At 68.4% G+C, this 56,077-nt stretch carries 54 protein-coding genes and 1 riboswitch (1 of these 55 cut by a window edge); of the genes, 19 read left to right on the top strand and 35 right to left on the bottom strand.

Annotated elements, in window-relative coordinates; translation table 11 throughout:
* Window positions 1-498: the end of an NAD-binding protein gene (locus ACJH6H_RS23010; protein ID WP_406775874.1), read on the top strand. It extends 1,182 nt beyond the left edge of the window; 498 of the gene's 1,680 nt are visible here — the last part of the coding sequence; its start codon lies off the left edge, out of view; its stop codon occupies window positions 496-498.
* Between the two features lie 7 nt (window positions 499-505).
* Here the strand turns inward: ACJH6H_RS23010 and ACJH6H_RS23005 are convergent, their stop codons facing one another.
* The 7 genes from ACJH6H_RS23005 to ACJH6H_RS22975 all read right to left on the bottom strand — a co-directional run bounded on the left by ACJH6H_RS23005 (window position 506) and on the right by ACJH6H_RS22975 (window position 6,829).
* A complete protein-coding gene (locus ACJH6H_RS23005; protein WP_212813138.1) occupies window positions 506-766 on the bottom strand; it encodes a hypothetical protein in 261 nt (86 codons plus the stop codon).
* A 107-nt stretch (window positions 767-873) separates the two neighbouring features.
* Complete coding sequence (locus ACJH6H_RS23000) at window positions 874-1,644, bottom strand: VOC family protein (protein ID WP_406775873.1); 771 nt, start codon at window positions 1,642-1,644, stop codon at window positions 874-876.
* A gap of 145 nt (window positions 1,645-1,789) precedes the next feature.
* Window positions 1,790-2,227 (bottom strand): SRPBCC family protein, encoded by a 438-nt coding sequence (locus ACJH6H_RS22995; RefSeq protein ID WP_212813148.1) that lies wholly within the window; start codon window positions 2,225-2,227, stop codon window positions 1,790-1,792.
* A 2-nt stretch (window positions 2,228-2,229) separates the two neighbouring features.
* The gene (locus tag ACJH6H_RS22990; RefSeq protein ID WP_212813150.1) at window positions 2,230-2,442 is read right to left on the bottom strand and encodes an antitoxin; all 213 of its coding nucleotides are present in this window, start codon (window positions 2,440-2,442) and stop codon (window positions 2,230-2,232) included.
* Between the two features lie 49 nt (window positions 2,443-2,491).
* Window positions 2,492-4,906, bottom strand: coding sequence for an HAD-IC family P-type ATPase (locus tag ACJH6H_RS22985; RefSeq protein ID WP_318986760.1), 2,415 nt, complete (start codon window positions 4,904-4,906; stop codon window positions 2,492-2,494).
* A gap of 73 nt (window positions 4,907-4,979) precedes the next feature.
* On the bottom strand, window positions 4,980-6,095 hold the full coding sequence (locus tag ACJH6H_RS22980; RefSeq protein WP_318986761.1) for an MBL fold metallo-hydrolase: 1,116 nt from the start codon (window positions 6,093-6,095) through the stop codon (window positions 4,980-4,982).
* A complete protein-coding gene (locus ACJH6H_RS22975) occupies window positions 6,095-6,829 on the bottom strand; it encodes an enoyl-CoA hydratase (protein WP_226520662.1) in 735 nt (244 codons plus the stop codon). The genes ACJH6H_RS22980 and ACJH6H_RS22975 overlap by 1 nt, the downstream gene beginning before the upstream one ends.
* Before the next feature lie 74 nt (window positions 6,830-6,903).
* Here ACJH6H_RS22975 and ACJH6H_RS22970 point away from each other — a divergent pair, with 74 nt between their 5' ends.
* The gene (locus tag ACJH6H_RS22970; protein ID WP_406775872.1) at window positions 6,904-7,746 is read left to right on the top strand and encodes a DUF6498-containing protein; all 843 of its coding nucleotides are present in this window, start codon (window positions 6,904-6,906) and stop codon (window positions 7,744-7,746) included.
* Window positions 7,747-7,764: 18 nt separating this feature from the next.
* On the top strand, window positions 7,765-9,264 hold the full coding sequence (locus ACJH6H_RS22965) for a carboxyl transferase domain-containing protein (RefSeq protein ID WP_346414799.1): 1,500 nt from the start codon (window positions 7,765-7,767) through the stop codon (window positions 9,262-9,264).
* Here the strand turns inward: ACJH6H_RS22965 and ACJH6H_RS22960 are convergent, their stop codons facing one another.
* A complete protein-coding gene (locus ACJH6H_RS22960; RefSeq protein WP_346414798.1) occupies window positions 9,265-9,807 on the bottom strand; it encodes a TetR family transcriptional regulator in 543 nt (180 codons plus the stop codon).
* A gap of 96 nt (window positions 9,808-9,903) precedes the next feature.
* On the opposite strand from ACJH6H_RS22960, the gene ACJH6H_RS22955 reads away from it, so the two are divergent.
* Window positions 9,904-11,043, top strand: coding sequence for an FAD-dependent monooxygenase (locus ACJH6H_RS22955; protein ID WP_346414797.1), 1,140 nt, complete (start codon window positions 9,904-9,906; stop codon window positions 11,041-11,043).
* 69 nt (window positions 11,044-11,112) lie between these two features.
* Here ACJH6H_RS22955 and ACJH6H_RS22950 read toward each other — a convergent pair whose 3' ends face one another.
* The 3 genes from ACJH6H_RS22950 to ACJH6H_RS22940 all read right to left on the bottom strand — a co-directional run bounded on the left by ACJH6H_RS22950 (window position 11,113) and on the right by ACJH6H_RS22940 (window position 16,109).
* Entirely contained in the window at window positions 11,113-13,038 is a 1,926-nt protein-coding gene (locus ACJH6H_RS22950; protein ID WP_346414796.1) for a primary-amine oxidase, read from the bottom strand.
* Window positions 13,035-14,501 carry an APC family permease gene (locus tag ACJH6H_RS22945; RefSeq protein WP_346414795.1) on the bottom strand — a complete coding sequence of 489 codons (1,467 nt, stop codon included), beginning with the start codon at window positions 14,499-14,501 and terminating at the stop codon, window positions 13,035-13,037. Before ACJH6H_RS22945 ends, ACJH6H_RS22950 begins: the two co-directional genes overlap by 4 nt.
* Window positions 14,502-14,609: 108 nt before the next feature.
* A complete protein-coding gene (locus ACJH6H_RS22940) occupies window positions 14,610-16,109 on the bottom strand; it encodes an aldehyde dehydrogenase family protein (RefSeq protein WP_346414794.1) in 1,500 nt (499 codons plus the stop codon).
* A 254-nt stretch (window positions 16,110-16,363) separates the two neighbouring features.
* Between ACJH6H_RS22940 and ACJH6H_RS22935 the strand changes: the two genes are divergently transcribed.
* Window positions 16,364-17,821 carry an APC family permease gene (locus ACJH6H_RS22935; RefSeq protein WP_346414793.1) on the top strand — a complete coding sequence of 486 codons (1,458 nt, stop codon included), beginning with the start codon at window positions 16,364-16,366 and terminating at the stop codon, window positions 17,819-17,821.
* On the top strand, window positions 17,818-18,570 hold the full coding sequence (locus tag ACJH6H_RS22930; protein WP_226520654.1) for an IclR family transcriptional regulator: 753 nt from the start codon (window positions 17,818-17,820) through the stop codon (window positions 18,568-18,570). Before ACJH6H_RS22935 ends, ACJH6H_RS22930 begins: the two co-directional genes overlap by 4 nt.
* 6 nt (window positions 18,571-18,576) lie before the next feature.
* Here ACJH6H_RS22930 and ACJH6H_RS22925 read toward each other — a convergent pair whose 3' ends face one another.
* Window positions 18,577-19,323 (bottom strand): SDR family oxidoreductase, encoded by a 747-nt coding sequence (locus ACJH6H_RS22925; protein WP_346414792.1) that lies wholly within the window; start codon window positions 19,321-19,323, stop codon window positions 18,577-18,579.
* A gap of 364 nt (window positions 19,324-19,687) precedes the next feature.
* On the opposite strand from ACJH6H_RS22925, the gene ACJH6H_RS22920 reads away from it, so the two are divergent.
* On the top strand, window positions 19,688-19,882 hold the full coding sequence (locus tag ACJH6H_RS22920; protein WP_226520652.1) for a hypothetical protein: 195 nt from the start codon (window positions 19,688-19,690) through the stop codon (window positions 19,880-19,882).
* Between the two features lie 43 nt (window positions 19,883-19,925).
* Here ACJH6H_RS22920 and ACJH6H_RS22915 read toward each other — a convergent pair whose 3' ends face one another.
* From ACJH6H_RS22915 to ACJH6H_RS22900, 4 genes are all read right to left on the bottom strand, one after another.
* Window positions 19,926-21,686, bottom strand: coding sequence for an NRAMP family divalent metal transporter (locus tag ACJH6H_RS22915; protein ID WP_406775871.1), 1,761 nt, complete (start codon window positions 21,684-21,686; stop codon window positions 19,926-19,928).
* An 82-nt stretch (window positions 21,687-21,768) separates the two neighbouring features.
* On the bottom strand, window positions 21,769-21,921 hold the full coding sequence (locus tag ACJH6H_RS22910) for a hypothetical protein (RefSeq protein WP_346414790.1): 153 nt from the start codon (window positions 21,919-21,921) through the stop codon (window positions 21,769-21,771).
* Between the two features lie 261 nt (window positions 21,922-22,182).
* A riboswitch (M-box (ykoK) riboswitch) is annotated at window positions 22,183-22,355 on the bottom strand.
* A 214-nt stretch (window positions 22,356-22,569) separates the two neighbouring features.
* A complete protein-coding gene (locus ACJH6H_RS22905; RefSeq protein WP_406775870.1) occupies window positions 22,570-24,192 on the bottom strand; it encodes an AMP-binding protein in 1,623 nt (540 codons plus the stop codon).
* Entirely contained in the window at window positions 24,192-25,892 is a 1,701-nt protein-coding gene (locus ACJH6H_RS22900) for an AMP-binding protein (protein ID WP_406775883.1), read from the bottom strand. Before ACJH6H_RS22900 ends, ACJH6H_RS22905 begins: the two co-directional genes overlap by 1 nt.
* A gap of 76 nt (window positions 25,893-25,968) precedes the next feature.
* On the opposite strand from ACJH6H_RS22900, the gene ACJH6H_RS22895 reads away from it, so the two are divergent.
* Entirely contained in the window at window positions 25,969-26,808 is an 840-nt protein-coding gene (locus ACJH6H_RS22895) for a LuxR C-terminal-related transcriptional regulator (protein WP_346414788.1), read from the top strand.
* A 4-nt stretch (window positions 26,809-26,812) separates the two neighbouring features.
* Here ACJH6H_RS22895 and ACJH6H_RS22890 read toward each other — a convergent pair whose 3' ends face one another.
* From ACJH6H_RS22890 to ACJH6H_RS22870, 5 genes are read right to left on the bottom strand one after another with little or no spacing between them, the layout of a single operon-like run.
* Window positions 26,813-28,630 carry an ABC transporter ATP-binding protein gene (locus tag ACJH6H_RS22890; RefSeq protein WP_346414787.1) on the bottom strand — a complete coding sequence of 606 codons (1,818 nt, stop codon included), beginning with the start codon at window positions 28,628-28,630 and terminating at the stop codon, window positions 26,813-26,815.
* Window positions 28,627-30,546 carry an ABC transporter ATP-binding protein gene (locus tag ACJH6H_RS22885; RefSeq protein ID WP_406775869.1) on the bottom strand — a complete coding sequence of 640 codons (1,920 nt, stop codon included), beginning with the start codon at window positions 30,544-30,546 and terminating at the stop codon, window positions 28,627-28,629. The genes ACJH6H_RS22890 and ACJH6H_RS22885 overlap by 4 nt, the downstream gene beginning before the upstream one ends.
* Before the next feature lie 47 nt (window positions 30,547-30,593).
* Complete coding sequence (locus ACJH6H_RS22880; protein WP_406775868.1) at window positions 30,594-31,154, bottom strand: chromate transporter; 561 nt, start codon at window positions 31,152-31,154, stop codon at window positions 30,594-30,596.
* Between the two features lie 10 nt (window positions 31,155-31,164).
* Window positions 31,165-31,764, bottom strand: a complete 600-nt coding sequence (locus ACJH6H_RS22875) for a chromate transporter (protein ID WP_406775867.1) — start codon at window positions 31,762-31,764, stop codon at window positions 31,165-31,167.
* Window positions 31,757-32,746, bottom strand: a complete 990-nt coding sequence (locus ACJH6H_RS22870) for a phospholipase D-like domain-containing protein (protein ID WP_406775866.1) — start codon at window positions 32,744-32,746, stop codon at window positions 31,757-31,759. The genes ACJH6H_RS22875 and ACJH6H_RS22870 overlap by 8 nt, the downstream gene beginning before the upstream one ends.
* 73 nt (window positions 32,747-32,819) lie before the next feature.
* Here ACJH6H_RS22870 and ACJH6H_RS22865 point away from each other — a divergent pair, with 73 nt between their 5' ends.
* Together ACJH6H_RS22865 and ACJH6H_RS22860 are read left to right on the top strand one after the other, a co-directional pair.
* A complete protein-coding gene (locus tag ACJH6H_RS22865; protein ID WP_029104649.1) occupies window positions 32,820-33,530 on the top strand; it encodes a response regulator transcription factor in 711 nt (236 codons plus the stop codon).
* A gap of 99 nt (window positions 33,531-33,629) precedes the next feature.
* A complete protein-coding gene (locus ACJH6H_RS22860) occupies window positions 33,630-34,970 on the top strand; it encodes a sensor histidine kinase (protein WP_406775865.1) in 1,341 nt (446 codons plus the stop codon).
* A gap of 163 nt (window positions 34,971-35,133) precedes the next feature.
* On the opposite strand, the gene ACJH6H_RS22855 is transcribed toward ACJH6H_RS22860, so the two are convergent.
* The 7 genes from ACJH6H_RS22855 to pdxH form a co-directional block, all read right to left on the bottom strand.
* Complete coding sequence (locus ACJH6H_RS22855) at window positions 35,134-36,135, bottom strand: OmpA family protein (protein WP_083612544.1); 1,002 nt, start codon at window positions 36,133-36,135, stop codon at window positions 35,134-35,136.
* Between the two features lie 115 nt (window positions 36,136-36,250).
* Window positions 36,251-36,616 carry an FKBP-type peptidyl-prolyl cis-trans isomerase gene (locus ACJH6H_RS22850; protein WP_036419981.1) on the bottom strand — a complete coding sequence of 122 codons (366 nt, stop codon included), beginning with the start codon at window positions 36,614-36,616 and terminating at the stop codon, window positions 36,251-36,253.
* A 49-nt stretch (window positions 36,617-36,665) separates the two neighbouring features.
* Entirely contained in the window at window positions 36,666-37,085 is a 420-nt protein-coding gene (locus ACJH6H_RS22845; RefSeq protein WP_053856484.1) for a MarR family winged helix-turn-helix transcriptional regulator, read from the bottom strand.
* Window positions 37,075-38,529, bottom strand: coding sequence for an MFS transporter (locus tag ACJH6H_RS22840; RefSeq protein WP_226520640.1), 1,455 nt, complete (start codon window positions 38,527-38,529; stop codon window positions 37,075-37,077). Before ACJH6H_RS22840 ends, ACJH6H_RS22845 begins: the two co-directional genes overlap by 11 nt.
* Window positions 38,530-38,799: 270 nt before the next feature.
* Window positions 38,800-40,095, bottom strand: coding sequence for a citrate synthase (locus ACJH6H_RS22835; RefSeq protein WP_226520639.1), 1,296 nt, complete (start codon window positions 40,093-40,095; stop codon window positions 38,800-38,802).
* A 118-nt stretch (window positions 40,096-40,213) separates the two neighbouring features.
* On the bottom strand, window positions 40,214-41,485 hold the full coding sequence (locus ACJH6H_RS22830; protein ID WP_406775882.1) for an MFS transporter: 1,272 nt from the start codon (window positions 41,483-41,485) through the stop codon (window positions 40,214-40,216).
* Window positions 41,482-42,156, bottom strand: coding sequence for a pyridoxamine 5'-phosphate oxidase (gene pdxH / locus ACJH6H_RS22825; RefSeq protein ID WP_406775864.1), 675 nt, complete (start codon window positions 42,154-42,156; stop codon window positions 41,482-41,484). Before pdxH ends, ACJH6H_RS22830 begins: the two co-directional genes overlap by 4 nt.
* Window positions 42,157-42,196: 40 nt before the next feature.
* Here pdxH and ACJH6H_RS22820 point away from each other — a divergent pair, with 40 nt between their 5' ends.
* The 3 genes from ACJH6H_RS22820 (at window position 42,197) to ACJH6H_RS22810 (ending at window position 44,567) form a co-directional block, all read left to right on the top strand.
* Window positions 42,197-42,817: a maleylpyruvate isomerase N-terminal domain-containing protein gene (locus ACJH6H_RS22820; protein WP_406775863.1), complete on the top strand. Its 621-nt coding sequence runs from the start codon at window positions 42,197-42,199 to the stop codon at window positions 42,815-42,817.
* Window positions 42,818-42,872: 55 nt separating this feature from the next.
* Complete coding sequence (locus ACJH6H_RS22815; RefSeq protein WP_406775862.1) at window positions 42,873-44,015, top strand: citrate synthase 2; 1,143 nt, start codon at window positions 42,873-42,875, stop codon at window positions 44,013-44,015.
* Between the two features lie 99 nt (window positions 44,016-44,114).
* Window positions 44,115-44,567 (top strand): VOC family protein, encoded by a 453-nt coding sequence (locus ACJH6H_RS22810; protein WP_020098902.1) that lies wholly within the window; start codon window positions 44,115-44,117, stop codon window positions 44,565-44,567.
* Window positions 44,568-44,626: 59 nt separating this feature from the next.
* Here ACJH6H_RS22810 and ACJH6H_RS22805 read toward each other — a convergent pair whose 3' ends face one another.
* Both ACJH6H_RS22805 and ACJH6H_RS22800 read right to left on the bottom strand, forming a co-directional pair.
* Window positions 44,627-46,315, bottom strand: a complete 1,689-nt coding sequence (locus ACJH6H_RS22805) for an FAD-dependent oxidoreductase (protein WP_406775861.1) — start codon at window positions 46,313-46,315, stop codon at window positions 44,627-44,629.
* 15 nt (window positions 46,316-46,330) lie between these two features.
* Window positions 46,331-47,347 (bottom strand): diiron oxygenase, encoded by a 1,017-nt coding sequence (locus ACJH6H_RS22800; RefSeq protein ID WP_029120319.1) that lies wholly within the window; start codon window positions 47,345-47,347, stop codon window positions 46,331-46,333.
* Window positions 47,348-47,552: 205 nt separating this feature from the next.
* Here ACJH6H_RS22800 and serC point away from each other — a divergent pair, with 205 nt between their 5' ends.
* Together serC and sepH are read left to right on the top strand one after the other, a co-directional pair.
* A complete protein-coding gene (serC, locus tag ACJH6H_RS22795) occupies window positions 47,553-48,659 on the top strand; it encodes a phosphoserine transaminase (RefSeq protein ID WP_406775860.1) in 1,107 nt (368 codons plus the stop codon).
* Between the two features lie 126 nt (window positions 48,660-48,785).
* Window positions 48,786-49,724, top strand: coding sequence for a septation protein SepH (gene sepH, locus ACJH6H_RS22790; RefSeq protein ID WP_406775859.1), 939 nt, complete (start codon window positions 48,786-48,788; stop codon window positions 49,722-49,724).
* An 82-nt stretch (window positions 49,725-49,806) separates the two neighbouring features.
* Here the strand turns inward: sepH and ACJH6H_RS22785 are convergent, their stop codons facing one another.
* The 3 genes from ACJH6H_RS22785 to ACJH6H_RS22775 are packed head-to-tail and all read right to left on the bottom strand — an operon-like array spanning window position 49,807 to window position 51,369.
* A complete protein-coding gene (locus ACJH6H_RS22785) occupies window positions 49,807-50,082 on the bottom strand; it encodes a DUF2537 domain-containing protein (protein ID WP_212813194.1) in 276 nt (91 codons plus the stop codon).
* A gap of 10 nt (window positions 50,083-50,092) precedes the next feature.
* Window positions 50,093-50,914, bottom strand: coding sequence for an RNA methyltransferase (locus ACJH6H_RS22780; RefSeq protein WP_318986797.1), 822 nt, complete (start codon window positions 50,912-50,914; stop codon window positions 50,093-50,095).
* Between the two features lie 23 nt (window positions 50,915-50,937).
* Window positions 50,938-51,369 carry a MarR family winged helix-turn-helix transcriptional regulator gene (locus tag ACJH6H_RS22775; protein ID WP_212813196.1) on the bottom strand — a complete coding sequence of 144 codons (432 nt, stop codon included), beginning with the start codon at window positions 51,367-51,369 and terminating at the stop codon, window positions 50,938-50,940.
* A gap of 41 nt (window positions 51,370-51,410) precedes the next feature.
* On the opposite strand from ACJH6H_RS22775, the gene ACJH6H_RS22770 reads away from it, so the two are divergent.
* Entirely contained in the window at window positions 51,411-51,677 is a 267-nt protein-coding gene (locus ACJH6H_RS22770; RefSeq protein ID WP_212813198.1) for a DUF2530 domain-containing protein, read from the top strand.
* A 28-nt stretch (window positions 51,678-51,705) separates the two neighbouring features.
* Window positions 51,706-52,164, top strand: a complete 459-nt coding sequence (locus ACJH6H_RS22765) for an SRPBCC family protein (protein ID WP_346414775.1) — start codon at window positions 51,706-51,708, stop codon at window positions 52,162-52,164.
* On the opposite strand, the gene ACJH6H_RS22760 is transcribed toward ACJH6H_RS22765, so the two are convergent.
* Window positions 52,161-52,859: a DUF3027 domain-containing protein gene (locus ACJH6H_RS22760; RefSeq protein ID WP_406775881.1), complete on the bottom strand. Its 699-nt coding sequence runs from the start codon at window positions 52,857-52,859 to the stop codon at window positions 52,161-52,163. The genes ACJH6H_RS22765 and ACJH6H_RS22760 overlap by 4 nt on opposite strands.
* A 492-nt stretch (window positions 52,860-53,351) precedes the next feature.
* On the opposite strand from ACJH6H_RS22760, the gene ACJH6H_RS22755 reads away from it, so the two are divergent.
* The gene (locus ACJH6H_RS22755) at window positions 53,352-54,992 is read left to right on the top strand and encodes an MFS transporter (protein ID WP_406775880.1); all 1,641 of its coding nucleotides are present in this window, start codon (window positions 53,352-53,354) and stop codon (window positions 54,990-54,992) included.
* Window positions 54,989-55,471, top strand: coding sequence for a DUF2771 domain-containing protein (locus tag ACJH6H_RS22750; RefSeq protein ID WP_212813206.1), 483 nt, complete (start codon window positions 54,989-54,991; stop codon window positions 55,469-55,471). Before ACJH6H_RS22755 ends, ACJH6H_RS22750 begins: the two co-directional genes overlap by 4 nt.
* Window positions 55,472-55,481: 10 nt before the next feature.
* Here ACJH6H_RS22750 and ACJH6H_RS22745 read toward each other — a convergent pair.
* A partial coding sequence (locus ACJH6H_RS22745; RefSeq protein ID WP_406775858.1) for a glutathione S-transferase C-terminal domain-containing protein occupies window positions 55,482-56,077 on the bottom strand: 596 nt, incomplete at its 5' end.

The raw sequence follows: 56,077 nt of genomic DNA, 5'->3' as shown, positions 1-56,077 counted from the left end.
GCGCGCGCCATCGCGGTGCTGACGCAGGACGACATGGTCAACATCGAGACCGGCATCGTGCTGCGCGAGATGCTCAGTCCCCGGGTGCTGCCGGAGATCGACCGGCCCGACGTCCCACTGGTGCTGCGGATCTACGACCGCACCCTCGGAGCGGCGGTGGCGGGGCGCTTCGGCTTCGCGCACGTCCGGTCGACCGTCGAGCTGGCGGCCCCGTGGTTCGTCGGCGCGGCGATGGGGCTACAGGTGTTGGGCACCTTCTCGATGGGCCAGCAGTCGTTCTTGGTGGGCGGTGTCCACATCGACGCGGGCAGCGCGCTCGACGGGATGCGGATGGCGGAGGTGCCGACGCAGATTCGGGTCATCGCCATCGCGCGGGCGGGCACCACGCTGCCGCGACCGCGGCGCGACGCCCAACTGTGCGCCGGCGACACCGCGTATCTGGTCGGTCCGTACCGCGAACTGATCGAGACGCTGCTGACCGGTCAGCGGACGCCGTAGCGCCACGTCAGGCCGCGATCATCAGGTCGATGGACAGCTGGTCGCAGATGGCGTGGGTGGTGGGCCAGTCACCGCGCTGCGTCGCGCGGGCCAGTTCCTCGGTCAATGGGCTCTGCACATCCAGTTCGGCGAGCCAGCCCGCGACCGTCGCCGCCAAGCGGTCCGCCGTGACGCCTACGGCGTGACGATCGTGGAGCTGGTCGACGATCTCGTAGGTCGGCCCATCGGTGATAGTCGCGGGGTGCTGGTGCCGCCAGTGGATGTTCATATCGGTAGGAGCACCGAGCGGGCCGGATCGGGACAGTTTTTTGCGCCGAAAATGAGCTTGTGTCCGAGAATCCGCGGGATCTTCGGACACAAGCTCAGGCTCGCCGCTCAGTCCTTCAGCGACGACAGGTTGAACGCCGCGCCCGTCGGGTCGGTGACGGCCGCCAGCCGGCCGTACGGGGTGTCCTCGGCGGCGCGCACCACGGAGCCGCCGTTGGCGGTGATCAGTTCGATGGTCTTGTCGACGTCGTCGCTGCCGAGGAAGACGTTCCACGTGGAACGGTCCAGGCCGGGAATGACGGAGCCGTCCATGACGCCGATCAGCGGCTCGCCATCGAAGATGGCGTTGCTGTATCGGAACTCGGGGCTGTCGGCCTCGACCTGCAGCTCCCAGCCGAACACCGTCGTGTAGAACTCGGTGGCCTTGGCGAAGTCGGTCGTGGTCAGCTGGAACCACACCGGGGCGCCGGCCTCCTCGTACGCCTCGAAGCCCTGGTGCCCGGTCGGCTGCCACAGGCCGAAGAAGGCGCCCGTCGGGTCGGTCAGCATGGCCATCCAGCCCTTCTCGGGCACCTCCATGGCCGGGATGCAGTTGGTGGCGCCGGCGGCGACGGCAGCGTCGACGGTGGCCCGGATGTCAGCGGTGTGCAGGTACACGGTCCACGCGTCGGGGGCGTTCCACGCCGGGTCGCTCGCCATCATGCCGCCGACGTAGCGGCCGTCGCGCCGGGCGTTGATGTAGCCCCCGTAGTCGGGTCCCGGGTTTTCGTAGTCCCAGCCCAGCACGGTGCGGTAAAACGCCTGGGCGCCGGCCACATCCGAGGTGGCGAGGTCGATCCAGATGGGCGCGCCCAGTGGGGTCGCGGTACGAGTGGCCATGGTGTTCTCCCTAGACGAATGACTGGGTGGTCACCGATACAGACAAGCACCCCGCCGAAAACTCATCGCGGCGGCGTCGACAAGAAAGCCGACATGAAAAAGGTGGCGAGAATTCGAGAATTCTCGCCACCTTCGTCTGACGGGCCTACACCGACGCGAACAGCGCCTTGAACTTCTCCAGTGACTGGTGGATGTCGGACCGCAGTGCAGCCGCCACCACCATGCCGATGGGGCCGAACAGGGCCGGGCCACCGAGGTGGATGTCGAACGCCACGTTCGAACCGTCGCCGGCCGGCGTGATCTTGGCCATCAACTTGACCCTGACGCCACCCTTACCGACGCCGTTGAGGGTCAACGATCCCGGCGGGTTGTAGTGCACGATGGTCCAGTCGACCCGGTTCAGCATGCCCTTGACCTCGACGACGGACGAGATCTGCGTGCCCTTCCCCAGGGTCTCGGGCAACGGGCTGCGCCACATCCGGTGGATGGACAGCCAGTCGTCATACCGGGAGAGGTCCGACGCTGCCTCCCAGGCCTTTTCGGGCGACAGCGGTACTTCGATGGAACTTGCGAGTTTTGCCATGACTACTGCTGTTCTTGCGTCCCCTCGGCAGGAGCCTCAGCAGCAGGCTGGTCTCCTGCGACGGCCTTCTTCGCCGCTTCCTGGGCGCTGTCGACAGCGCCCTTGAACTTGCCTTCGGTCTTCTCGTCGACGATGTCGCCGACCTTCTCGATAGCGGCCTCGACCTTGTCGGCGTTCTGCGCCGCCAGGTCCTTCACCTTGTCCAGAAATCCCATGATTCCCACCCTATCTATTGCCGGATTGTCCGGTGAACGTGCTCATTCTTCATTGCTCTTCGGTTCGCCACAACCGTCGCGGCTCGCCCAGCCAGCGGCCCTGCAGCCACCACAACACCTCGATCGCACCGGCGCCCACCAGCCCGATTCCGACGGCCGCCGAGGTCAGCGCCAGGTTCGACGGGTCGAGCATGAACTGTTGCTGCGCCCAGGGAATCGAAAAAATCACCACATATGCCAACGCCGACGCGGCGACCAGCGCGACACGCCACCACTGGTACGGCCGTGCCACCACCGCCAGCACCCACACCGCCGACACCAGCAGCGTGATCAGCGCCGCGGTGGACGCCTGGTTCTGCTCGACCGCGTCCGCGTACTTCCCGTGATAGGCCAGCAGGTAGGAGGCGAACGTCGCGGCACCCACCACCAGGCCCGACGGCAGCGCGGCCGTCATCACCCGGCGCACGAAACCATGGTGTGCGCGTTCATTGTTCGGCGCCAGCGACAGGATGAACGCCGGAATGCCGATGGTGAACCACGCCGCGATGGTGACGTGAATGGGCTGGAACGGATACAGCACGGGCTCGGTGCCGAAGAACCTGGCGGACAGACCCGCCAGGCCCACCAGAACCGCCAACAGCACCGAGTAGACCGTCTTGGTGAGGAACAGGTTCGAGACGCGCTCGATGTTGCCGATCACCCGGCGGCCCTCCCCCACCACATACGGCAGGGTGGCGAACTTGTTGTCCAGCAACACGATCTGCGCGACGGCCCGCGTCGCCGAGCTGCCCGATCCCATCGCGACACCGATGTCGGCGTCCTTGAGGGCCAGCACGTCGTTGACGCCGTCGCCGGTCATCGCGACGGTGTGGCCACGCGACTGCAGGGCATGCACCATGGCGCGCTTCTGGTCCGGCCGGACCCGGCCGAACGTGGTGTATTCACTGACGGTTTCGGCCAACTGTTCCGGATCGTCCGGGAGCCGACGGGCGTCGAGGGTCTCGCCGTCCAGCCCCAGCGAACCGGCCACCGCACCCACCGACACCGCGTTGTCGCCCGAGATCACCTTGACCGAGACATGTTGCTGCGCAAAGTAGTCCAGCGTTTCACCGGCATCGGGACGGACACGCTGCTCCAGTGTCACCAGCGCCGCGGGAGTGACGGCACCGGGCGCGTCGGGGGCGTCGACGGAGCGGTCCGAGGAGCCGAGCAGCAACACCCGCAGGCCCTGCGCGCCGATCTGTTCGGCCTGCTCGGCTTCGGGGGAACCGGCCTCGAGCAGGACGTCGGGCGCGCCGAGCACCCAGTTGCCGTGCTCGCCGTAGGACACCCCGCTCCATTTGGTCGCCGATTTGAACGGCGCGCTGGCGGTCTGCGTCCAGCCCGGCGGCAGCTTGTACGCCTCGGCGATGGCGGCCATGCTGGCGTTGGGCCGTACGTCGTCGGCCGCCATCTGCGCGAGTACCGACGCGGCGTCGTCCGTGGTGAAGGTGCTGAGATCGCTTACCCGCATACCGTTTTCGGTCAGGGTCCCGGTCTTGTCGGCGCACACCACGTCGACGCGGGCCAGACCTTCGATGGCCGGCAGCTCCTGCACCAGGCACTGCCGCCGGCCCAGGCGGACCACGCCGACGGCGAACGCCAGCGACGTCATCAGCACCAGGCCTTCGGGCACCATCGGCACCAGGGCGCCGACCGTCCGCAGCACCGACTCCTTCCAGCCCACGCCCGTGACGGTGAACAGCTGGGTGTAGATGATGAGCGCCCCAGCCGGCCAGAGCAGGTAGGTGATGAACCGCAGAATGGTGTTGATACCGCTGCGCAGCTCGGACTTGACGAGAGTGAATTTGCTTGCCTCGGCGGCCAATTGGGCTGCGTATGCCGCGCGTCCGACCTTCGTGGCGCGGTAGGAACCGCTACCGGCGACGACGAAGCTGCCCGACATGACGGTGTCGCCGGTGCCCTTGTCGATGGCGTCGGCCTCACCGGTGAGCAGTGACTCGTCGACCTCGAGGTTGGCCGCTTCCAGCACGACGCCGTCGACCACGATCTGGTCGCCCGGGCCGAGCTCGATGACGTCGTCGAGCACCACCTCGCCCGCGGGTCGTTCCTGGGTACCGGACTGCCTGCGTACCAACGGTTTTGCCTGCCCGACGATGGCCAGCCGGTCGAGGGTCTGCTTGGCCCGCAGCTCCTGGATGATGCCGATGGCGCTGTTGGCGACGATCAGCAACCCGAACAGCCCGTTGATGACCGAGCCCGTCGCCAGGACGATCAGGAACAGCGTGCCGAGAATCGCGTTGATTCGCGTGAAGACGTTGGCGCGGATGATCTCCGAGACACTGCGGGCCGCCCGCGTCGGGACGTCGTTGGTCTGGCCGGCGGCGACGCGCTGGGCGACGTCGGCATCCGACAGACCGGCGAGATCCGTCGTGACGCTGCGTTCCGGATCGTCGACAGTCACCCGTCATCCCCCTTTTACGTCGGGATTTGTGCACGAAAATCCGCGGCAGGCGCGGAAAATCGTGCACAAATCGCTATTGAGACGGCCGCCACCACTCATCAAGGCCCGGCAACCGCGCCGGCTCCACCCGTTGGCCCGGCATCGGGACGGCCACGTCCACCGATTCGTCACGGGCGGCGATGATCATCCGCTCGACCGGCTCGGACCACGGGTGTGGCGCCAGGCGGAACGTCGCCCAGTGGATCGGCACCAGCAGGCCGCTGTCGGTCACGTCGCGATGCGCCCGCACCGCGAACTCGGGATTCATGTGGATGTCCGGCCAGCCCGGGTGGTACGCGCCGATGGGCATGAGGGTCAGGTCGAACGGCCCGTGGTCGGCGCCGATGTCCCCGAAGCTCTTGGTGTAGCCGGTGTCGCCGCCGAAGAACGCCCGGTGCTGCGGGCCGATCAACGCCCACGACGCCCACAGCGTGGTGTTGCGCGTCAGGAACCGTCCCGAGAAGTGCCGGGCCGGGGTGCAGACCAGGGTCAGCTCGCCGAGCGTGGCGCTCTGGTTCCAGTCGAGTTCGACGATGCGCGCGGCCGGGATGCCCCAGAACCGCAGATGCGCGCCGATCCCCAGCGGCACGAAGAACTTGGCCCGCTGCATGCCGGCCAGTTGTGTGACGGTGTCGATGTCGAGGTGGTCGTAGTGGTCGTGGCTGATGATCACCGCGTCGACGGCCGGCAGTGCCTCCAGCGGCGCCGGCACCTCGTGGAGCCGCTGCGGACCCACCCGGCGCGACGGCGAGCAGCGTCGGCTCCACACCGGGTCCGCCAGCACGCGGTAGCCGTCGATCTCGATCAGCGCCGAGGAGTGCCCGTACCAGGTAACCGCGAGGTCCCCGGCGGGGAGCCCGGGATCGGGCACCACCAGCGGGATGGGCATCGGCGGACGCTGGACCGCGCTGCTGGTCAGCAGTTCACGGACCAGGCCGGCCTGCTGTTCGCGCGTCAGCTCGGTACCGGACGGCGGCTCGAGGTTGACGAACACGCCGTCGTGATAATTGGGCGAATCGGCGGCCACCGCGTTGATGTCCGCGGGGCCGGCGCCGAGTGCGGCCGGCGTGCCGTTGAGCGCCCGCAAGACCCAGCCACCGGCTGCCAGCGCCGCCGTTCCCCACATCAGCCGCAGTGCCCGTCGTAGCATCAGGCGCCCTGGAACCGCGGCGCCCGCTTCTCGAACCGGGCCACCTGCGCCTCGATCACATCCGGGCTGGCCCAGGCCTTGTTGAACATGCGGGTGTGTTCGCCGCGCACGTTGTCGTAGGCACCGTCGTCGTTCAGCACGCGCTTGGAGTGCGCCAGCGACAGCGGCGCGTAGCCGGCGATCTCGGCGGCCCAGGCCTGGGCGTCGGCCAGCGTGCCGGTGCGGTTGACCATGCCGGTCTGCAACGCGGTCTCCAGTTCGAGACGCTCGGCGGCGAGCAACATGGCGCGGGCGCGGCCGTGGCCGACCAGGGACGTCAGCCGGCGGATGCTCCAGTTGTCCAGGGCCAGACCGTATTTGGCGATGGGGAACTGGAAGAACACGCCCGGCGCGGCAACCCGCAGGTCGCAGATCATGGCGAGGATGACGCCGGCGCCGATCGCGGGGCCGTTGAGCGCCGCGATGATCGGGATCGGGCTCGCGTCGATCGCCAGGTTCAGGGCCAGGGCCTTGTCCGGCAGTTCCTTGGCGACGCCCTCGGCGTCGGACAGGTCGGCGCCCGCGCTGAACACGGTGCCCTGCCCGGTCAGCACGATGGCGCGGGTGTCCGACGGCGAGGCCTTCTCGATTTCTTCGCGGACGCCGTCGACGAGCGCGGCGTTCAGCGCGTTGCGCCGCTCCGGGCGCTGCATTTCCAGGGTCAGGACATTGCCGTCCCGCGTCACTCCGATCATTGGGCCAGCCTATGCGGTGCCACGATCGAGCGCCGAGCCGCGTTGCGGAGTGCCGCCGGTGTTCAGGTGCGACGATGGGGCGCGTGCCGCCCACTGCGCCCGAACAACCCAGGGCGAATCAGTTCGCTCATCTGTTGACGCTCGTCGCGGCCAACGCGATTCCCGCGGTCGGCTGGTTCACGCAGGAGTGGTCCGCGGCGACGACGTTGATCGTCTACTGGTTCGAGACCGTCGCCGGGTTGCTGTTCATCTACGTCCGCGGCGTCCTGCAGCAGCGGTGGAACCCGCGCCGCGGCCATTTCCGGTACGAAGCGCCGCAGTCGAAGGGGCCCGTGCGGACGCGAGGAGCAATCGAGTCACGAGCCAAGCCCGGTTCCTTCATCAAGGGGTTCTTCTTCATCAACGCGGTGTTCTGTGCGGCGCACGGCGTCTTCATCGCCGTGATCCTGTTGATCCTCACGCACAACGGGAACGCCGAGCTGGTGGGCCTCGACTGGCGCAGCGCGGGCATCGGCTGCCTGCAGATGCTCGTCATCGTCGCGGTCGATTTCCTCGTGGATGTGCCGTACCTGCGGCGCTGGTCGTTCGGTCTGCTCGAGCAGACCGCCAACCGCAGCTTCGGGCGGGTCGGCGTGGTGCATCTCGCGCTGATCTTCGGCATCTTCGCCGCCGCGGTGACCAACTCACCGGCCCGCATGTTCGGGGTGTTCGTCGTGCTGAAGACGCTGTACTCCCTGGCCTCGGCACTGCCGATGTACGAGCCGGCCACCCCGCCGAAGTGGCTGAGCGGGGCGATGAACCGGATCCGGCGCGAGCCCGAGGGACAGCGGTTCGAAGACATGTGGGTGAAGGATCAGGCCGCCGAGGTCAGGCGCCGGACACGAAACGACGAAGTGTGGACCGGGGCCGGACGGTAGCCGACTAGCCTGACCCGGGTGAGTCGGACCGGAGCCCGTCAGTTCTTCGACGCCATCCTCGACGACGGATCGTTCCGCAGCTGGGACGGACCGCCCCTGGAGGTGGCCGTCACCGACGATTACCGCGCCGAACTGGCCGACGCGACGCTGCGCACCGGACTGGACGAGTCCGTCCTGACCGGCGAGGGCACCGTCTCCGGCCGGCGGGTGGCCGTGGTGGCCTGCGAATTCGACTTTCTGGCCGGCTCGATCGGGGTGGCCGCGGCCGAGCGGATCACCGCTTCCGTGCAGCGCGCGACGGCGCTCGGATTGCCGCTGATCGCCTCGCCGTCGTCGGGTGGGACGCGCATGCAGGAAGGCACCGTCGCGTTCCTGCAGATGGTGAAGATCGCCGCGGCCGTCGAGCTGCACAAGAAAGCGCACCTGCCGTACCTGGTGTATCTACGGCACCCGACGACCGGCGGGGTGTTCGCGTCCTGGGGATCGCTCGGGCACCTCACCGCCGCCGAGCCGGGCGCGCTCGTCGGGTTCCTCGGGCCGCGGGTGTACGAGCACCTCTACGGCGAGCCGTTCCCCGAAGGGGTGCAGACCGCCGAACACCTCTTCGCCCACGGTGTCATCGACAGCGTCGTGCCGCTCGAGAAGCTGCGCGGTGTCGTCAATCGCGTGCTGACGGTGGTCGCCGACCCGCCCGACCCAGGGATTTGTGCACGAAAATCCGCGGTGGGCGCGGAAAATCGTGCACAAATCCCTGAGGTGCCGGCGTGGGAGTCGGTGGCGGCGTCGCGGCGCGCGGACCGGCCCGGCGTGGACTACCTGCTGGCGCACGGGGCCACGGACCGGGTGCTGTTGTCCGGGACCGGGCGCGGCGAATCGGGGACGACGCTGCTGGCGCTGGCCCGGTTCGGCGGGCAGCCCGCCGTGGTGGTCGGTCAGCGTCGCGTGATCGGCGGCCTCGTCGGGCCGCGCGCGCTGCGGGAGGCCCGCCGCGGCATGGCGCTGGCGGCCGGCTTGCAACTGCCGCTGGTGCTCGTGATCGACACCGCCGGCCCCGCACTGTCGCAGCAGGCCGAGGAGGACGGGCTCGCCGGGGAGATCGCGCTGTGCCTCGCCGAACTCGTCACGCTCGATACGCCGACGGTGTCGGTGCTGCTGGGTCAGGGCAGCGGTGGCCCGGCGCTGGCGATGGTGCCGGCCGACCGGGTGCTGGCCGCCCAGCACGGCTGGCTGGCTCCGCTGCCACCGGAAGGCGCCAGCGCCATCGTCTACCGCGACGTCGACCATGCCCCGGAACTTGCTGCCGCCCAAGGGGTTCGGTCGGCCGATCTGCTCAAGACCGGCATCGTCGACGTCATCGTGTCCGAGGAAGTCGACGCCGCCGACGACCCGGCCGGGTTCACGGAGCGGATGTCTGCCGCCATCGCCGCCGAACTGCATGCGCTGCACACCGTGCCCGCGGCCCAGCGGCTCGGGGTGCGGCTGCAGCGCTACCGGCGGATCGGCGTCCCCGACAGCTGATCAGGCCTCGTCGAGATAGCGCTGCAGCGTCGGTGCGAGCCAGTGGACGAGGTCGTCGTCACTCATCGCGACGATGGGTGGCAGCTTCAGCACGAAGCGGCACATCGCCATGCCGAGCACCTGCGTGGCGATCAGCCCGGCGCAGCGTGCGGGATCGGTGGGCCTGAGCCGCGCAATGGCGGGGCGCAACTGGTCGGCGAAGATGCTCTGCATGCGCTGCGCCGCATCGGCATTCGTGGTCGAGGAGCGCAGCAGCACGATCAGTCCCTCGTCCTGCGTCCAGCGGTCGAGGAAATGCGCGACCAGCGCGGCCCCGAGTTCGGTCTTCGGGACGTTGGACAGGTCGGGGAAGCGCAGGTCGAATTCGGCTGCGGCGGCGAACAATTGGTCCTTGTTGCCGAAGTACCGCATCACCATCGACGGGTCGATGTGCGCGTCGGCGGCGATGGCCCTGATGGTCGCCGCCTGGTAACCGGTCGTGGCGAACCGCTCCCGGGCGGCGGCCAGGATCACGGCCTTGGTCTCTTCTGACGATCTGCGCATGCCAACAACTGTATGCCAACACATGTTGACTTCGGTGCCGAAACGCGTAACCATGGTTATGCCAACAACTGTTGGCATACGCGGAAGGAGACGCAGATGACCGACACCGATGTCCTGATCGTCGGAGCAGGCCCCACCGGACTGGCCCTTGCCGCCGCGCTGCAGGCCCGCGGTGTCGACGCCCTGGTGGTCGACCGCCTGGCCGCGGGCGCCAACACGTCACGCGCCGCAGTGGTGAACGCCCGCACGCTGGAGGTGCTCGAAGAACTGGCCGTCTCCGAACGCCTGGTTGAGCTGGGCATTCCAGCTCCGCGGTTCACCATCCGCGATGGCCACCGGACCCTGATCCCGGTCGACTTCAGCACGCTGCCGACCCGCTACCCCTACAGCCTGATGGTGCCGCAGTGCACCACCGAGCAGGTGCTGCTCGACCGCCTGGCCGAGCTCGGCGGCAAGGTGATCCGGCCGAAGACGCTGACCGGCGTGACGCAGGACGCCCGCGGCGTCACGGCGCAGTTCGAGGACGGCGACGTCATCCGGGCGCGGTACCTCGTCGGCGCCGACGGCATGCACAGCGTCGTGCGGGAGCAGGCTGGAATCGGGTTCAGCGGCGGGCAGTACGGGCAGTCGTTCGCCCTGGCCGACGTCCGCCTCAGCGGCGACGTCACCGACGACGAGGTGATCCTGTTCTGGGCGTCCACCGGGCTGACGGTCGTCGCGCCGCTACCCGGCGGCACGTACCGGATCGTGGCGCCCGTCGACTCGGCGCCCGAGGAACCGTCGGTCGCCTTCGTCCAGAACCTGCTCGACACCCGCGCCTTCGGGCCCGGCCGGGTGACGGTGACCGGCGTCGAGTGGGGCTCCCGGTTCCGGGTGCACCACCGGGTCGCCGACAGCTACCGGGCCGGCCGGGTACTGCTCGCCGGCGACGCCGCCCACGTCCACAGCCCCGCCGGCGGCCAGGGCATGAACCTGGGTATCCAGGACGCGCTCGCGTTGAGTGCAGCCCTGGCAACTGCTTTGGCGACGGGACGCGACGCGGTACTCGACGACTACAGCGCGGCCCGACGCCCCCTGGCGCAGCAAGTCGTGACGCTGACCGACCGCCTGACCCGGCTGGCCACCTTGCCCGCACCGGTCCGCCCCATCCGGAACCTGGCGATCGGGCTGGCGGGCCGCGTTCCTGCCGTGCGAAATCAGTTGGCGTGGCGGCTTTCCGGGCTCTCCAACCGCTGAGCGGTCCCCGACAGCGGAAAGCCGGGCCTGGTCTTCGGGGGTGACCAGGCCCGGCAGCTCATTTCCCGCTCAGCCGTTGCAGCAGTGCGACTTCTTCGGTGACGGCGGCACATTCAGCGCCGGATTGCGATCGAAGAAGCTGACCGGCTTGAGCTTGAATCCGGCGTAGTCCACCGGCATCACGGGCCAGTCCTCGGGCCGCGGGAAGTGCGTCAGCCCGAAGGTGTGCCACACCACGATGTCCTCGCCCTCGATGTTGCGGTCCTGCGCGACGTACGACGGCAAGCCGGCATCGCCCGGGTGCTGGTTGACGAACTGACCGGCCGGATACCGCTCTGCCGGATCGTATTTCGTCACCCACAGGTGCTTGGTCGCGAAGGCCGCGCGCTTGGCGATGGAGCTCGACGGATCGGCCAGCAAGGTGGGCTGCCCCTCGGGATGCAGCGCATAGCCGACGTTCTGGCCCAGCCGGTTCTGCTTGGTCGGGTTCGTGATGTGCCAGACCCGGGCCTTGAGGTTGTCGGCGGTGCGCATGGCTTCGAGCTCGTGCGTCAGCTTGGTCTTCTGCGGGCGGAAGGCGTTGCCCCACGGGTTCTCCGGTCCCATCGGGACACCGACGGCGTCCACTTCCTCGACAGTGTTGGTCAGTCCGTCGACCGCCATGTCCAACCGTGCCGAGAACATGTGCTGATGGAACGGCGCGCCCAGGCCCGGCGCCATCTCGGTGGAAAAGCCCTCCGGCCCACGGTAAGCCGATGCGAACACGATGCCGGTGGCCTTGGCCTCCAACTCGATGGTGCCGTCGAGGTAGAGGTACCAGTAGAAGCCGTAGTCGTAGTTGCCGATGGTCAGAAAGAACGAGATCACCAGACGCCGCGACCGCCGGACCTCGGCCATGCCGTTGAACATGTCGGTGTGCTTCCACAGCACGCCGTAGTCCTCCTCATGCAGGCAGATCGCGTTCTTCATCAGCTTGGGCTCGCCGTTCTCGTCGGCGATGGTGACGTCGAAGTACTTGATCTCGCCGAGGCAGTCGCAGCCCAGTTCGAGGGCATTGGTGTACCGGCCGAACAGGTACTCCCCCTGGTCGAAGTAGTTCTGCCAGTAGCGGACCGGTGACGGATCGGCATACGGCACCACCATCTCGGCGATGGACGCGCGGTACACCACCGGCCGCCCGTCGATCGACAGCTGGTGCAGCGTCAGGCCCTCACGCACATCGAAGCCGAAGCGGAAAGACCAATCGGCCCAAGTGATCTGGTTGCCGTCGACGGTGAAGCTCGCGCCCTCGGGCTGGGTGATCTCGATGGGCTTGAGGTCGGTGCGGGCCGGGACGGCATGCGGCGCGGCATCCCACTCGCCGCGTTCGGTGGGCAGCGGCAGCTCGATCTCGTCGATCACCTTGACGACCTTGCGGCCCGTGAGGTCCACGTAGGCGACGACGCCGTCGATCGGGTGCGCCCACGGCAGGTCGGCGGCGTCGTACTGGTAGAACGCCAGCACCCGGACGATGCGCCGGCCGACCTCGTCCTCGTGACCGAAGACGCCGGCCGACAGCGGAACCGCCCGCACGTCAGCCGGATTCAGCTTGCGTTTGGTCATGGCCTCGATCCATTCGGGACAGTCGAGCAGGAACGCCTCGATGTCCTCGAACTCCTGGTCCAGGATCGGCACATGGCCGTCGCAGGTGCTGTCGATCGCCACCTCACTGACGACGCGGCCCTCGGTCACCGACACCACCAGATCGGAGCCCTGGCCGGTGGCGCGGTCCAGCAGCAGCACCCGGGCGCGGCGGTCCATGGCGGCACCGGGGCGGAAGGCCAGCACCTCGCTCTTGTGCGGCTCCTCCAGTGCGACGAACACGAAGCGGACGCTGTCACCGAGCAGGCCGTGCGCGTCGACGATGCGGCGTGCGGCGCGGATCTCGTCGGCGCTCAGCGGGGTGAGCGGGTGGTCCGGAACTGTGGTCACCTGCGGTTCAATAGTGGCAGTCATCGTGCGATCTCCTTTGCGATATCAGGGTTTTCGTTCTGTTGAGCTCCGGCGTGCGGTCGCATCACCGCGACCGCGATGCCGCCGGCGAAGGCACCGACCAGCAGGACGCCGATGATCGCGGCCAAGGTTCCGGAACCACCGACCAGCAGCGGCAGGTTGACCGCGGTCATCACCGACAGCACTGCCAGACCGGCGAAGCCGAGGCTCGGCGCGATCACGGTGTGCCACGGCCGGGTGTCGAGTCGGGTGCGGCGGAAGTAGACGACGACGGCCGCGGATGTCAGGGTCATCAGCACGACGATCCCCACCGACGCGGCGCCCACGAACCACGTGAACACCTGGGTCACCGGGTCCAGGCCGGCCAGGACCGAGGCCGCGACCAGCACCAGCGCCGAGAGGGTCTGGGCGAACGAGGCGACGTGCGGGGAATCGTGCCGCGGGTGGGAGCGGCCGCAGCGCCCGGGCAGTGCCCGGCTGTTGCCGAGCGAGAAGATGTAGCGGGCCAGCACATTGTGGAAGGACAGCAGCGCCGCGAAAAGGCTGGTGATCAAGAAGATCTGGACCAGGTCGCCGGCCACCGCACCGACGTAGTGGGTCGCGGTCTCGGTGAGCATGGTCGCGGGATTCTTCGTCGCCTCGTCGACCGCGCCGGCGTCACCCCACGCGCTGACGAGCGCCCAGCTGCTGAGCGCGTAGAAGCCACCGATCAGCAGCAGCGCGGCGTACGTCGCCCGCGGGATGGTCCGCACCGGGTCACGGGCCTCGTCGCGGAACACCGCCGTCGCCTCGAAACCGATGTAGCCGGCCAGCGCGAAGATCAGGGCGATGCCCGGCGCCCCGGAGAAGAAGTTGCCCGAGTGCAGCACGGCCGTCGAAAGCCCTTGTGCGCCGCCATGTCCGATGACCGCGGCGTTGATCACCAGCACGATGCCGACCTCGCAGACCAGGAGGACACCGAGCACCTTGCCCGACAGCTCGATGTGCCGGTAACCCAGGAATCCGGTGACCGCCATCATCAGCAGCGCGTAGAGATACCACGGCACGACGGGTCCGCCGTGGGCGGTGACGAGCTCGTTGATGGACGCACCGATGTAGCCGTACACCCCGACCTGGACCGCGGTGTAGGAGAGCAGCGCCAGGAACGCGGCACCGAGCCCGGCATGCCGGCCGAAGCCGTGCGCGATGTAGGTGTAGAACGCGCCGGCGCCCGAGATGTGGCGGGCCATGGCGGTGAACCCGACCGCGAACAGCAGCAGCACCGCGGTGCAGACGACGTACGAACCCGGGTAGGCCGCCCCGTTGCCGGCGGCGATGCCGATCGGGAAGGTGCCGGCGACGACGGTCAGCGGAGCGGCGGCGGCGACGACCATGAACACGATCGCCACCGGGCCGAGCCGGCCCGTCAATCGATTGGGCTGAGCACCGGTGCTTCGACCGGCATCGAGAACTGCGTCAGTTGTCATGACAGCACCTTCGCTGGAATTGAATGTAAATTGGTTGCGGTGCGGTAAGGCTTGAGTGAGTTCAAATGAGAATTGCCGAATGGGCGAATTCTCATTTGGCACCCGAATTCACAGCGCGATGTTGATGGCCTTCGTCTGGGTGTATTCGGCAATGGCGCCCTCACCGAGTTCACGGCCCCAGCCCGATTGTTTGTAGCCGCCGAACGGCAGCGCCGTATCGAACGCGTTGTGGCAGTTGACCCACACCGTGCCGGCCTTGATCTGCTGCGCCACCCGGTGCGCGGTCGAGACGTCGCGCGTCCACACGCTGGCGGCCAGCCCGTAGGGGGTGTCGTTGGCGGCTTCGCGCACGCCGCGGTCGCGGTTGAAGGGCACGGCCACGGCGACCGGCCCGAAGATCTCCTCCTGGTAGACGTTGAAGTCGCGGTGCACGTCGACCAGCAGCGTGGGCTGCACGTAGAAGCCGCTCTCGCCGTGCCGGCCGCCGCCGGCCAGGGCCCGTGCGCCCTGCGCGATGCCGTCGTCGAGGTAGCCGGTGACCTTGGTGAGCTGCTCGCGCGAGACCAGCGGGCCGATGTCGTTGGTGGGGTCCAGCCCGGGCCCGATCCGCAGGCCGGCCGCGTGCTCGGCGACGCCCTGGGTGAACTCGTCGAAGATGGCGTCCTCGACCAGCAGCCGGGTGCCGGCCGTGCAGGTCTGGCCGTGGTTGAACAGGAAGCCGCCGGCCACGCCGGGAATCGCGGCTTCGAGATCGGCGTCGGCGAACACCACCTGCGGGCTCTTGCCGCCCAGTTCCAGCGAGACCTTCTTGAGGTTGCCCGAGGCGGCGTTGACGATCTTCTTGCCCACCTCGGTGGAGCCGGTGAAGGCCACCTTGTCGACGCCGTCGTGTGCCGAGAGTGCCGCGCCGACGTCACCGAAGCCGGTCAGCAGGTTGAACACCCCGGCCGGGACGCCGGCCTCGGCGATGACCTCGGCGAGCAGCACCGCGGTCAGCGGCGTCTGCTCGGCGGGCTTGAGGATGACGGTGTTCCCGCAGGCCAGGGCCGGTGCGACTTTGAACGCGGCCATGACCAGCGGGAAGTTCCATGGGGTGATCTGGGCACAGACGCCGACGGGTTCACGCAGCGTGAAGGCGTGGAACTTGGCGCCCGGCGCCCACGGCACCGATACCGGCACGGTGCGGCCCTCGATCTTGGTGGCCCAGCCGGCGTAGTAGTAGAAGATCTCCGCGGCCCAGGTGACATCGACGGCTTTCGCGACGGCGACGGACTTGCCGTTGTCGATGCTCTCGAGTTCGGCGAACTGATCGGCCCGGGCCGTGATGCCCTCGGCGATGCGCCAGATCATGCGCTGCCGCTCGGCGGGCGTCATGGTCGGCCACGGGCCGTCCTCGAAAGCCCGGCGTGCCGCCCGCACTGCCCGCTCGACGTCTTCGGCGTCGCTGTGCGGGACCGTCGTGATGACCTGCTCGGTGGCGGGGTCGACGGTGTCGAACCGCCGGCCGGACGCCGATTCGACCCACTGTCCGTCGACGTACATCTGCTGCGGACGGGAAATGAAATCGGCGGTCCGCGGGTCCAGATAGGTACTGAGCGTGGCTGTCATGGAAATCATGTTTACGCACTGATGTGGTGCGCGTCACCACTAATTCCGAATGGGTATTTCGCGAATTCGGATTCTCATTTGAAATGGCTCCGGCATTCTCATTCGGGCCGCTCGATAATCGCAGTTCGTGTCGATTTCCGGACCCGCTGTCGGCCGCACCGAGGCCGGCCGGGCCTCCGATTCTCATTTGAAGATTTTCGATGTTTACCCGACAACGCTGCCGAGGTCGGCGGCCATCGGCTACCTTCCGACAAATGGGCCCCACCCGAACCATCCGGAGCCGCTCGCCGGTCGCCGGGCTTCAGCGCGCGCAGCTGACGTTCACCCAGGTTCTCGGGCAGTCGGTGTCGGCGGTGGCGCCGTCGGCCGTGATGGTCACGCTGCCCGCGCTGGTCCTGCCGGCGGCCGGCCACACCACGATCGCGGTGTTCATCCTGACCGCGCTCATGATGACCGCGGTCGGGTACTGCATCACGCAGTTCTCCACGCGCATGGTCGCGGTGAGCGGGCTGTACAGCTACACCGTCAAGGGCCTCGGCCCGGTTCCCGGTGTCGCGGCGGGCTGGTCGCTGGTCGTCGGCTACGCCGCGGCCGCGATGGCGAGCGCGCTCGGCGCGGCCGGCTACCTGGCGACGCTCTTGGGCCGCGTCGGGGTGCCGGCAGGCAAACCCGTCATCGCCGGCCTGACCGTACTGGTCGGCGCCGCGGCACTGATCCTCATGGTGCGGGGCATCAGGCTGTCGGCGCGCATCTCGCTCGCCGTCGAGCTGTTCGCGATCGTGGTCGCCGGGGTGGTGTTGATGATCGCCTTCGGCGGGGCCGTGACCGGTAGCTCCGCATCACCGAAAGCCGTTGCGGATGCGCCACATTCCGCGCTGGGGTTCGCGCTGCTGCTCGCGATCACCTCGTACGTGGGCTTCGAGAGCGCCAGTACCGTGGCCCGCGAGGCGCAGCGCCCGTTCGTCACCGTCAGCCGGGCCATCCGTTGGACGCCGCTGGCCCTGGGGGCGCTGTACACGTTCGCCGCCGTCCTGCAGACCACCGGCACGATCCAGACCCGCACCGGGTCGACACCCATCGTGCTCTCCCTCCCCGACTCGGCCGACACCTTGGCCGGCGCGCTGTCCGTCGCGATGGAAGTCGGCATCACCGCGTCCTGGATCGCATGCGTGATCGGCTCCACCACCGCGCTGTCCCGGACGCTGTTCGCGATGGGACGCGAGGGCCTGCTGCCGGACGCCCTCGGCCACGCTCACCCGCGCTATCGCACCCCGCACGTCGCGCTCACCGTCGCGATGCCGGTGATCGTCGCGGTGCCGGTCGCCTATCTGTTCGCCGCAGAGTCCAGCCGTGACGTCCTCGTCGGGCTGCTGGCGGTGTCGGCCCACGGCTACATCGTGGCGTATCTGCTGGTGTGTCTGGCCACTCCGGCATTTCTGCGCCGGATCGGCGAGCTCACCACCGTGCCACTGGTCGTCGGACTGGCCACCGCCGCCACCATGATCGCGATCATCGTCTGGGCCGCGCTGACCGTGGCATCGCCGGTGTGGATCGCCACCGCCGTCTACTCCGCGCTGCTGGCACTGGGTTTGGCGGCATTCCTGGCCCGCCGCCGCCAGATTCCCGATCTCGCCGAACGGGTCGGGGTGTTCGACGAAACGGTCGCCGGTGACGTCTTCGCCGACTACAACCCGTGGGAGGTGCGCCGGTGAGCCCCGCCGACGGTGCGCTGTCGGGTCGCCAGCCCAAGGCCGTCCAGAGCGCCCTTCAGGTGCTCGAGGCCGTGGCGCTGGCGGGCACCGGGGTCACCGCGAAAGACATCGCCGAGCACCTGTCCATGCCGTCGGCCACCACCTACCGGCTGCTGAATCTCCTTGTCGCCGACGGCTACATCGTTCGGCTGCCGGACCTGTCGGGGTTCGCGCTGGGCCCGCGGATGGGCCTGCTGATCGATGCCGCGGTCTCCCCCACCGTGTGCACCAAGGCCCGCGAGACGCTGGCCGAGCTGCGGCTGTCGGTGCGCTTCGGGGTGCACCTGTTCTACTTCACGAACACCTCGGTGCGCCTCGCCGACGCCGACGGCGAATACCCGCCGCCCGCAGACGAATCGGTGCTCAACCGGCACCTGCACGCCAGTGCCGTCGGCAAGCTGCTGCTCGCGGAGAAGCACGATGCCGAGACGCTGCTCGCCCTCAACCCGGCGACGCTCACCGACCGCACCATCACCTCGAAATCCGCTCTGGCCGAACAGCTCGCCGAGGTCCGGGAGCGCGGCTACGCCGTCCAGACCGGGGAGCTGCGGGCCGATTCGGCGTGTGTCGCGGTGCCGGTCCGGTCGACCACCGCCACCTTGGTGGCCGCGGTGGCCATGTCGGGACGGGCCGAGCAGGAGCAGCTCCTGCGGAAGCAGATTCCGGTGTTGCAGGACTGCGCAACCCAATTGGCGCCGCTGCTGGCGTGAGGCCGATCAGAAAGGAATCGCGGCGATCATCGCCCCGGCCCCGGTGACCAGGCTGTCCTTCTTCAGCGTCGTGCCGAAGTACTTCGCGTGCGGGTCGACCACCACCCGCTGGTCGTCATGATGCAGCGCCAGCACCTCCCGGGCCATCCGGGAGAACGGGATCTTCTCTGGTCCACCGATATTGATCACATGGTTGCGCGGCGGCTCGATCGCGACCTCGGCCAGGTAGGCCGCCACCTCGTCGGCCGCGATCGGTTGAATCAGCGCATCCGGCACCCGCACATCGTGCTCGTCGCCCTCATCGGTGTCGATCTCGACGACCATCGACTCGACGATCGCCTTCGCGAACTCATGGAACTGCGTGGCACGCACGATCGTGTAGGGCAACCCGGACGCCTCGATGATCCGCTCTTGCGCGACCTTCGCCCGCATGTAGCCACTGTCCGGCAGGGCGTCGACGCCCACGATCGACAGTGCGACATAGTGGCCGACCCCCGCCGCCTGTGCCGCGGCCACCAGATTGGTGGTCGACCGGACGAAGAAATCCATCACGTCCTCGTCGGCGAAGGACGGCGAGTTCGTGACGTCGACGAGGGCGTCGGCGCCCGCCAAGGCCTTGGCGAGGCCTGCCCCGCTGAGCACATCGACACCGGAGCGCCGGGACGCGGCGACCACGTCCTCGCCTTCCCGCGTCAGGAGATCGACGAGCAGGGTCCCGATGAGGCCACTGGCCCCGATCACTGTCACCTTCACTGTGCCAACACCTTTCGCCGTCGCCACGCCGACACGGGAGCCGGACCTGTCAGCCTACGTCGCATGCCGTGCCGCAGGTTGTGAAACCGGCATCCGGGGACATCTCGGCGGTCTGCGCGTTCGGCCCGGCGCGGATCCGCCACCGCTGCGGCCGGCTCTCGTATTGCGGAACGACGCAACACAATTGGTGCCCCCGCTCATGTGACAGCGCGGGGCACCGGCTGCGAGGCCACACCTGAGCGTTTGCGGTATTGACGCACACGTCGGTACTGTGCGACAGTCGGCGAGGACGAATCGGGATACGCACAGCAATGCAATGCATCGGACGGCCAGCGTGGTAAATCGGCTGCTTACAGTGCATCAATTGGTCGTTCTGCTGCAGTCCGCAAATCAAGTCGAGTTGCTGCTCACCGCGGCGGCGGGGACGGCGTCGATCGTCACGGCGGTACGCGGCCCGGCGGACGATGTTGCTGGCATCGCTCCGGAACGTCGGCACACGGCGTTGTGTACCTGCAAGGACGGCGACACCTCGCACTGCCCCGCACGCGATTCACTGTGAGCCGTAGGTGGGCGCGGCACCACCGGCACCGCGCCCACTTCCATCAGCCGCTGATCGCCTCGGCGACCTTCACCCCGACCAGCACCACAGCCACCAGCAGGTAACCGCGCAATGCGACCATGCCGGCCACCCGCAGCGGCGACCAGGCGGGCCGGTCCAGGGTGTCCAGCGCGGGCGTACGGAAGCTGTCCCGCTCCTGGTTCCGCAGCGCCTTCCGGACGGTGCGGTCGTCGGGTTGGTCGTCCAGGTCCTCCACCTGCTCCGGGTCCAGACCGCCCAGCTCCGCGGCCACGTCGACAGCCGCCTGCTTCCGTTGCCGGTGCCGCGACCGCGCCGTCGCACCGGCGATGACCCCGCCGCCGAGCATGCCGACACCGACTCCGGCCCCGAAGCCCCACTCGAGTTGCGCGGCAGTCAGATTCGGGAAGAACGTCGCCGCCGTCAGGGCCAGCGACAGCAGCACCAGCGCCCACACGATCACGCCGGCCATGATGTTCTGCCGCATGGTGTTGACCCACGGGCCCAGCACGGCCTTGTCGTTGCACAGCAGCACCAGGAACACCGTCGCCGACGGCAGCAGCACCCCGGCCAGCGCCTGCACACCCTGGGTCAGCAGACCCAGCACGTGATCCGGGCTGAACGACACCGCGGCCGCCACCGCGAGCAGTGCCGCGTAGCCCAGATAGAAGGCGGGCGCCTCGCTGACTTTCCAGTGCAGCGAGTGCCGCTTGCCCATGGTGTCGCCCAGGGCGTAGGTGGTGGCGAGGCCGACGGCGTTGGCCCCGATGAGCGAGGCGTCCAGCAGCAGGATGGCGAAAAGCGCACCCGCGGTGGGCGACACGTGCCGGCCCAGCTGCGTTGCCACGTCACCGGCGTCGGTGAAGTTGCCGGCCGCGGCACTGCCGCCGAGCCCGAACGCGGCGGCGGCCATGATCGCGACCGCACCCACCATCACCACGACGATGCCGATCCACAGATCGATCCGCTCGTAGCGAATCCACTTGGGGGTCAACCGCTTGTCGACGATGTTGGACTGCTGGAAGAACAACTGCCACGGCGCGACGGTGGTGCCGACGATCGCCACGATCAGCAGCAAGAGCGTCGAGTTGAGGCCGCCCGGGAATGACGGGATCAGGCCCCTCGCGGTTTCGGTCGCGGACGGGTGCACGATGAACGCCAGCGGGAAGATCACGATGTTGATCGCGATCAACGCGAAAATGAAACGCTCCCAACGGCGGAACGAACCACCGGCCACCACGGCGAACAGCAGCACCGCCGCGAGCGGCACCGAGATCGCCTTGGGCAGCCCGAAGTAGTTCAACGCCATGGACACCCCGACAAATTCGGTGACGATGGTCAACGCGTTGACGATGAACAGATCGCCAACGCTGAAGGCGCCCCAGAACTTGCCGAACCGCGCGAAGATCAGGCGGGCGTGCCCCACCCCGGCGACGGCGCCGAGCCGGACCACCATCTCCTGGTTGACGTACAGCACCGGAATCAGCAGCGCCAGTGTCCACATGAGGGCCATGCCGTAGTTCTGGCCGGCCTGGGCGTAGGTCGCGACGCCGCCGGCGTCGTTGTCGCCGACCATGACGATGAGGCCGGGTCCCATCACCACGAGCAGCATCTTCAAGCGCTGCCAGCGGCTGCGGCCGGTGGTGGTCTCGTCGGTACGGATGGTGCCGAGCGCGCCGACGATGTCGCCGACGTGCGCGGTGTCGAGCACCGCGGTGCTCGGTGAATCACGTTGCCGCGCTGATGTTTCGCCGGCGGGCCGCGGGGTACGGGAAAACAGGGCCATGTCGAGATTCCTCCCGGGAAAATGGCAGCACAACAGGGGTCCGCCCACCGGAATCGGTGGGCGGACCGTGCGGCCGAACGGATCAGAAGTTGGGGTGCGCCCCGAGAGACGCCGAGATCACCGCGAGCGGCGTGTGCGACAACTGCAGGTTGTGCCGTTCCTGCGGGGTCAGGTGCGTGCGGCTGTGCACCAGCCGGGCAATGCGGCGGACGGTGCGGTTGCGAAATACGGTCATGACAGAGCTCCTGTCGGGATCGGACTCCCGTGGCCTGTCGGTCAGGCGGAACCGGCCGGTCGGCAGGATAACGGGAGTGCTCGGATGCTGGTGTCTACGTGGTGTTTTCGTCCCAAACTGGAACTGTCGCCATCGCCAGATCTCACGTCGTACCTCACCTCCTAGCCGTCGGGCCCACCTCGGGGCAGCTATCCCATGACAACACAAAAGGGAGATGGCAGCGAACCTATACCCATTAAAAGGCTGTTAAAACCAGGCGCTGCCGCACCCCTCTCGTCAGAGCTTCGGCACTGGACGACGTAATCCACCGCGGTGGATAGCCACTTTGGGTAACCCCTTAATCCGGGGAGACCTGTCCTGACCCTGGGCGTCTCTCGACGTCGTCGGATCAGTGGCTTCTGTTCGTCCAGGAGCCTCGCCTAGCGAGGTGCTGACGTAGCCAAGGTAACCCGGGCGCGTAGACCCGTCAACTCGATTGGTCGGGCCATTCCCCACGAGCGTGCCAACAGGTCGCGATTTCGTCGAAGATCGCGATCTGTACGCACATTCGTAGCGAGGGCCGACGCGGCGTCGCCACGAATGTGCAACCAGATCGCCAAAATTGCCGGAAGCAGGGCCTGGCTGCACATTCGCGGCGAGAACCGCGCGCTAAGGCTGCTCGAGACCGAAGATGCGGATGCTCTCGGCGCGCATGTCGACCTTGCGGACCTTGCCGGTGATGGTCATCGGGAACTCGTCGACGATGTGTACGTAGCGCGGAATCTTGAAGTGCGCCAGCCGATCCGCGGTGAATTCGCGGATGGCGGCGGCGTCCAGCGGCGCCGCGCCGGGCCGCAGCCGCAGCCACGCGCAGATCTCCTCGCCGTAGCGGGCGTCGGGCACGCCGATCACCTGGGCATCCTCGATGTCGGGGTGCGTGTACAGGAACTCCTCGATCTCGCGCGGGTACACATTCTCCCCACCGCGGATCACCATGTCCTTGATGCGGCCGACGATGGCGCAGTAGCCGTCGGCCCGCATCACCGCGAGATCACCGGTGTGCATCCAGCCCTCGGAATCGATGGCCTCCCGGGTCTTTTCGTCGTTGTTCCAGTAGCCCAACATGACCGAATAGCCGCGCGTGCAGAACTCCCCCGGCTCGCCGCGCTCCACCGTCTCGCCGGTTTCCGGGTTGACGACCTTGACCTCGAGATGCGGATGCGCCCGGCCGATGGTCGCGGTGCGGCGGTCCAGGTCGTCGTCGATCAGCGTCTGGCACGACACCGGCGACGTCTCCGTCATGCCGTAGCAGATCGCGACCTCGGCCATGTGCATGTCGGAGACGCAGTGCTTCATCACCTCGACGGGGCACACCGATCCGGCCATGATGCCGGTACGCAGGCTCGACAGGTCCCGCCCGGCGAACGACGGATGGTTCTGCATCGCGATGAACATCGTCGGCACGCCGTAGACGCCGGCGCACTGCTCGGCCTCGATGGCATCGAGGGTGGCCGCCGGGTCGAACCCGGGGGCCGGGATCACCACGGCCGCACCATGACTCATGCAGCCGAGCACCCCCATCACCATGCCGAAGCAGTGGTAGAACGGCACCGGGACACACAACCGCTCCCCCGCCCGCAGGTTGATGCCCTCCGTGGTGAAGTAGCCGTTGTTCAGGATGTTGCGGTGCGACAGCGTCGCACCTTTCGGGAACCCGGTTGTGCCCGAGGTGTATTGGATGTTGATCGGGTCGGTGTTGGACAGGGCGGCATGCCGGGCCGCCAGGGCGTCGGCCCCGACCGCCGCGCTGTCGGCACGCAACCGCTCCCAGTCCGGGCCGTCCAGGAAGACGACGTCAGTCAGGTCCGGAACCTGCGGACGGACCTCGTCGATCATCGCCGCGTAGTCGGACGTCTTGAACGACGTCGCCGAGATCAGCATCCGCATCCCGGATTGGTTGAGCGCGTAGGCAAGTTCGTGCACCCGGTACGCCGGATTAACGTTGACCAGGATGGCGCCGATCTTGGCCGTCGCCAGTTGCGTCACGATCCACTGCGCACAGTTCGGCGACCAGACACCCACCCGGTCGCCCTTCTCGATGCCGCGGGCCATCAGGCCGCGGGCGATCAGGCCGACCTCGGCGTTGAGTTCGGCATACGTGTACCGCAGTCCCTGCCCACGGTCGACCAACGCGAGCGTGTCCGGATGGGCCGCTACGGTGCGCTCGAAGTTGGCCCCGATGGTCTCCTCCAGGATCGGGGTGTCGGTGGGGCCCGCGTCGTAGCTCAGCATCAGTTCACCAAATCCTCATAGCGGTATTCCGATGCGATCGGGGTGCCGGCCGCATGCGCTTGATCTTCGCGCTTGCGCAGGTCAACGCGCCGGATCTTGCCGGAAATGGTCTTGGGCAGATCAAAGAATTCCACCCGCCGAACCTTGAGGTACGGCGCCAGGTGGTCCCGCGCGAATTCCATGATCGCCCGCGCGGTGTCCGCATCGGCACTCCAGCCCGCGGCCAGGCTGACGTACGCCTTCGGCACGGCGAGCCGGGTGTCGTCGGGCTGCGGCACCACCGCGGCTTCCACCACCGCGGGATGCTCGATGAGCACGCTCTCCAATTCGAAGGGCGACACCTTGTAGTCCGACGACTTGAACACGTCATCGGTGCGGCCGATGTACGTGATGTAGCCGTCGCTGTCGCGGGAGGCCACGTCACCGGTGTGGTAGTAACCGCCGGCCATGACGGCCGCATTGCGTTGCGGGTCACCGAGATAGCCGGTCATCAGGTTGAGCGGCCGCGCGCCGAGCTCGAGGCAGATCTCGCCCTCGTCGGCCGGCTCGCCGGTCACCGGGTCGACCAACACCACGGGCGCACCCGGCATCGGCCGGCCCATCGATCCGGCCTTGACCGGCTGGCCCGGGGTGTTGCCGACGAGCAGAGTGGTCTCGGTCTGGCCGAAGCCGTCCCGGATGGTCAGGCCCCAGGCATCCTGCACCTTGGCGATGACATCGGGGTTCAGCGGTTCACCCGCGCCCAGAATCTCGCGCAGCCCTTCGGGTTTGGTGCCGAGGTCGGCCTGGATCAACATCCGCCACACGGTCGGCGGCGCGCAGAAGGTGTTGACGCCGGCGCGGCGCAGCTGTGCCATGAGCGCGGCGGCGTCGAAGCGGCTGTAGTTGTAGACGAAGATCGTCGCCTCGGCGATCCACGGCGCGAACACACAACTCCAGGCGTGCTTGGCCCAGCCCGGCGAGCTGATCGCCAGATGGACGTCGCCGGGCGTCACCCCGATCCAGGCCATCGTGGACAGGTGGCCGACGGGATACGAAATCTGCGAGTGCTCAACGAGTTTGGGCTTACTGGTGGTGCCCGAGGTGAAGTAGACCAGCAGCGGGTCGTCGACGTCGGTGACGGCACGGAACGGCCCCGCCGAAACCGCTTGGTACGCATCTGCGTAGCGGTGCCAGCCGGGCACCGCATCCCCGACGACGATGCCGGTATACTGCCCGTCGACGGACGCGAACTTGTCCGCGTCCGTGGCATTGGTTACCACGAAGCCCGCGCCGCCGCGGGTGATCCGGTCGGCCAGGTCGGCCGGGCCCAGTGCCCCGGTCGTCGGCATCACCACCGCGCCGAGCTTGGCCACCGCCAGCATCGACTCCCACAGCTCGACCTGGTTGCCCAGCATGACGATGACGCGGTCGCCCTTTCCCACGCCCAGCGACTGCAGCCACGTCGCGACCTGGTCAGACCGGTCGGCCATCTCGGCGAACGTGTAGCGCTGCTCGTCACCGCCTTCTTCGGTGATCCAGAGCGCCGTCTGCCCGGCCCGTTCGGGGCTGCGGGCGATGACGTCGAACCAGTCGGTGGCCCAGTTGAACGTGCCGGTCAGCCGCGGCCAGCTGAACGAATCGACGGCCTGCGAGTAGTCACCGATCGACGCCACGAGCCGGTCCCGGGCCGCTCGGTACTGCTCGGTGTTGGTGGTGATCACAGCCTCTGTCGCCATGAACGTAGGATCTACGTCACACCCATCCGCCCGCTACCCCCGAAAGAGGGTACTGACCGTGACGACCGGCCCGTCTCTGCTGCGCCCGCGTGATACCGACGCGGTCCGCGCTGAGCTGCGACGTCTCGGCTCCGAGGGTGCGGTGCCGGTGATGTTCGGCGGCGAGGTGCACGACGACGCGCTGCTGATCACGGAGTTCTACGGCACCCGCGGCGGCGGTCTCCGCGGGTTGACGGTGCGCTCGATGTGCGGGCTCGGCGGGGCCAGCATGGTCTCGGGTCAGCCGCTCGCGGTGACCGACTACCGGCACGCACCGTCCATCACCCACGACTACGACATGCCCGTGCTGTCGGAGGGCATCCGGTCGGTGCTGGCGGTACCGGTCGTGGTCGATGGCCGGGCCCGGGCGGTGCTCTACGGCGCCTACCGGTCCAGCGCACCGTTCGGCGGGCGGACCGTCGACCTGATCATGGCGTCGGCGCAGCGCCTGTCGGACGAACTGACGATCCGCGACGAAGTGGACCGCCGGCTGCGGCTGCAGCAGGCCGCGGCCGCCGACACGGCGGTCAACACCGAACACATCCGCCAAGTGCACGCCGAGCTGCGACGGCTGGCGGCCGGAAACGCGCCCGTCGCACCGAGCGATCTCGGCGGCCTCGCCGACCGGCTGGCCGAGGCACTGGCCGGTGGGCCCGCACCGGCCGGTCCGCTCAGCCCGCGTGAACTCGACGTGCTGGCGCAGATCGCACTGGGCTGCACCAATACCGAAGCCGCCCAGCGGCTTTCCCTCAAACCCGAGACCGTCAAGAGCTATCTGCGCAGTGCCGCGACGAAACTCGGCACCCACAGCCGGCACGAGGCGGTGTCGAAGGCGCGGCAGCTGCGGCTGATTCCCTGACCGGTCAGGCCAGCGAGTCGATCCAGGCGCGGTGCAGCGCCGCGTACCGCCCGTTCTGCGCGACCAGGTCGTCGGGCGGACCGTCTTCGACGATGCGGCCGCCGTCGAGGACCAGGACCCGGTCCGCGGACTGCACGGTGGAGAGCCGGTGCGCGATCACGAGCGCGGTCCTCCCGGCCAGCACGGTCGCCAGCGCGCGCTGCACCAGCCGCTCGGTCGGGATGTCCAGCGACGACGTCGCCTCGTCGAGGATCAGCACCTTGGGGTCGGCCAGGAACGCGCGGGCGAACGCGACCAACTGGCGCTGCCCCGCCGACAGCCGCCCGCCCCGATTGGCGACGTCGGTGTCGTAACCGTCCGGCAGATTGTCGATGAACCGGTCCGCGCCAACGGCTTCCGCGGCTGCGCGGACCTCGTCGTCGGTGGCGTCGGGGCGCCCGAACCGGATGTTGTCGGCGACGGTGCCGGCGAACATGAAGTTCTCCTGCGTCACCATCACGACGTGCTGACGCAGCTCGGTCTGGGCGATGGACCGCAGGTCGATGCCGTCGAGGGTGACGGTGCCGGTCACCGGATCGTAGAAACGCGCGATGAGCTTGGCGATGGTGGTCTTGCCCGCGCCGGTGGCACCGACGAGGGCGACGGTCTGCCCGGCGGGCACCGTCAGATTCAGTTCGGGCAGCACCGGACGCTGCGGGGTGTAGCCGAAGCTGACACCCCGAAAAGCGATGTCCCCCTTGACCGTCGCCAGCGCGACAGGGTCGGCGGGGTCCATGATGGCGGGCTGCTGCGCGAGCACCCCGGCCAGCTTCTCGAGCGCCGACGCCGCCGACTGGAAGGTGTTGAAGAACTGCGAAATCTCCTGCATCGGTTCGAAGAACATGCGCAGGTACAGCAGGAAGGCCGTCAGCGTGCCGATCGTCATGCGGCCGTGCAGCACCAGGTAGCCGCCGTACAGCAGCACCACCGAGGTGGTGACGTTGCCGATGAGTTTGACCGCGGGCATGAACACCGCGAGCAGCGTCATGGTGCGTTCGTTGATGACGCGGTAGTCGTCGACGACGTCGTCGAAGATCTCCTGGTTGCGCGGCTCGCGCCGGTAGGCCTGCACCGCTTTGATGCCCGTCATGGTTTCGACGAACTGGACGATCACCAGCGCCGCGCGTTCCCGGACGGTGCGGTACGTCTTCGATGATTCGCGCCGGAACCAGGCGACCAGCAGCACCAGGAGCGGGAAGGCACCCAGGCACATCAGGCCCAGCCGCACGTCGAGCGTGACGAGCAGGACCGCGGTGCCGCCCAGGGTGAGCACGGCGGTGATGAGGCTGTCGAAACCCGTCGACAGCATGGTCTGGATGGCTTCGATGTCGTTGGTGGAACGGCTCACCACGCGGCCCGAGGTGTAGCGGTCGTGGAAGGCGACGTCGAGGCGCTGGAACTGCCGGAACACCCGGCGCCGCAGCTCCAGCAGCACCTTCTGCCCGATGCGGCCCGACCGGTTCAGGAAGAACAGCCGGAACGTGGCCTGCAGCACCACGACGCCACACAGGGCCGCGACGATCTGCAGCAGTTCACGGGCCGGCCCGCCCTGCAGGATCGGCGGGATGCCGTGGTCGATGCCGCGCTGCACGAGCAGCGGAACCGACAGGCGCGCACCGTTTTCGACGACGACGACCAGCGCCAGCAGCAGGACCGCGAACCGGTACGGCTTCAGCAACGAGCCCAGCAGGGACCGCGCCTCGCGACGCCGCGAGACGTTCTCGTCGATGGGCAGGTCCTCGACCTTGTCGACCGTCTGGCCGCGCCAGCTCTCGGTGCTCATCGCCTCCGCACCTCTTCGGACTCGTCCGTCTGCTCGAGATACAGCTGCTCGAGCCGTTCGCGTTCGGCGTCCTGCTCCCAATCGCAGCTGCGCTCGCAACCGTCGTCGAGCTCGTCGTCGGCGGACAGCAGGTACCGGTATTCCGGTGCCTGCTCGAGCAATTCGGCGTGTGTGCCGATGCGGGTGATGGTGCCGTCCTGCAGCAGCGCCACCCGGTCGGCCAACAGCACGGTGGACGCGCGGTGCGCCACCACGATGCCCGTCACCGACGTCAGCACCCGCCGCAGCGCGACGGTGACCTCCGCTTCGGTGTGCATGTCCAGGGCCGACAGGGTGTCGTCGAGCACCAGCAGTGACGGCGCGGCCAGGATGGCCCGGGCCAGCGAAAGACGTTGCCGCTGACCACCCGACAGGCTCATGCCCTGCTCACCGATGCGGGTGTCGAGCCCGAACGGCAGGTCGTAGACGAACTGGGCGGCGGCGATGTCGATGGCCTCGCGAATCTCGTCGTCGGCCGCCGGGTTGTCGGCGCCGCGACCGAGGGTGAGGTTCTCGACGACCGACATCGAGAACAGCGTCGGGTCCTCGAAGGCGGTGGCCACGGCGGTCCGCAAGGCGGGCAGCGACAGTTCGCGGATGTCTCGTCCGTCGAGCAGGATCGCGCCCTCGGTGACGTCGTACAGCCGTGAGAACAGTGCGGCGAGAACCGATTTGCCGGAGCCGGTGGCGCCGACGAGCGCCAGGGTCTGCCCGGGCTCGACCGTCACCGACACGTGGCGCAGCGCCCAGTCGTCAGGTTCGGCGTCGGGGAAACGGAAGCCGACGTCACGCAGTTCCAGGTGCCCGCCACGTGGCACGGTGGTGACCGGTCCGTCACTGATATCCACTGGCGTGTCGAAGATCTCGGCGACCCGATTGGCGGCCGTCATGGACTCCTGCATCATCGACAACAGGAAGCCCAGCGACGCGATGGGCCACACCAGCGACAGCATCATGGTGATGAACGCGACGAGCGTGCCCATGGTGACCTGACCGTGGCCGGCCGCGTACGCACCGAACCCGAGCACGAAGATCAGCGTCAGGTTGGGGATGACCTCGAGCAGCGTCCAGAAGCGCGCCGACACCGCCACCTTGCCGACCTCGGCGTCGTACAGGGCCGTCGCCCGCTCGTCGAACCGCCGGTAGACGTAGTCCTCGCGGCCGAACGACTTGATCACCCGCAGCCCCAGGGCCGACTCCTCGACATGCGTTGCGACATGGCCGGATTGGTCCTGCGCCTGCCGCGACAGCACGGTGAACTGCCGCTCGAACCGGAAGATCGTGACGGACACCGGCAGCACCGACGCCAGCACCACCACACCCAGCGGCCAGTACATGGTCAGCAGAATGCCGGTCACCACGATGATCTGAATCGTGTTGAGCACCAAGAACAGCAGGCCGAAGCCGAGGAATTGGCGAATGGTGCCAAGGTCGTTCATCACCCGCGACAGCAATTGCCCGGACTGCCACTGCCGGTGGAACGACATGGGCAGGATCTGCAGGCGCGCGTACAGCTCCTTGCGGATGTCGGCCTCGACGCCCATGGTCGCGCGGGCCCCGAGCCAGCGCCGGATGAACCACAGCACCGCCTCGACGAGCCCCAATGTCAGCGCGGCCGAACCGAGCACCCACAGGCCCGGCTGGTCCTGGTGCCGCACCGGGCCGTCGATCACGGCCTTGGTCACCAGCGGGATGGACACCGTCACGCCCAGACCGGCGAACGCGGTGAGCAGCATGGCGGCCCAGCGTCCGCGGTACGGCCGCAGATACGGCAGCAGACGCAGCAAGTCCGCCGACGCACGTCGACGCTGCGGCACCGGAGCGATCGCCGGAGCCGAATGCAGGGGCTGGGCTACATCAGACACAACAACTTCCATGCTCGCACGTGCCACCGACATACCCGGTGCGCGGCGGCACGACCAGGTCAGATGAAACCCAGGTACCCGACCAGACCGGCCGCGGCGACGACGATCAGCGGATTCAGCTTGGTGCGCATGAAGATCACGGTGCACACCGCGGTGACGGTGTAGGCGCGCCAGTCATGGTCGGCGGCACGGCTCATGACCAGCGACGCCGCCAGGATGAGGCCGACCGTGAGCGGGGCGAAACCCTTCTCGACCGCGCGGCGCAGTTTGGAGCGTTCGGCCTTCTGCCAGATCAACGTGATGATGTAGACGAAGCCCGCGGCCGGTACCACCATCGCGACCATCGACACGACGCCGCCGATGATCGCGCCGGGAATGCCGCCCTCTTTCAGGCCGGCGCCGTAGCCGACCATCGACACGATGAGGATGCTCGGGCCGGGCGCGGTCTGCGAGATGGAGAACAGGTCGGCGAACTGGTTGTCGGTCAGCCAGTGCCTGCCGTTGACGGCGTTGATGTGCATTTCCGGCAGCACGACGTTGCCGCCGCCGATGGACAGCAGCGACAGCATGCCGAACAGCCCGATGAGCTGGAGGTAGGTGGAAAGCGCCGCGGTACTCATCGTGGGGTGCTCATGCTGCTGTGGCGCGATCCCGCGGCCCTGGGTCGTTGCCGCGCTCGCGCGGCCATGCCCAGATCAGGCTCAGCGGCGCCAGGATCGCGAGCGTCCCCAGCAGCGGGAACCGCAGCACGCCGTTGAGCACGAAGGCGCCGGCGAACAGCAGGACCGGCACCGCGCCCGTCAGGCACTTCTGGCCCGTCTTGAGCACCATCGTCAGGGTCAGGGCCACCGCGGCCGCCGACGCCCCGTGCAGCACGCCCTTGACGGCGGGCACTTCCTTGAACCGGAAGTAGGCGAACGACAACGCCAGCACGATGACCAGCGGCATGGCGCACAAGCCGAACACCGCGGCGGCCGCGCCGGGGAAGCCGCGCATCTTGGTGCCGGCGAACACCGCCATGTTGACCTGGTTGGCACCGGGCAGGATGCGGCACATCGTTGTGGCCGAGAGGAACTCGGCGTCCCCGAGCCAGCCCTTCTCCACCACCAGCACCTCGCGCGACCAGGCCGACAGCCCGCCGCCGAACGACGCCAGCGCGATGTGGTTGAACGTCAGGACCAACTCGAACAACGAAACCCGTTGGGCCGTCGAGTCGATCTGCTCACTCATGGACCAACTCGGGGTCGTGCGGGAAGTCGTCTTCGTGATGCTGCGACGAGTCCAGCGGATCCGGCGGCTCGTAGTGGTGCGAGGTCTCCCAGTCGGCGTCGAACACCTGCGACAGCTGCGCGACGGCGTCCGGGTCCTTGACCATCACACCCAGTTCGCGGCGCAGGTCGAAGGCGCTGCGGTCGATGTTCATCGAGCCCACGAGGGCTTCGTGGTCGTCGACGATGACCAGCTTGGCGTGCACGCGCAGGTTCTTCTGCTTGCGCACCTTCGCGCCGAACCGGCGCAGGGTCCGCAGCGAGGCGAACGTGTCGAGGATGTCCCAGTCGCTGATGCCGTGCTTGCCACCGCACAGCACATGGACATTCACGCCACGGCCCACCGCGGCCGCGATGTGGTCGAGGATGACGGCGTCGACGTACTTGGGGTGCTGGATGCGCAGCCGGTGCTCGGCGGTGTCGATGAATTTCGCCATGTGGTACCGCGAATTCGAGTTGCTCCACAGCAGGCCGTGATACTGCGACGGCTCCCAATCGGTGTGGGACCAGTCGGCGTCGAACACCTCGACGATCTGCGCGACGTGGTCCGGCTCGGTGGTGATGAAGCCGTAGTCACGCGTGAGGGTGAAGTACTTCTCGCACAGGTTGAACGTGGCCACGAGGGCCGCCGCCTCGTCGACGACGATCGACTTCTCGTGCGTCACGTAGAACGTCGGGTTGGACCACTGGACGTTGACGCCGGCATCCGAGAACTGTTCGAAGGTCTCGTCATTGGCGCGGTCGCCGCCCGAGCGGGCCGGGTTCAGCATGACGCGCACGTCGACGCCCGCCTGGTGGCGCTCGATCACCGCCGCCACGAGCGACGGTTCGGTGAACGTGAATTGCTTGATGAGCAACGACTTCTGCGCCGATGCGAGGAAATCCCGCACCGGCTGCACGCCATCATCGGGTTGGACGATGACTCGCGGCGACACAGGCCCCATAAGCGCCGGATGCTAGCACCGAATAGCGGCTGCCAGACGTGCCTCCGTCAATAACAGTGGGCCATCGGGCAAGATGAGGCATATGGATAGCGGAAGCGCCTCCCCCCGCCTGCTCGTAGTCGACGACGACCCGGACGTGCTGGCCTCATTGGAGCGTGGCCTGCGGCTGTCCGGCTTCGAGGTGTCGACCGCGGTCGACGGCGCCGAGGCCCTGCGCAGTGCCACCGAATTCCGGCCGGACGCCATCATTCTGGACATCAACATGCCGGTGCTCGACGGCGTCAGTGTCGTCACCGCGCTGCGCGCCATGGACAACGACGTGCCGGTGTGTGTGCTCTCGGCCCGCAGCTCGGTCGACGACCGGGTGGCGGGGCTGGAAGCCGGCGCCGACGACTACCTGGTCAAGCCGTTCGTGTTGGCCGAGCTGGTGGCACGCGTCAAGGCGCTGCTGCGCCGCCGCGGCGCGACGGCGACGTTCTCGTCGGAGACCATCTCGGTCGGACCGCTCGAGGTCGACATCCCGGGCCGGCGGGCCCGCGTCAACGGCGCCGATGTCGACCTGACCAAGCGCGAGTTCGACCTGCTGGCCGTGCTGGCCGAGCACAAGACCGCCGTGCTGTCCCGTGCCCAGCTGCTCGAGCTGGTGTGGGGTTATGACTTCGCCGCCGACACCAACGTCGTCGACGTGTTCATCGGCTACCTGCGCCGCAAGCTGGAGGCCAACGGTGCGCCGCGACTGTTGCACACGGTCCGCGGCGTGGGGTTCGTGCTCAGGCAGCAGTGATGAGCGCCTGCGCGAAGAACCGAGTGCGCTGATGAGCGCCTGCACGAAGAACAGAGTGCACTGATGAGCGCCTGCGCGAAGAACCGGCAGCGGTAGCCCGTGAACATCCTGGCGCGCGTCTTCCGTCGCACTCCGTCGCTGCAGTCGCGCGTCGCGTTCGCCACCGGTATCGCCGCGGCCATCGTGGTCGGGATCGTCGGCACCATCGTGTGGATCGGCATCACCAACGACCGCAAGGAACGCCTGGACCGGCGCCTCGACGAGGCCGCCGGCTTCGCGATCCCGTTCCTGCCGCGCGGGCTGGACGAGATTCCGCGGCCACCGCACGACGAGAACGTCGTCATCACCGCACGCCGGAACGGCCAGGTCAGTTCGAACTCGAATGTCGTGCTGCCCGAGCTGCCCGTCGGCTATGCCGACACCGACGTCAAGGGCGTCCGCTACCGGGTGCGGACCGTGCAGATCCACATGCCGGACCCGATGCTGGTCGCGGTGGGCGCCACCTACGACGCGACCATCGTCGACACCAACAATCTGCACCGCCGGGTGATCGCGTTGTGCGCGTTCGCCATTGGCGCGGCCGCGGTGGCGGGCTGGGCGCTCGCCGCGTTCGCGGTGCGTCCCCTCAAACGGCTGGCGCAGCAGACCCGCGACATCGACCCGGAAGGCGATGCCCCACACATCGACGTACGAGGTGCCACCGAGGCCGTCGACATCGCGGACGCGGTCAAGGGTCTGGTGGACCGCGTGTGGGAGGAGAAGGGCCGGACGAAGGCCGCGCTGGCCTCGGCGCGCGACTTCGCCGCGGTGTCGGCACACGAGCTGCGCACCCCGCTCACCGCGATGCGCACCAACGTCGAAATCCTGACCACACTGGATCTTCCGGACGAACAGCGCAAGGAAGTGCTGGGCGACGTCGTGCGCACCCAGTCGCGCATCGAGACGACACTGTGGGCGCTGGAGCGGCTGGCGCAGGGCGAACTGTCCACCGTCGATGACCATGTGCCCGTGGACATCACCGAACTGCTGGACCGTGCCGCGCACGACGCCATGCGCGTCTACCCCGACCTGGAGGTATCGCTGGTGCCGGCGCCGACCATCATCATCGTGGGACTGCCTGCCGGGCTCCGGCTTTCGGTGGACAACGCGATCGCCAACGCCGTCAAGCACGGCGGCGCCTCGAAAGTGCAACTGTCGGCGGTCAGTTCGCGCGCCGGCGTCGAGATCGCCGTCGACGACGACGGCTGCGGCGTGCCCGAAGAGGAGCGCCTGAAGGTCTTCGGTCGGTTCAGCCTCGGCTCCACCGCGTCGCACTCAGGCTCGGGCCTGGGCCTGGCGCTGGTGGCGCAACAGGCCGAGATCCACGGCGGGACGGCGACATTGGAGACCAGCCCGCTCGGCGGGACGCGGCTGCTGCTGCGCCTGCCCGGGCATCGCTGAGGACTTCCACATTGACCCTGTATCCAGGGCGCATTTGTTCGAGTGCGGTGCGCCGTCAGTTCAGGGTCAACCGTCCTCGGCTCTGGAGTCGAGTTGACCCTGCATCCTGGGCGTAGATGTGCCAGTAGACCTCGCGAGGACGCACACTCAACCGCCCGGCCTCTCAGCCGACGGTGATCTCGACCCGGCGGTTCTTGGCCCGGCCTTCCTCGGTGCTGTTGTCGGCGACAGGGTCGGCGGAGCCGGCGCCACGGGCCGTCACCTTCGCGGCCAGCACACCATTCGAAACCAGTGCGGCGGCAACGGCTTTGGCGCGGGTGTCGCTCAGCTTGAGGTTGACCGCGTCACTGCCCTGGTTGTCGGTGTAGCCCACCACGGTGACCGCACCGTTGGGGCAGCCCTTGATCTTGTCCGCGATCTGGCTCAGCACCCGGCGTGACTCCCCCGTCATCTGAGAGCCGCCGGTGACGAAACTGATCGGGGTGCGCAGCAGGTCCGTGACTTCGGATTGCACCTTCGCGCAGGGACCACCGGTCGGAGCGGGTGCCGGCGCGGGACCGGGCGCCGACGACAGCTCCGATGCGGGCGGTGCCACCGGACCACCCGGCGCGGGAATCTGAATGTTGTTGGACAGCTTGGCACCCGGGAACGAGAGGGCCGCGGCGTTCTGCACCTCGGAGGCAACGCCGAGGTTGGGGGCCGTTCCCATGAGCGTGATGGTGGCGCCGTCGATGGACAGCCCGAAATCCGGGATCGAGTCAGCGGCGGACAGGACGTTGCCGATGACCGACATGTCCGGGGTCCCGGCGCCGTCCACGACCGTCGTCTTGTCGTCGAGGGTGGCGCTGAGCCACTGCGCCTTCACCGCGGCGGCCAGTTCGGACTTCGACCGGGTGTTGGCGACGCTGCCCGTCAGGGTGACGGTGGTGCCGTCGCGGGTCAACGCGAAGGGTGCTGACGTCAGCTCGGCGGGCTGTGCCGGAGTCGGGACTGCGGACGCCGCGATGGAACTCGGGGCCCGGTGCTCATCGGAGCTGCCGAACACCAACCAGGCGACGGCCGCGACGACGGCCACCACGACACCGACCGCGGCCACCTTGCCCCGCGTGCCCAGTCGACGCACAATGCCGGACGGCTCGGTGGTGACGTCAGCTGTGTCCGGCATGCAAAACCCTCCTGAAAACAATTCGAGCCTAGGGCCCGACGGCTGTGGGACGGCACGTTGCCGCCATGACACGCCACAACCATCGGGCCCTAAGCCCGACAAAAGTCGATCCGGGTCAGCGCACGCCGACGAGGTCGATGACGAAGATCAGCGTCTTGCCGGACAGGCGATGCCCGCCACCGGCGGGGCCGTAGGCCTGGGCGGGCGGGATGGTCAGCTTGCGCCGGCCGCCCACGCGCATCCCGGGGATGCCGTCCTGCCAGCCCTGGATCAGGCCGCGCAGGGGGAATTCGATGGTCTCGCCCCGGTTCCAGGAGCTGTCGAACTCCTCACCGGTGTCGTACTCGACGCCGACATAGTGGACCGTGACGTTGCCGCCGGGCACCGCCTCGGCACCGTCGCCGACGATGACGTCCTCGATCACCAACGTCTCAGGTGCCGGGCCGTCCGGGAATTCGATCTCAGGTTTCGTGTTTGCCACGGGACCACCGTAGTCGGGCACCTGCCGCGGGTGGACAGGAACCGCACCCCTAGTGGCGGCGCAGCCGGCTCAGCAGGTCACGGAGCGTGGCGAGCTCATCGGCGTCCAACGTGGCAAAGACCGGCGGTGCCGGATCATCGATCTGGCCGATGCCGCGCAGCACCGCGCCGCCGGCGTCCGTCAGCGACACCAGTTTGCAGCGCCGGTTCTCCGGATCCGGTTGGCGCACAACCAGTCCGCGCTCTTCGAGATCGTTGATCGCGACGGTGGTGGCCGGCGCGTCCATGCCGGTCGCGGCGGCGATCTCTTTGGCCGTCATGGCCTTGGCATCCAGCCGGCGCAGAATCCGGGCCCGGCTGAAGGGCAGTCCGGTCTGCTCGACCACCGCGCGTTTCCAGCTGTCGCGGTTCTCGACCACGACGGCGGCCATGGTCTGCCAGACCTCGTCGGCCAGCGGATCAGTGGACACCGGCCGGCTCCGGCTCACGCGATCCCTCGATCAGTGGCGCCAGCCGCTCCGCGGAGCGCAGGGCACGCGGCGAGGTCGAGAAGAAGCCGAGGACGGCGACCGCGACACCGATCGCGACGCACATCCACCACAGCGGCCGGGCCTGCGTGGCGAAGTCGACGCCGCTGCCGGCCAGGGCCGAGCCGGCGATCGAACCGCACAGTGCCACACCGATACTCACGCCCACCTGGCGGCTGGTGGACGTCACCGCCGCCGCGGCGCCGGCGCGCTCCACCGGCATGCCGCTCACCGCGGCGTTGGTCACTGGCGCGTTCATCATCGCGAACCCTATGCCGTATACCGCGAAAATGACGACCACTCGCCACATGGGCGTCGTCGCGGTCAGCGTCGTCAGCATGAGGGCCGCCGAGGCCATCAGGACGCCGGCGACCATCAGTGACGGCCGGGCACCGTAGCGTCCGACGATCCGTCCCGACAACGGCGAAAAGACCAGGGCACCAATGGCGATGGGCAGGTAGATGATGCCGGTGTGCATCGCCGAGTAGTGCCGCTCGTTCTGCAGGTAGAACGACATCATGAACAGGAACGCGCCCCAGCCGGTCAGCGCCATCACGGCCGTGACGGTGGCGCCGGCGAACGGGATGCTGCGGAAGAAGCGCAGATCGATGAACGGGTCGTGGCGCCGGCGCTCGTAGCGCAGAAAGCCGACGAGGGCGACTGCCGCCAGCACCGCGATGGCCACGGTGCGGGGGTGGCCCCAGCCCATCCCCGGCCCCTCGATGAGGGTGAAGACCAGGCTGAAGAGGAACACCACCGCGAGCCCCTGGCCGATCGGGTCGACGTCGCGCATGGTGCCCGACTTGCTCTCGGGGACGAAGATCGCGGTCAGCACGATGGCGGCCAGACAGATCGGCAGGTTGATCCAGAACACCGACCGCCAGCCGACGGCGTGGATCAGCAGGCCACCGACGGTCGGGCCCAGCGCCATCGAGATGCCGACGACCGCGCCCCAGAAACCGAGTGCCCGGGCCCGTTCCACCCTGTCGGTGAAGACCTGCGAAATGATCGAGAGGGCAACAGGATTGAGCATCGAGCCGCCGATGCCCTGTACCAGGCGGGCGGCGATCAACGCGTCCGCGGTCGGCGCGAGGCTGCACAGCAGTGAACCGCACGCGAAGATCGTCAGGCCGATCTGGAACACCCGCCGCCGGCCGAACCGGTCACCGGCGGCGCCGGAGAGCATCAGCAGCGACGCCAGCACCAGCGTGTAGACGTCGACGACCCACTGCATCTGGGCGGCGCTCGCGCCGAGGTCGCGGCGGATCGACGGGATGGCGACGTTCACGATGGTGGAGTCCATCGACACGATCAGCAGACTCAGGCAGCAGGAGATCAGGATGATCGTCTTGCGCCGTGAGGTGAGCGCGTCGATAGTTGTATTCACACAACCATTGTGAAACTACAACCGTTGCCGAGGCAATGGAGTTTCGGCGTGACATTGGCGACATGGGCAGGACGCGCACGCTCGGCGCCCGCGAGCGGCCTCGAACTGCGCGCAAAAGGCGGCGTGTTGCCGTACAAACACGGCCGCTCGCGGAAAAAGTGAAAGCCGGCAAGCTCGCGGGAAAAGAGAACGCGGCAAGCTCGCGGGAAAAGAGCGGGAAAAAGAGAAAGCCCCTCGCGCACTGTGCGCGAGGGGCCGTCTCGGTGAAACTCAGTGGTTGGGGTAGTCCCGCTCGGTGTAGCCGGTGTAAATCTGGCGCGGGCGGCCGATCTTGGTGCCCGGGTCGGCGCTCATCTCGCGCCAGTGCGCGATCCAGCCCGGCAGGCGGCCGAGCGCGAACAGCACGGTGAACATGCGGGTCGGGAAGCCCATGGCCCGGTAGATCACGCCGGTGTAGTAGTCGACGTTCGGGTAGAGCTTGCGCTCGACGAAGAAGTCGTCGGTGAGGGCGATCTCCTCCAGCGACTTGGCGATGTCCAGCAGCTCGTCGTCGCCGCCCAGCTTGCCGAGGATCTTGTCGGCCTGCTCCTTGACGATGCGCGCCCGCGGGTCGTAGTTCTTGTAGACCCGGTGGCCGAAGCCCATGAGCTTGACGCCGTCTTCGCGGTTCTTGACCTTCTTGACGAAGTCGCGGACGTCGCCGTGCTCGCTGCGGATCTTCTCCAGCATCTCCAGCACCGCCTGGTTGGCGCCGCCGTGCAGCGGGCCCCACAGCGCGTTGATGCCGCCGGAGATCGAGGTGAACAGGTTGGCCTGCGACGAGCCGACCAGGCGCACCGTCGACGTCGAGCAGTTCTGCTCGTGGTCGGCGTGCAGGATGAACAGCATGTCCAGGGCGCGGACCAGCTCCGGGTCCACCTGGTACGGCTCGGCCGGCAGGCCGAACGTCATGCGCAGGAAGTTCTCGACCAGGTTCAGCGAGTTGTCCGGGTACAGGAACGGCTGACCGACCGACTTCTTGTAGGCGTAGGCCGCGATGGTCGGCAGCTTGGCCAGCAGGCGGATGGTCGACAGCTCGACCTGCTCGGGATCCTTCGGATCGAGCGAGTCCTGGTAGTAGGCGCTCAGCGCGTTGGCCGCCGACGACAGCACCGGCATCGGGTGCGCGTTGCGCGGGAAGCCGTCGAAGAACCGCTTGAGGTCCTCGTGCAGCAGGGTGTGCCGCTGGATCTTGGTGGTGAACGCCTCGAGTTCGGCGGCCGTCGGCAGCTCCCCGTAGATCAGCAGGTAGCTGACCTCGATGAAGTTCGACTTCTCGGCGAGCTGCTCGATCGGGTACCCGCGGTAGCGCAGGATGCCGGCGTCACCGTCGATGTAGGTGATGGCGCTCTTGGTGGCCGAGGTATTGACGAAACCACCGTCGTACGTGGTGTAGCCGGTCTTGGACAGCAGCGAGCCGAGCTCGATGCCGTCCGATCCCTCGGTGGCGCGCACGATCTTGAGATCGACCTCGCCCCCGGGATACCGGAGGTTGGCTACGTCGTCAGAGCTGGAGGTGTCGGCCACTTGAACCCCTTTTGCGGTGTCGACTTGCAGTGTCGGCAGGTGAAACGTCCGGGACTAGACGGTAGTCGTTAAGAGAACTATGTGCTTGCTCGGGTCGCCATAACCCCGCTGTCAAGCATCAGTTGCGAGCCACCGAATAGCGCACGAACGCCGGCACCACCACGACCGAGATGATGACGCCGACCACCACCAGGACGCCGCCACCGGTCGCGGCCACCATGGTCCCCACCACCGCGGCGGCCGCGCCGTGCACCGCGTCAGCAATCCGCGGACCGCCCGCGACCACCACGGTGAAGACGCCCTGCAAACGGCCCCGCAGCTCGTCGGAGGCGGCTTCCTGCAGGATCGTGCTCCGGAACACCGCCGACACCATGTCCGCGGCGCCGCCCACGGCCAGCAGCGCCAGGGCGATCCAGAGGAAGCCGTCGGGCCGGCCGGTGGCGTGGCCGACAGCCAGCCCGAAACCGGCCATGGCCGCGCCCCACACCACGATCGAGACCACCACCGCCAGACCCTGCCGGCGGACCCGGGGCAGCCATCCCGAGAACACCCCACCGGCAACCGCGCCGACGGCCATGGCCGCCGACAGCAGCGCCATCGCCGTCCCACCGGCGACCGGCCCGCCGAAGTTCTCGTGGGCCATCTGCGGGAACAGCGCCCGCGGCATGCCGAGGATCATCGCGATGAGGTCGACCACAAACGACATGAGGACGACGCGGTTGCCCGACAGGTAGCGGAAACCGTCCAGCACGGCCGCGAAGCCCCAGCGTGAAGTGTCGTCGTCGGGCGAGTGCTCGGGTGGCATCGGGGTGAGCCGGAAGGTGGCCCAGATCGGCGCGATCGTGGTGAGGGCGTCGATGAAATACAGCGTCGACAGGTCGACCCACCGCAGCAGGACGCCGGCCAGCAGCGGGCCGATGATCGCGCCGGCCTGGAACACCGTCATGTTGAGCGAGTTGGCAGCGGGCAGCTGCTCGGCCGGCAGCATCCGCGGGATGGCGGCCGAGCGGGTCGGCGAGTTGATCGCATAGAACGCCTGCTGCACCGACAGCAGGCACAGCACCAGCCAGACGTTGTTCAGCCCGGCGGCGGCCTGCACCCACAACAGCACCGACGCGACCGCCAGTCCGCAGGACGCGATGATCAGCAGCCGCCGGCGGTCCATCGCGTCGGCCCACGCGCCGCCCCACAGGCCGAACACGATGAGCGGCACCACGCTGAACACACCCGCCAGGCCGACGTACGCCGAGTTCTGCGTCAGCGCGTACAGCTGGACGGGCACCGCGAAGATCGTCAGGTTGGCGCCGATCACCGTGACGACGCTGGACCCCCACAGGCGGCGGTAGTCGGGGTTGCGCAGTGGTGTGGTGTCGGCGATCAGACCTTTCAGGGCTGGAGCCGTTCGATCCGGTCGCCGGTGATGCGAATTCTGTTGTGCACGCGGTTCTCTCGACCCTGCCAGAACTCGATCACTTCCGGGGCGATGAGGTAGCCGCCCCAGTTCGGCGGCACCGGCACCTCCGGCACGTCGGCGAATCGCTCGGTCACGTCACGCAACTGTTCCAGCAGCGCCGCCCGCGAGGCAATCGATTTTGACTGGTGCGACGCCCACGCGCCCAGCTGCGAACCACGCGGCCGCTTCGACCAGTACTCGGCGGTGTGCGCCGCGTCGACCTTCGTCACCGGACCACGGATGTGGATCTGACGGCCCAGCAGGTACCAGGGGAACGTCGCCGACGCGTAGGGCACCGCCGCCAGCTGCTCGCCCTTGTCGGAGTCGTAGTTGGTGTAGAAGGAGATGCCCGTCTCTTCGATCGATTTGCACAGCACCGACCTGGTGACGGGGTGGCCCTGCGCATCGACGGTGCCCAGCACCATCGCGTTGGGTTCGGAGACCCCGGCCTGCACCGCGTCGGACATCCAGTCGCGGAACAACGCCAGCCAGCCCCGGTCCAGCCAGTCGACGTCGAGGTCGACGCTGCCGTCCTTCTCTGTCGAGCCGTATTCGACCCGCATCCGGGCCAGATGATCTGCCGACTGCTCCACGTGATCGGATGCCATGATCGGCGACGGTACGCCCATGCGGTGACACAATGCAGACATGGCGCCCGACGCACCCCCGGACCATTCAGTATTCGTCTCGGCGGCAACAGCTTTCGCGGACCTGGTGGCACAGATCCCGGCCACGGCGTGGGACGGTCCGGGACTCGGTGACTGGGACCTGCGGGCGCTGGTCGGGCACACCTCACGGTCACTGATCACCGTCAGCACCTACCTGCGCACACCCGCCGACCGGGAGGATGTGACCGGACCGGCGCACTACTACGCGCTGATGCGCGCCTACGCCGCCGGCAGCCCCGACATCGTCGAACGCGGGCGGGAGGCCGGGCGCAATCTTGGGACGGATCCCGCGGCCACAGTCGCCGACCTGCTGGCCCAGGTGCGGACCGACCTGGACACGGCGGGCGACCCCCTGATCGCCGTGATCGGCGGCCTGGGCATCCGGCTCAGCAACTACCTGCCGACCCGGGTGTTCGAGCTGACGGTGCACAGCCTCGACATCACGCGGGCCACCGGCATCGATTTCACGCTGCCCGACGAGGCACTGCGCGACGCCACCGTGCTGGCGGCGCAGATCGCGGCGCTGACCGGTCAGGCCGCCGCAGTGCTGCCCGCGCTCACCGGACGCGGCGCTCTACCTGCCGGTTTCTCCGTCGTCTGACCGTTTGTTACCGGCCGGTAGCCATCGGTCCACGGGCTAGTGGAACAATTTCGGCATGACAGAGGCAACGTCAGTGTCGACGCCGCAGATCCCCGAGAACTTCGTCGCCGGCCTGGAAGGCGTCGTCGCCTTCACGACCGAGATCGCCGAACCGGACAAGGACGGCGGCGCCCTGCGCTACCGCGGCGTCGACATCGAGGATCTGGTGAGCCACCGCGTCACCTTCGGTGACGTCTGGGCGCTGCTGGTCGACGGTGAGTTCGGCCGGGGCCTGCCGGCCGCCGAGCCCTTCCCGCTGCACGTGCACTCGGGCGACGTCCGCGTCGACGTCCAGGCCGCGCTGCCCACCCTCGCCCCGCTGTGGGGCTTCCAGCCGCTGCTCGACATCGACGATGACACCGCCCGCGAGCAGCTGGCGCTGACGTCGGTGACGGCGCTGTCGTTCGTCGCGCAGTCGGCCCGCGGCATCTACCAGCCCGCGGTGCCGCAGCGCATCGTCGACGAATGCCCCACGGTGACAGCACGTTTCATGACCCGCTGGCAGGGCGAGCCGGATCCGCGGCACATCGAGGCCATCGACGCCTACTGGGTCAGTGCCGCCGAGCACGGCATGAATGCGTCCACGTTCACCGCGCGCGTCATCGCGTCCACCGGGGCCGACGTGCCCGCGTCACTGTCGGGCGCGATCGGCGCCATGAGCGGCCCGCTGCACGGCGGCGCCCCCGCCCGCGTGCTGCCGATGATCGAGGAGACCGAGCGCACCGGCGACGCCCGGGCCGTGGTCAAGGGCATCCTGGACCGCAAGGAAAAGCTGATGGGCTTCGGGCACCGGGTGTACCGCGCCGAGGACCCGCGCGCCCGCGTGCTGCGCGCCACGGCCAAGCGCCTGGACGCACCGCGCTTCGAGGCCGCCGCCGCGCTGGAGCAGGCCGCCCTCGCCGAGCTGCGTGAGCGCCGTCCCGACCGGGCCATCGAGACCAACGTCGAGTTCTGGGCCGCCGTAATCCTGGACTTCGCCCAGGTGCCCAGCGCGATGATGCCCGCCATGTTCACCTGCGGCCGCACCGCGGGCTGGTGCGCCCACATCCTGGAGCAGAAGCGGCTGGGCAAGCTGGTCCGTCCCGCGGCCATCTATGTCGGCCCGCAGCCGCGCCCAGCGGACTCGGTGGCCGGCTGGGACAGCATCGCGCACAGCTGACACTTCAGACCCGTTTTCTTGTCACCGATGAGAAGTAGCGTTGGAGATGGTCATAACGAATGACCCCAATCCACGCAGTACCGCTCTGAGGAGAACACGATGACCGAGTCCCAGACCTTCCTCGCCCCGCACCTCGTCGTCGGCGACGGCGCCGCTGCAATCGACTTCTACGTCAAGGCTTTTGGCGCCACCGAGCTCGGCCGGGTGCCCGGGCCCGACGGCAAGCTCATGCACGCCGCATTGACCATCAACGGGTCGAACGTCTACCTCAACGACGACTTCCCGGAAATGTGTGGCGGCAAGTCGCAGACCCCGACGGCCTTCGGCGGCACGCCCGTCACCATCCACCTGCAGGTGCCCGACGTGGACGCGGCCTACCAGCGCGCCATCGACGCCGGCGCACGCGAACTGATGGCCCCGCAGGACATGTTCTGGGGTGACCGCTACAGCCAGGTGGAGGACCCGTTCGGCCACCACTGGTCGCTGGCGCAGACCGTGCGCGTCGTCAGCCCGGAGGAGATCGCCGAGGCGATGGCGGCCCAGCAGGGCTAGCGACCAGTGATTTGTGCACGATTTTCCGCGGTGACCGCGGAAAATCGTGCACAAACCACTCAGGAGAACGCGCTGAGGAGTCGCTGACGCAGCGTCGGCTTGGGCGCGCTCGCGGCAGCGGCCAGCATGTCGGACACGTCGATGAACTTGTCCCGCGGCCGGTCGGCGCCGCCGCGCGCGATCTCGGCCGCGTCGATGGCCCGCCACCCCGCCATGTCGACGACGTCGGGCCGGCGGTCGCGGATGAGCTGTTGCAGCGCACCGCTTTTCTCGGTCGGCTCACGAAGCCGGCTGGCGTTGTAGTCGGCGACCAGCCGGTCGACGGTGTGTGCCGCGCACGACTTGTTGGTGCCGATGAAGCCCGTCGGACCACGCTTGATCCAGCCCGCGACGTAGCTGCCGCGGACGGGTTCACCGGTGGCCGGATCGATGACGCGGCCCTCGTCGTTGGGGACCACGCCGGCGGCATCGTCGAACGGCAGACCACGAATTGCCTTGCCGTGGTAGCCGATCGACGTCAACACCAGGCCGGCGTCGAGCTGACGGACCTCGTCGGTGCCGGTGACGGTGAACTCGATGCCGGTGACCTTGTCCGAGCCGAGCACGCGGGCCGGAGTCAGCTCGTAGGCCAGCCGGATCCGCGGCTTCGAATTCTGCAAACGCGCCGGTTCCGAATTCTCGGGCAGCTTGGTGAGGATCTCGAGCTTGTGACGCGTCAGTGCGTCCGTCTCGGCTTCCAGACCCCGACGAACCAGCTCGTGGTCCGCGGCGTCGAGCACCACGTCGCACGTCGACGTCAGGCCGATGAGCTCCGGCAGCGTGAACGCCGAGTGGATGGGCCCACGCCGGGCCACGATGACCACCTCGCGCACCTTCGAGTCGCGCAGTGCGGCCAGCGCATGGTCGGAAATGTCGGTGCGCGCCAACACATCCGGATCGGTGGTCAGGATGCGGGCGACGTCGAACGCGACGTTGCCGTTTCCGATGATCACCGCTCGCTCGTGCCCCAGGTCGACCGGCAGATGCGAGAACTCGGGGTGCCCGTTGTACCAGGCCACCACCTCGGTGGCGGTTCCGGTTCCGGGCAGCTCCATGCCCTCGATGTCGAGGCGCTTGTCGTTCGGCGCACCAACCGCGTACAGCACGGCGTGGTGGTGCTCCAGCAGCTCGGCGTGCGTGACGTCCCGACCCACCTCGACGTTGAGGAAGAAGTCGAGCCCGCGGCGCTTCGTGATCTGGTCGAACAAGCGCGTCACACCCTTGGTGCTCTGGTGGTCGGGGGCGACCCCGGCGCGCACCAGCCCGTACGGCGTCGGCAGCTTCTCGAAGATGTTGACCCGGACCCCGCGCTGGGTCAGCAACTCGTCAGCGGCGTACATGGCGGCCGGCCCGGAGCCGACGATCGCGACGCGCAGCGGGCCGTGCGGCCGCTGGTCGACCGCCGGGGCGTCGGGCACCGGCGCCAGCTTGGACGTCGGCGGCAGCTTGCCCTCGTACTTCGGGTAGAAGGACGCGTTGAGCTCGATGAACGGCAGCTGCGCTTCGGTCAGCTTGGTGTCCGGCTTGATCGCGCCGACCGGGCAGGCCGTGATGCAGGCACCACAGTCCACGCAGGCGGCGGGATCGATGAACAGCATTTCGGCGGTAGCGAAACCCGGCTCGTCCGGGGACGGGTGAATGCAGTTCACCGGGCATGCGAAGACGCATGAACCATCGCTACAGCACGACTGGGTAATGACGTGCGGCATGAGTTATCTAAATGCTCAGGCGGCGACCACGACGTGCTGACGCTGCGGCTCGCTGCGGTACCGGCTCGGCGGGCCGTCGATCTTGCAGATCTTCCACATGAGCTTGGCCAGCGGGTTCATCAGGCCGGTGTCGTACGACAGCATGCGGACGTCGGAGAACATGTTGCGCAGGAACATGCGCGACTCCGGAGCGTCGAAGAACAGCTCGCTGCGGACCGACTTCGGGATGTCGAACTTCTTCCAGAAGGCGCGCGGCGGCACGACGATCGCCGAGCACAGGATGCGCATGGTGACCGGGACGAACAGCGACAGCCAGAACTTCTTCCAGCGGGTCAGCTCCGGCACGCGCTTGTGCAGGTACTCATGCGCGAACGAGATATGCCGGGCCTCCTCGGCCACGTGGATGGCCATGACCCGCTCCATGATCGGGTGCAGCTCGGTGCCCTCACGCAGGATGTTCTTCTGGGTGTGGTCGATGGGCTCCTCGCCGGCGAGGACACCGAAGAAGAACGGGATGGGCGCCGGGCCGGCAGCCAGCGGGATGAGCGGCTGAATCCACTTGAGCAGCTTGGGCATGCCCGGGACGTCGACCCCCATGTGGTTGACCATCTCCTGGAACATCAGGGTGTGGTTGCCCTCTTCGATGGCCTCGTGGGTGCAGTAGCGGAACTCCGGCGACCCGTTGGGAACCCAGAACGCGTACTCCATCAGGCCGCGGATGAGGATGTTCTCGAAGTGCAGGCCGACCTTGGCGACGTTGGCCTGGCGCCACATGCCGATCTCGATCTGGCGTTCCTGCGACTGCGACTGGTACCACGGGTGGCCACCGAGCGGGTCGGTGTCCGGGAGGATCCAGCGCGGGTCGTTGGGCACGACCGCAAACTCGGGAGAGTCCCAGGCGATGTCCTGGTACGGATTGAAGTTGCGCCGCACCGACCCCTCGGACAGCGTGGCAAGCTTCTCCACGTAGACAGTGTCATCCAGCACGTCCATGTTCCGGCGCCAACGACGGATCATCCGGGTACGAGCCATTTCGAGCCTCCCAAGGCTTTTCTGTCAGCTTTACAATCGGCTGTCTTGTGTCGAACGGTACCGGAGGTACCACCTAAAAACTAGTGCCCGCCGTCACACATCTGGACACCTATTGTGACCGTCATCACACTTGCATGCGGAGTAGCCGGGCGAGCAGCCGGATCCCCACGTCACCGGCCGTCGACCTGCAACTACGCTGAGGGTCATGGCTGAGCTCACCATCCCCGCCGACATCAAGCCCGCCGACGGACGCTTCGGCTGCGGCCCGTCCAAGGTTCGCCCCGAGCAGCTGACCGCGCTGGCCGCCGCCGGCGACCTGTTCGGCACCTCGCACCGCCAGGCCCCGGTCAAGAACCTGGTCGGGCGCGTGCGCGACGGCGTCAAGCAACTGTTCTCCACTCCCGAGGGCTACGAGGTCATCCTCGGCAACGGCGGCTCGACCGCGTTCTGGGACGCCGCCGCGTTCGGCCTGATCGACAAGCGCTCGCTGCACCTCACCTACGGCGAGTTCAGCAGCAAGTTCGCGTCGTGCGTCGCCAAGAACCCGTTCGTCGGCGACCCGATCATCATCAAGGCCGACGCCGGCAGCGCGCCCGCCGTGCAGTCGGACCCCGATGTCGACGTCGTGGCGTGGGCCCACAACGAGACCTCGACGGGTGTCGCGGTGCCGATCCAGCGTCCCGCCGGTGATGCTCTCGTCGCGATCGACGCCACCTCGGCCGCCGGCGGCCTGCCGGTCAACATCGCCGACACCGACGCCTACTACTTCGCGCCGCAGAAGAACTTCGCCTCCGACGGTGGCCTCTGGATCGCCGTGATGAGCCCCGCCGCGCTGGCCCGCGTCGAGCAGATCGCCGCCACCGACCGCTGGGTGCCCGACTTCCTGTCGCTGCCCATCGCGGTCGAGAACAGCCTCAAGAACCAGACCTACAACACCCCGGCGATCGCGACGCTGATCCTGCTCGCCGAGCAACTGGATTGGCTCAACGGCAACGGCGGTCTGGACTGGGCCGTGAAGCGCACCGCCGACTCGTCGCAGCGCCTGTACACGTGGGCCGAGTCGCGTCCGTTCACCACGCCGTTCGTCGCCGACCCAGCGCTGCGGTCGCAGGTCGTCGGCACCATCGACTTCAACGACGACGTCGACGCCGCCGCGGTCGCGAAGGTGTTGCGCGCCAACGGGATCGTCGACACCGAGCCGTACCGCAAGCTGGGCCGCAACCAGCTGCGCGTGGCCATGTTCCCGGCCGTCGACCCCGACGACATCAGCGCCCTCACGGCGTGCGTCGACTGGGTTGTGGAACGCCTCTGAGCACCACCTGACACGTAACCGAGGCGCGCAGTCCATGAAGGGGCTGCGCGCCTCGGTGTGTCAGCACGGTTACGAGTCGATAACGCGCTAGGGTGAGCCGTTAAGCCGCGTCCTAGGAGGTCACCAATGAGGGAACTCAAGGTCGTCGGACTCGACGCCGACGGCAAGCGCATCATCTGCGAAGCCCCCAACGGTTCGGCCACCGCCGAGAAGTTCGTGGTGCGCGTCGACACTCGACTGAAGGCCGCCGTCCGCGGCGACCGGGCCGCCATGAATCAGACGGAGATCGAAGTCGAGGTCGAGGTGCCCAACTCCCTGCGCCCCCGTGACATCCAGTCCCGCATCCGGGCCGGCGCCTCCGTCGAGCAGCTCGCCGCGGCCGCGGGCGTGAGCCCGGAGCGCATCATGCGCTTCGCCCACCCGGTGCTGCTGGAGCGCTCCCGCGCCGCCGAGCTCGCCAGCGCGTCGCACCCGATCCTGCCCGACGGCCCGTCGGTGCTGACCCTGCTCGAGACGGTGACCGGAGCCCTGATCTCCCGCGGCCTCGACCCCGAAGCCACCAAGTGGGACGCCTGGCGCAACGAGGACAGCCGCTGGACCGTGCAGTTCGGCTGGAAGGCCGGGCGTTCCGACAACGTCGCACACTTCCGGTTCAGCCCCGGCGCCCACGGCGGCACCACCACGGCGTTCGACGACGCCGCGACCGAGCTGATCGACCCGAACTACACCCGCCCGGCCCTGCGGTCGGTCGCGCCGCTCGCACAGCTGCATTTCGAGGAATCGGTCGCCGAGATCCCGATGCCCGCACGGCAGCCGGAACCCGCGCCTGCTCCGGAGCCCGCGCCCGCCGCCGTCGTCGTCATGACGCCGCCCCCGGCCGCTCCCCCGGTGCCCGCCGCGCCGGTGGCCCCGCCGGCACCCGAGCCCATCCCGGCGCCGGAGCCGGCAGCCGTCGTCGAGACACCCGAGCCGGCCGCTCCCGCCGCGCGTCCGCGCAAGAAGAAGCCCGAGATTCCGGCGTGGGAAGACGTCCTGCTCGGCGTGCGGGCCAACGGCCAGCGCTGATCTTGTTGCGTTGACCCTGCACTGAGGGTCTCCCCTACTCGCACTTCTGCGCCGTAGTTACAGAGTCAACGGCGGGGCGGGGCTAACGGCCCAGGGCGATCGCGAGCGTCGCGATCCAACCCAGCGCCACACCGGCACCGGCGCCCCAGACGAACCAGCGCCACACCGGGCGCACGCGCCAGGCCCACACCGTCGGGGCCAGGCCACCGACCGCGACGGCGTTCAAACCGACCGCGAGCAGCGGATGCACCCGCAGCAGCCCCAGGGACAGGACGATGATGGCGGCGGCCGTCACGGCAGCGACGAACGCCGACACCGTCAGTCCGGTGCCCCACGGCGTCTGCGACGGTGTCGTCATCTGAGCCAATCTAGCCCGCCGTTCGGGCGCGCTCGTAGAACGCCAGCGCGGCGGCCGTGGCGACATTCAGCGAATCGGTGCCCCGCGACATCGGGATGCGCGCCCGCACCTCGCAGGCCCGCATGGTGTGTTCGGTCAGCCCCGGGCCTTCCGCCCCGACGAGCACCCCGACCTTCTCGCCGGCCAGCGGCGCCAGGGCATCGGCCAGCGGCACGGAGCCCTCCCCCGGCGTCATGGCGATCAGGTGAAAGCCGTTGTCCTGCATCAATTTCAGATCACCGGGCCAGGACTCCGCGCGGGCGTAGGGCACCAGCAGGGCATGGCCCATCGACACCCGGACCGCGCGGCGGTACAACGGGTCGGCGCAGCCGGCGCCGAACACCACCGCGTCGACGTCGAGGCCGGCGGCGTTGCGGAAGATCGAGCCCAGGTTCTCGTGGTCGTTGACGCCCTCGAGGACCGCGACGGTCCGGGCATCCCGCAGCACGTCGGGCACCGTCAGTTCGACGGGCCGGGGCGCGGCGGCGAGTACGCCGCGGTTGAGGTGGAAGCCGACGACCTCGGCCATCACCTCGGCGCTGGCGCGGTAGTAGGGCACGCCGCAGCCGGCCAGGTCGCCTGACAGTTCGCGGAGCCGGCGATCGGTGCCGAGGAACGCCCGCGGGCTGAACCGCGACGCCAGCATGCGCTGCGCCACCAACACGCCCTCGGCGATCACCAGCCCCTTGCCCGACGGCAGGTCGGGCCGGCGGTCCACGCTGTTGAGGTCGCGGAAATCGTCGAGCCGCGGATCGGCGGGATCGGTGACGTCGACAACGATGACGTCGTCCATCGCGTCGAGTTCTGCGGCAGCGCTCACTGGGCTTCGTCGATGATCGCGAACATCAGGTCAGCGGCGGCCAGCAGGATGCCGCGGTCCTGGCCGGACAGCTTCTCGAGCCGGCCTTGCAGCCATTCCATGCCGGCCCGGCGCTCGGCCTCGAACAGTTCCTCACCGGCCGGGGACACCGCGACCAGCACCTGACGCCGATCGTCGGGATGCGAACTGCGTTCGACCAGCCCGAGTTCGACCAGCGAGGCGATGACGCGCGTCATCGACGGCGGCCGCACGCGCTCCCGGGTGGCCAGTGCGCCCGGCGTCATCGGGCCGTCCTTCGCGAGCGTGGCCAGGGCCGACAACTGTGTCAGGGACACCGGGGAATCGGGACGACGGAATCGCAACTGCCGCGCCAGCCGCACGACGGCCAGCGACAGGTCATTGGCCAAGCGGTCATCGGCGTCCGTCACGAGCAGATAGCGTACCGATCGATCGACTAGCGTTAGAGGAGATGGCCACGCCCGCGCACGAACATCCGGCGGAACCCGTTCCGCCGGCTCTTCCCGACCGTCTCCTCGACCCGGTTCCGGTGATCGTGGTGATCGCGGCCGGCTGGCTGGTGGCGGTGGTGCTGGCCTTCACCGTCGCGGCCCTGCACGGCTGGCGGCCGGTGACCGTCGCGGGCCTCGGTGTCGGCGTACTGGGGACCTCTATATTTCTGTGGCAACGCAGCGCGGCCCGGCGCGGCGCACGAGGTGCTCAACGCGGCCTGCGCTGACATTCACATCTCGACAAGGGAGAGTCCGATGGCTGGAGAAACACCTCTGCTGCAGGCAGACATCACCATCAACGCGCCGGTGGCCAAGGTCTGGGCTTTGATCTCCGATCTCGACAACATGCCCAAGTGGAGCCCGCAGTGTCGGGTGATGAAGGCTGTCGGCGCCGTCAAGGTCGGTACCAAGACCGTCAACCTCAACCGTCGGGGCGCGCTCTTCTGGCCGACGACCTCGACCATCACCGCGGTCGACCCGCAGAAGAAGCTGTCGTTCCGGGTCAACACCAACAACACCCAGTGGACCTACGACCTCGAGCCCGCGGGCACCGGCACCAAGCTGACCGTGAGCCGGCATGCCGAAGCCGTCAAGCCCATTTCGAGCACACTGATCAACCGCTTCATGGGCGGCGTGCCCAACTTCGAAGTGGAGCTGGTCGAGGGCATGAATACCTCGCTCAGCCGGATCAAGGCGGCAGCCGAAGGCGCTTAGCCGACGTCGAGCACGCCGTCGTCGAAAGGCTCGAAGGCCGGTGAGCCGATGGGCTCCGGCGGCGGCGTGTCCGAGTGGGCGCCACAGCCGTACTCCGCCGACACCACGCGTCCGTCGGCGGACAATTCGTTGGCGCAGACGCCGAACACCAGGCCGAGCGATCCGGACAACGGCACGTAGAAGCCGCAGCCGCGACAGGTCCGGCGGGTGGCGCGGGCCATGGCGGCGTTCGGGCCGTAGTCGCCGTCCTGCCAGCGCTGCGCGGCATCGGTCCGGCCCCAGTCGCTGAGCACCTGCTTGCGGCCGAACCCGACCTCGGCAGCCACCTCGTCCCACTCGGGATCGCCGGATGCCAGATAGCCGGGCACCAGTCGAGGATCGTTGGGCGGCGGCGCCAGCAGATCACCCGGGCTCAGATCACCCGGCTTGACGCGCTCGTGCCACGGCACCCATTCGGGGGCCAGCAGAGCATCCGGTCCCGGCACCAGGACCACTTCGCTGACGGTGGTGTGGTCGGCGCCCGGGTAGGTCGCGAGCACCACGGCCCACTGCCAGCCGTGGTAGCCGGCCATCGAAGCGAGGAAGCGATGGGTCACCGACGCCGGGTCGTCGAAGCTGGCACCCAGATAGTCGCCGACGACGCCCTCGCCACTGAACTCGACGATCGCGGCGCGGGCCTGATCGACCGCGCCCATCAGGATCGGGGTCAGGTCGGGTAGTTCGGCTTCTTCTTCGACAACTGCTTCGGCCGCGGGGGCGTCGTCAGCGGCCGCTTCGGCCGGGGTCTCGTCGTCGGTCTCGACAGCCGGGTCCTCGTCGACGGCGGCCTGCGGCTGCGGCTCGTCGACGGTCTCGGGCACCTCGGCGGACTCCGGCGCCGCGGCGGGAGCGTCGACGGCTTCGGCGGATTCCGCGGTGACTTCAGGGGTCGGCACCTCGACCGGCGCCTCGGTCGGCGTCGACTCGTCCGGCGTCACGGCTGCCGATTCGGTGTCATTGGGCATGTCCATCGTGATCAATACTGCCTGACCACCCAGGACAAGGCCACACCGCCTGCCTGCGCGCCGCCGTCGGCAGCATGGGGAACAATCGTGCTCATGAGTGGACCGCGGGACGCCGGGAGGTCGGAAGATCCCCGCTACTACCCGCCGCGCCCACCGCGCCGCCCTGACGAAGAGCATCCGGGCATGGCCAACTACCCCAGCGATCCTGGTCAGGCGCGCCGCCGGCAGCCGCCGCGCGGGTCGTCGGCGCACAGCGACAACCGGTGGCTGCCGCCGCTCGACGACGATCACCCGGGCGGTCACGGCTACGACCGCGGATACGACGACGACTACGATGACCGGCGCCGCGATCACGACGACCGGCGGCGCGGCCCCGCCGGCGGCGAGAAGATCACCGTCACCCGTGCCGCCGCCCAACGCAGCCGGGAGATGGGCACCAAGGTATACGGGCTGGTGCATCGGGCCGCGACCGCCGACGGCGCCGACAAATCCGGCCTGACGGCCCTGACCTGGCCCGTCGTCGCCAACAACGCGCTCGACGCGGCGATGGGCATCGCGCTGGCCAACACCCTGTTCTTCGCGGCCGCCTCGGGCGAGTCCAAGAGCAAGGTGGCGCTCTACCTGCTCATCACCATCGCGCCGTTCGCGGTGATCGCCCCGCTGATCGGGCCGGCGCTGGACCGCGTGCAGCATGGCCGGCGGGTCGCGCTCGCCGTGTCTTTCGCGCTGCGCGTCGTGCTCGCGCTGGTACTGATCGGCAACTACGACGGCGCGACGGGCAGCTATCCGCCCTGGGTGCTGTACCCGTGTGCGCTGGGCATGATGGTGCTGTCGAAGTCGTTCAGCGTGCTGCGCAGCGCCGTGACGCCGCGGGTGCTGCCCCCGACGATCGACCTCGTCCGGGTCAATTCCCGGCTCACCATGTTCGGGTTGCTGGGCGGTACCGGCCTGGGCGGCGGTCTCGCCGCGGCGTTCGAGTACACCTTCGGCCTGATACACCTGCCGGGCGCGCTGTACGTCGTCGCCGTCGTCGCCGTCGCGGGTGCCGTCCTGACCATGCGGATCCCGAAGTGGGTCGAGGTCACCGAGGGTGAGGTGCCGGCGACGCTGTCGTACCACGCGCCGACCGAGCAGCTGCGGCATCCGCATCACGACAAGTCCCCGCGACAGCCGTTGGGCCGCAACATCATCACGTCGCTGTGGGGCAACTGCACCATCAAGGTGCTCGTCGGCTTCCTGTTCCTGTACCCCGCGTTCGTCGCCAAATCGCATGACGCCGGCGCGTGGGAGCAGCTCAAGATCCTCGGGTTCATCGGCGCCGCCGCGGGTATCGGGAACTTCGCCGGCAACATCGCCAGCGCCCGGCTCAAACTGGGGCACCCCGCCCAGGTGGTGGTGCGCGCGACGGTCATCGTCACCGCCTCGGCCATCGCCGCCGCGGTGGCCGGCAACCTGATGGTGGCCGCGGCCGCCGCACTCATCACCTCGGCCGCCACCGCGATCTCCAAGGCATCGCTCGACGCCTCGCTGCAGCATGACCTGCCCGAGGCGTCCCGGGCGTCGGCCTTCGGCCGGTCCGAGTCGGTGCTGCAGTTGGCCTGGGTGGTCGGCGGTGCCGTCGGTGTGCTGATCTATACCGACCTCTGGGTCGGGTTCACCGCGGTCAGCGCCCTGCTGATCCCCGGGTTGGCCCAGACCCTGGTGAGCTACAACGGTGGCTCACTCATCCCGGGCTTCGGCGGCAACCGGCCCGTACTAGCCGAGCAGGAAGGACCACGGCCCGATCCCGCGGCAATGCCCGGGGCGCGCCAAGGATGGATATGAAACGAGTTCTCGCGCTGCTGGCCGTGGTCGCGGTGCTGTCGGCGACGGCCACGGGTGTCCTGGTCTGGCGGCTGACGCGGCACCAGGGCCCCAACTTTCCCGAGATCAGCGCCTTCACGGACGGCCAGCTGGCCCGCGTCGGGCCGTACCGCTACTGCGACGTCCACCTGAAGGCGTGCGACGTCCCCGCCACAACGGGCGAACTGCACGTGACGGCGCGGCACCCCATTCAGTTGTCGGTGCCGCAGCCGGTCGCCCGGGCGCCGTGGGTGCTGCTGCTCGCGTACGAGGACGGCGGTTCCACGGTCAGCGAGTTCCGGCCGAACCAGCGGCTGGCCGTGACCATCCCGACCGTCGACCCGCATCACGGCAAGGTGCTCGGGCTCGCCGTCCAACTGCCCACTCTGGCAAGGGATTCCGACGGCAACGAGTTCCCGCTGCCCCACGCCGAATGGTCGGTGCGGACCGTCTGGCCGTAGCTCGCCAGGCCTACACCGCCCCGTGGCCGGCCGGCACCTGCTCGCCGTCGCGGACCGGGCCGGGCGGTGTCCCGTCACCAAAAGGCCTGCCGCCCAACGCTTCGCGGCCGTGCGGCGTCAGCCAGTTGGCCAAGTCGGGGCCCTTGGGCACGATCTGCGTCGGATTGATGTCGGCGTGCACGATGTAGTAGTGCTGCTTGATCTGCACGAAGTCGACGGTGTCGCCGAAGCCGGGCGTCTGGAACAGGTCCCGGGCGTACGCCCACAACACCGGCATCTCGGTGAGCTTGGACCGGTTGCACTTGAAGTGCCCGTGATAGACCGGGTCGAACCGGGCCAGTGTGGTGAACAGCCGCACGTCGGCCTCGGTGATGGTGTCGCCCACCAGATACCTTTGGCTGCTGAGCCTTTCGGTCAACCAATCGAGCGCGGTGAACAGCCGGTCGTAGGCGGCGTCGTACGACTCCTGTGACCCCGAGAACCCACAGCGGTAGACGCCGTTGTTTACCTCGGTGTAGACGCGCTTGGCGACGGTGTCGATTTCGTCGCGCAGGTGCTCCGGGTACAGCTGCGGCGCACCTTCGCGGTGATACGCCGTCCATTCGG

The sequence above is a fragment of the Mycobacterium sp. SMC-21 genome, from assembly GCF_045310825.1.
Lineage (GTDB): Bacteria > Actinomycetota > Actinomycetes > Mycobacteriales > Mycobacteriaceae > Mycobacterium.
Note: the sequence above shows the minus strand (reverse complement) of the source record. Positions and strands in the feature narration are given on the sequence as shown.

What these genes read in the sequence shown, in the direction of transcription:
- pdxH (WP_406775864.1), bottom strand. Translation starts at nt 42,156, where the DNA reads ATGGCATCCGATCACGTGGAGCAGTCGGCAGATCATCTGGCCCGGATG.
- ACJH6H_RS23000 (WP_406775873.1), bottom strand. Translation starts at nt 1,644, where the DNA reads ATGGCCACTCGTACCGCGACCCCACTGGGCGCGCCCATCTGGATCGAC.
- ACJH6H_RS22910 (WP_346414790.1), bottom strand. Translation starts at nt 21,921, where the DNA reads ATGACCGTATTTCGCAACCGCACCGTCCGCCGCATTGCCCGGCTGGTG.
- ACJH6H_RS23005 (WP_212813138.1), bottom strand. Translation starts at nt 766, where the DNA reads ATGAACATCCACTGGCGGCACCAGCACCCCGCGACTATCACCGATGGG.
- ACJH6H_RS22750 (WP_212813206.1), top strand. Translation starts at nt 54,989, where the DNA reads ATGAAACGAGTTCTCGCGCTGCTGGCCGTGGTCGCGGTGCTGTCGGCG.
- ACJH6H_RS22970 (WP_406775872.1), top strand. Translation starts at nt 6,904, where the DNA reads ATGGGGCGCGTGCCGCCCACTGCGCCCGAACAACCCAGGGCGAATCAG.
- ACJH6H_RS22780 (WP_318986797.1), bottom strand. Translation starts at nt 50,914, where the DNA reads ATGGACGACGTCATCGTTGTCGACGTCACCGATCCCGCCGATCCGCGG.
- sepH (WP_406775859.1), top strand. Translation starts at nt 48,786, where the DNA reads ATGAGGGAACTCAAGGTCGTCGGACTCGACGCCGACGGCAAGCGCATC.
- ACJH6H_RS22950 (WP_346414796.1), bottom strand. Translation starts at nt 13,038, where the DNA reads ATGACTGCCACTATTGAACCGCAGGTGACCACAGTTCCGGACCACCCG.
- ACJH6H_RS22905 (WP_406775870.1), bottom strand. Translation starts at nt 24,192, where the DNA reads ATGCTGAGCTACGACGCGGGCCCCACCGACACCCCGATCCTGGAGGAG.
- ACJH6H_RS22995 (WP_212813148.1), bottom strand. Translation starts at nt 2,227, where the DNA reads ATGGCAAAACTCGCAAGTTCCATCGAAGTACCGCTGTCGCCCGAAAAG.
- ACJH6H_RS22800 (WP_029120319.1), bottom strand. Translation starts at nt 47,347, where the DNA reads ATGGCTCGTACCCGGATGATCCGTCGTTGGCGCCGGAACATGGACGTG.
- serC (WP_406775860.1), top strand. Translation starts at nt 47,553, where the DNA reads ATGGCTGAGCTCACCATCCCCGCCGACATCAAGCCCGCCGACGGACGC.
- ACJH6H_RS22805 (WP_406775861.1), bottom strand. Translation starts at nt 46,315, where the DNA reads ATGCCGCACGTCATTACCCAGTCGTGCTGTAGCGATGGTTCATGCGTC.
- ACJH6H_RS22915 (WP_406775871.1), bottom strand. Translation starts at nt 21,686, where the DNA reads ATGGCCCTGTTTTCCCGTACCCCGCGGCCCGCCGGCGAAACATCAGCG.
- ACJH6H_RS22875 (WP_406775867.1), bottom strand. Translation starts at nt 31,764, where the DNA reads ATGAGTGAGCAGATCGACTCGACGGCCCAACGGGTTTCGTTGTTCGAG.
- ACJH6H_RS22765 (WP_346414775.1), top strand. Translation starts at nt 51,706, where the DNA reads ATGGCTGGAGAAACACCTCTGCTGCAGGCAGACATCACCATCAACGCG.
- ACJH6H_RS22810 (WP_020098902.1), top strand. Translation starts at nt 44,115, where the DNA reads ATGACCGAGTCCCAGACCTTCCTCGCCCCGCACCTCGTCGTCGGCGAC.
- ACJH6H_RS22870 (WP_406775866.1), bottom strand. Translation starts at nt 32,746, where the DNA reads ATGGGGCCTGTGTCGCCGCGAGTCATCGTCCAACCCGATGATGGCGTG.
- ACJH6H_RS22785 (WP_212813194.1), bottom strand. Translation starts at nt 50,082, where the DNA reads ATGACGACACCGTCGCAGACGCCGTGGGGCACCGGACTGACGGTGTCG.
- ACJH6H_RS22935 (WP_346414793.1), top strand. Translation starts at nt 16,364, where the DNA reads ATGGGCCCCACCCGAACCATCCGGAGCCGCTCGCCGGTCGCCGGGCTT.
- ACJH6H_RS22815 (WP_406775862.1), top strand. Translation starts at nt 42,873, where the DNA reads ATGACAGAGGCAACGTCAGTGTCGACGCCGCAGATCCCCGAGAACTTC.
- ACJH6H_RS22760 (WP_406775881.1), bottom strand. Translation starts at nt 52,859, where the DNA reads ATGGGCGCGGTCGATCAGGCCCGCGCCGCGATCGTCGAGTTCAGTGGC.
- ACJH6H_RS22880 (WP_406775868.1), bottom strand. Translation starts at nt 31,154, where the DNA reads ATGAGTACCGCGGCGCTTTCCACCTACCTCCAGCTCATCGGGCTGTTC.
- ACJH6H_RS22955 (WP_346414797.1), top strand. Translation starts at nt 9,904, where the DNA reads ATGACCGACACCGATGTCCTGATCGTCGGAGCAGGCCCCACCGGACTG.
- ACJH6H_RS22945 (WP_346414795.1), bottom strand. Translation starts at nt 14,501, where the DNA reads ATGACAACTGACGCAGTTCTCGATGCCGGTCGAAGCACCGGTGCTCAG.
- ACJH6H_RS22855 (WP_083612544.1), bottom strand. Translation starts at nt 36,135, where the DNA reads ATGCCGGACACAGCTGACGTCACCACCGAGCCGTCCGGCATTGTGCGT.
- ACJH6H_RS22820 (WP_406775863.1), top strand. Translation starts at nt 42,197, where the DNA reads ATGGCGCCCGACGCACCCCCGGACCATTCAGTATTCGTCTCGGCGGCA.
- ACJH6H_RS22990 (WP_212813150.1), bottom strand. Translation starts at nt 2,442, where the DNA reads ATGGGATTTCTGGACAAGGTGAAGGACCTGGCGGCGCAGAACGCCGAC.
- ACJH6H_RS22885 (WP_406775869.1), bottom strand. Translation starts at nt 30,546, where the DNA reads ATGGAAGTTGTTGTGTCTGATGTAGCCCAGCCCCTGCATTCGGCTCCG.
- ACJH6H_RS22890 (WP_346414787.1), bottom strand. Translation starts at nt 28,630, where the DNA reads ATGAGCACCGAGAGCTGGCGCGGCCAGACGGTCGACAAGGTCGAGGAC.
- ACJH6H_RS22770 (WP_212813198.1), top strand. Translation starts at nt 51,411, where the DNA reads ATGGCCACGCCCGCGCACGAACATCCGGCGGAACCCGTTCCGCCGGCT.
- ACJH6H_RS22960 (WP_346414798.1), bottom strand. Translation starts at nt 9,807, where the DNA reads ATGCGCAGATCGTCAGAAGAGACCAAGGCCGTGATCCTGGCCGCCGCC.
- ACJH6H_RS22755 (WP_406775880.1), top strand. Translation starts at nt 53,352, where the DNA reads ATGGCCAACTACCCCAGCGATCCTGGTCAGGCGCGCCGCCGGCAGCCG.
- ACJH6H_RS22975 (WP_226520662.1), bottom strand. Translation starts at nt 6,829, where the DNA reads ATGATCGGAGTGACGCGGGACGGCAATGTCCTGACCCTGGAAATGCAG.
- ACJH6H_RS22980 (WP_318986761.1), bottom strand. Translation starts at nt 6,095, where the DNA reads ATGCTACGACGGGCACTGCGGCTGATGTGGGGAACGGCGGCGCTGGCA.
- ACJH6H_RS22865 (WP_029104649.1), top strand. Translation starts at nt 32,820, where the DNA reads ATGAGGCATATGGATAGCGGAAGCGCCTCCCCCCGCCTGCTCGTAGTC.
- ACJH6H_RS22940 (WP_346414794.1), bottom strand. Translation starts at nt 16,109, where the DNA reads ATGACAGCCACGCTCAGTACCTATCTGGACCCGCGGACCGCCGATTTC.